General features: G+C 49.5%; 64 protein-coding genes (2 of these 64 only partly in view). 25 read left to right on the forward strand and 39 right to left on the reverse strand.

Going from position 1 to position 57072, the window contains the following annotated elements:
• The 4 genes in view from N7U64_RS04420 to N7U64_RS04435 are tightly spaced (at most 54 nt apart) and all read left to right on the forward strand, a layout consistent with a single transcriptional unit that may run on beyond the window.
• Positions 1-174: the final stretch of a GntR family transcriptional regulator gene (locus N7U64_RS04420; protein WP_318928655.1), read on the forward strand. The gene continues 537 nt to the left of window position 1, outside the view; only the last 174 of its 711 coding nucleotides appear in the window; its start codon lies beyond the left edge, outside the window; its stop codon occupies positions 172-174.
• A gap of 13 nt (positions 175-187) precedes the next feature.
• The gene (locus tag N7U64_RS04425) at positions 188-634 is read left to right on the forward strand and encodes a hypothetical protein (protein WP_214854797.1); all 447 of its coding nucleotides are present in this window, start codon (positions 188-190) and stop codon (positions 632-634) included.
• A 33-nt stretch (positions 635-667) separates the two neighbouring features.
• Positions 668-988 (forward strand): YnfA family protein, encoded by a 321-nt coding sequence (locus N7U64_RS04430; protein ID WP_214854800.1) that lies wholly within the window; start codon positions 668-670, stop codon positions 986-988.
• A 54-nt stretch (positions 989-1042) separates the two neighbouring features.
• Positions 1043-1483 (forward strand): hypothetical protein, encoded by a 441-nt coding sequence (locus N7U64_RS04435; protein WP_318928656.1) that lies wholly within the window; start codon positions 1043-1045, stop codon positions 1481-1483.
• Between the two features lie 45 nt (positions 1484-1528).
• On the opposite strand, the gene N7U64_RS04440 is transcribed toward N7U64_RS04435, so the two are convergent.
• Positions 1529-1882, reverse strand: a complete 354-nt coding sequence (locus N7U64_RS04440; protein WP_318928657.1) for a hypothetical protein — start codon at positions 1880-1882, stop codon at positions 1529-1531.
• A 339-nt stretch (positions 1883-2221) separates the two neighbouring features.
• Here N7U64_RS04440 and N7U64_RS04445 point away from each other — a divergent pair, with 339 nt between their 5' ends.
• The gene (locus N7U64_RS04445; RefSeq protein ID WP_188004278.1) at positions 2222-3607 is read left to right on the forward strand and encodes an MFS transporter; all 1386 of its coding nucleotides are present in this window, start codon (positions 2222-2224) and stop codon (positions 3605-3607) included.
• A 48-nt stretch (positions 3608-3655) separates the two neighbouring features.
• Here the strand turns inward: N7U64_RS04445 and N7U64_RS04450 are convergent, their stop codons facing one another.
• The 4 genes from N7U64_RS04450 to N7U64_RS04465 form a co-directional block, all read right to left on the reverse strand.
• Complete coding sequence (locus N7U64_RS04450) at positions 3656-5101, reverse strand: 6-phospho-beta-glucosidase (RefSeq protein ID WP_318928658.1); 1446 nt, start codon at positions 5099-5101, stop codon at positions 3656-3658.
• Between the two features lie 24 nt (positions 5102-5125).
• The gene (locus tag N7U64_RS04455) at positions 5126-6955 is read right to left on the reverse strand and encodes a beta-glucoside-specific PTS transporter subunit IIABC (RefSeq protein ID WP_318928659.1); all 1830 of its coding nucleotides are present in this window, start codon (positions 6953-6955) and stop codon (positions 5126-5128) included.
• A 106-nt stretch (positions 6956-7061) separates the two neighbouring features.
• Positions 7062-7913, reverse strand: a complete 852-nt coding sequence (licT, locus tag N7U64_RS04460; protein ID WP_318928660.1) for a BglG family transcription antiterminator LicT — start codon at positions 7911-7913, stop codon at positions 7062-7064.
• Between the two features lie 260 nt (positions 7914-8173).
• Positions 8174-9478 carry a hemolysin family protein gene (locus tag N7U64_RS04465; protein WP_318928661.1) on the reverse strand — a complete coding sequence of 435 codons (1305 nt, stop codon included), beginning with the start codon at positions 9476-9478 and terminating at the stop codon, positions 8174-8176.
• A gap of 335 nt (positions 9479-9813) precedes the next feature.
• Here N7U64_RS04465 and N7U64_RS04470 point away from each other — a divergent pair, with 335 nt between their 5' ends.
• From N7U64_RS04470 to N7U64_RS04480, 3 genes are all read left to right on the forward strand, one after another.
• Positions 9814-10866, forward strand: coding sequence for a hypothetical protein (locus N7U64_RS04470; protein ID WP_318928662.1), 1053 nt, complete (start codon positions 9814-9816; stop codon positions 10864-10866).
• 105 nt (positions 10867-10971) lie between these two features.
• Positions 10972-11550, forward strand: a complete 579-nt coding sequence (locus N7U64_RS04475; RefSeq protein WP_012370324.1) for a TetR/AcrR family transcriptional regulator — start codon at positions 10972-10974, stop codon at positions 11548-11550.
• Between the two features lie 32 nt (positions 11551-11582).
• The gene (locus tag N7U64_RS04480; protein WP_318928663.1) at positions 11583-12767 is read left to right on the forward strand and encodes an MFS transporter; all 1185 of its coding nucleotides are present in this window, start codon (positions 11583-11585) and stop codon (positions 12765-12767) included.
• Between the two features lie 73 nt (positions 12768-12840).
• On the opposite strand, the gene N7U64_RS04485 is transcribed toward N7U64_RS04480, so the two are convergent.
• The 4 genes from N7U64_RS04485 to N7U64_RS04500 form a co-directional block, all read right to left on the reverse strand.
• Positions 12841-13446: an HAD-IA family hydrolase gene (locus tag N7U64_RS04485; protein ID WP_318928664.1), complete on the reverse strand. Its 606-nt coding sequence runs from the start codon at positions 13444-13446 to the stop codon at positions 12841-12843.
• The gene (locus tag N7U64_RS04490) at positions 13431-13943 is read right to left on the reverse strand and encodes an NUDIX hydrolase (protein ID WP_318928665.1); all 513 of its coding nucleotides are present in this window, start codon (positions 13941-13943) and stop codon (positions 13431-13433) included. Before N7U64_RS04490 ends, N7U64_RS04485 begins: the two co-directional genes overlap by 16 nt.
• Positions 13944-13975: 32 nt before the next feature.
• Positions 13976-15046, reverse strand: a complete 1071-nt coding sequence (locus N7U64_RS04495; RefSeq protein ID WP_318928808.1) for a flavin monoamine oxidase family protein — start codon at positions 15044-15046, stop codon at positions 13976-13978.
• Between the two features lie 114 nt (positions 15047-15160).
• Positions 15161-15337, reverse strand: a complete 177-nt coding sequence (locus N7U64_RS04500) for a hypothetical protein (protein ID WP_012370320.1) — start codon at positions 15335-15337, stop codon at positions 15161-15163.
• Positions 15338-15555: 218 nt separating this feature from the next.
• Between N7U64_RS04500 and N7U64_RS04505 the strand changes: the two genes are divergently transcribed.
• A complete protein-coding gene (locus tag N7U64_RS04505; protein ID WP_014970328.1) occupies positions 15556-15765 on the forward strand; it encodes a helix-turn-helix transcriptional regulator in 210 nt (69 codons plus the stop codon).
• Entirely contained in the window at positions 15762-16238 is a 477-nt protein-coding gene (locus N7U64_RS04510; protein WP_114595897.1) for a hypothetical protein, read from the forward strand. Before N7U64_RS04505 ends, N7U64_RS04510 begins: the two co-directional genes overlap by 4 nt.
• Before the next feature lie 4 nt (positions 16239-16242).
• Here N7U64_RS04510 and N7U64_RS04515 read toward each other — a convergent pair whose 3' ends face one another.
• From N7U64_RS04515 to N7U64_RS04565, 11 genes are all read right to left on the reverse strand, one after another.
• Complete coding sequence (locus N7U64_RS04515; RefSeq protein ID WP_318928666.1) at positions 16243-16662, reverse strand: GNAT family N-acetyltransferase; 420 nt, start codon at positions 16660-16662, stop codon at positions 16243-16245.
• Between the two features lie 90 nt (positions 16663-16752).
• Entirely contained in the window at positions 16753-17256 is a 504-nt protein-coding gene (locus N7U64_RS04520) for a YusW family protein (RefSeq protein ID WP_131504093.1), read from the reverse strand.
• 87 nt (positions 17257-17343) lie between these two features.
• Positions 17344-17763, reverse strand: a complete 420-nt coding sequence (locus N7U64_RS04525) for a universal stress protein (protein ID WP_318928667.1) — start codon at positions 17761-17763, stop codon at positions 17344-17346.
• A gap of 17 nt (positions 17764-17780) precedes the next feature.
• Entirely contained in the window at positions 17781-19244 is a 1464-nt protein-coding gene (locus N7U64_RS04530) for a SulP family inorganic anion transporter (protein WP_318928668.1), read from the reverse strand.
• Positions 19245-19442: 198 nt separating this feature from the next.
• Complete coding sequence (locus N7U64_RS04535; protein ID WP_318928669.1) at positions 19443-21104, reverse strand: FAD-dependent oxidoreductase; 1662 nt, start codon at positions 21102-21104, stop codon at positions 19443-19445.
• 16 nt (positions 21105-21120) lie between these two features.
• A complete protein-coding gene (locus N7U64_RS04540; protein ID WP_318928670.1) occupies positions 21121-22425 on the reverse strand; it encodes an arsenic transporter in 1305 nt (434 codons plus the stop codon).
• Between the two features lie 73 nt (positions 22426-22498).
• Positions 22499-22813, reverse strand: coding sequence for an ArsR/SmtB family transcription factor (locus N7U64_RS04545; protein ID WP_114595904.1), 315 nt, complete (start codon positions 22811-22813; stop codon positions 22499-22501).
• 85 nt (positions 22814-22898) lie between these two features.
• On the reverse strand, positions 22899-23183 hold the full coding sequence (locus N7U64_RS04550; protein WP_318928671.1) for a hypothetical protein: 285 nt from the start codon (positions 23181-23183) through the stop codon (positions 22899-22901).
• Between the two features lie 12 nt (positions 23184-23195).
• On the reverse strand, positions 23196-23390 hold the full coding sequence (locus N7U64_RS04555; protein ID WP_318928672.1) for a hypothetical protein: 195 nt from the start codon (positions 23388-23390) through the stop codon (positions 23196-23198).
• Between the two features lie 10 nt (positions 23391-23400).
• Positions 23401-23976: a GNAT family N-acetyltransferase gene (locus tag N7U64_RS04560; RefSeq protein WP_318928673.1), complete on the reverse strand. Its 576-nt coding sequence runs from the start codon at positions 23974-23976 to the stop codon at positions 23401-23403.
• A 645-nt stretch (positions 23977-24621) separates the two neighbouring features.
• Positions 24622-25617 (reverse strand): LysR family transcriptional regulator, encoded by a 996-nt coding sequence (locus N7U64_RS04565; RefSeq protein WP_318928674.1) that lies wholly within the window; start codon positions 25615-25617, stop codon positions 24622-24624.
• A gap of 20 nt (positions 25618-25637) precedes the next feature.
• On the opposite strand from N7U64_RS04565, the gene N7U64_RS04570 reads away from it, so the two are divergent.
• On the forward strand, positions 25638-26828 hold the full coding sequence (locus tag N7U64_RS04570; RefSeq protein ID WP_318928675.1) for an MFS transporter: 1191 nt from the start codon (positions 25638-25640) through the stop codon (positions 26826-26828).
• 89 nt (positions 26829-26917) lie between these two features.
• On the opposite strand, the gene N7U64_RS04575 is transcribed toward N7U64_RS04570, so the two are convergent.
• The gene (locus N7U64_RS04575; protein ID WP_318928676.1) at positions 26918-28624 is read right to left on the reverse strand and encodes a methyl-accepting chemotaxis protein; all 1707 of its coding nucleotides are present in this window, start codon (positions 28622-28624) and stop codon (positions 26918-26920) included.
• Between the two features lie 161 nt (positions 28625-28785).
• On the opposite strand from N7U64_RS04575, the gene N7U64_RS04580 reads away from it, so the two are divergent.
• Positions 28786-29838 carry a C45 family peptidase gene (locus N7U64_RS04580; protein ID WP_318928677.1) on the forward strand — a complete coding sequence of 351 codons (1053 nt, stop codon included), beginning with the start codon at positions 28786-28788 and terminating at the stop codon, positions 29836-29838.
• Between the two features lie 52 nt (positions 29839-29890).
• Here N7U64_RS04580 and N7U64_RS04585 read toward each other — a convergent pair whose 3' ends face one another.
• From N7U64_RS04585 to N7U64_RS04600, 4 genes are read right to left on the reverse strand one after another with little or no spacing between them, the layout of a single operon-like run.
• The gene (locus N7U64_RS04585; protein ID WP_318928678.1) at positions 29891-30364 is read right to left on the reverse strand and encodes a GNAT family N-acetyltransferase; all 474 of its coding nucleotides are present in this window, start codon (positions 30362-30364) and stop codon (positions 29891-29893) included.
• 18 nt (positions 30365-30382) lie between these two features.
• Positions 30383-30964, reverse strand: coding sequence for a GNAT family protein (locus tag N7U64_RS04590; RefSeq protein WP_318928679.1), 582 nt, complete (start codon positions 30962-30964; stop codon positions 30383-30385).
• Between the two features lie 50 nt (positions 30965-31014).
• Positions 31015-31767, reverse strand: a complete 753-nt coding sequence (locus tag N7U64_RS04595) for a VLRF1 family aeRF1-type release factor (protein WP_318928680.1) — start codon at positions 31765-31767, stop codon at positions 31015-31017.
• A 15-nt stretch (positions 31768-31782) separates the two neighbouring features.
• Positions 31783-32952, reverse strand: coding sequence for a hypothetical protein (locus tag N7U64_RS04600; RefSeq protein ID WP_318928681.1), 1170 nt, complete (start codon positions 32950-32952; stop codon positions 31783-31785).
• Between the two features lie 332 nt (positions 32953-33284).
• On the opposite strand from N7U64_RS04600, the gene N7U64_RS04605 reads away from it, so the two are divergent.
• Entirely contained in the window at positions 33285-34427 is a 1143-nt protein-coding gene (locus tag N7U64_RS04605; protein WP_318928682.1) for an AI-2E family transporter, read from the forward strand.
• Here the strand turns inward: N7U64_RS04605 and N7U64_RS04610 are convergent.
• Positions 34377-34943 (reverse strand): DedA family protein, encoded by a 567-nt coding sequence (locus N7U64_RS04610; protein WP_318928683.1) that lies wholly within the window; start codon positions 34941-34943, stop codon positions 34377-34379. The two genes, N7U64_RS04605 and N7U64_RS04610, sit on opposite strands and share 51 nt — an antisense overlap.
• A 53-nt stretch (positions 34944-34996) precedes the next feature.
• On the opposite strand from N7U64_RS04610, the gene cls reads away from it, so the two are divergent.
• The 3 genes from cls to N7U64_RS04625 all read left to right on the forward strand — a co-directional run bounded on the left by cls (position 34997) and on the right by N7U64_RS04625 (position 39004).
• Entirely contained in the window at positions 34997-36436 is a 1440-nt protein-coding gene (gene cls / locus N7U64_RS04615) for a cardiolipin synthase (protein ID WP_318928684.1), read from the forward strand.
• 339 nt (positions 36437-36775) lie between these two features.
• Positions 36776-37867 carry an IS200/IS605 family element RNA-guided endonuclease TnpB gene (gene tnpB, locus N7U64_RS04620; protein WP_318928685.1) on the forward strand — a complete coding sequence of 364 codons (1092 nt, stop codon included), beginning with the start codon at positions 36776-36778 and terminating at the stop codon, positions 37865-37867.
• 108 nt (positions 37868-37975) lie between these two features.
• On the forward strand, positions 37976-39004 hold the full coding sequence (locus N7U64_RS04625; protein WP_318928686.1) for a Fic family protein: 1029 nt from the start codon (positions 37976-37978) through the stop codon (positions 39002-39004).
• A 103-nt stretch (positions 39005-39107) separates the two neighbouring features.
• On the opposite strand, the gene N7U64_RS04630 is transcribed toward N7U64_RS04625, so the two are convergent.
• The 3 genes from N7U64_RS04630 to N7U64_RS04640 are packed head-to-tail and all read right to left on the reverse strand — an operon-like array spanning position 39108 to position 40831.
• Complete coding sequence (locus tag N7U64_RS04630) at positions 39108-39572, reverse strand: NUDIX domain-containing protein (protein ID WP_318928687.1); 465 nt, start codon at positions 39570-39572, stop codon at positions 39108-39110.
• Positions 39572-40153 carry a YdeI/OmpD-associated family protein gene (locus N7U64_RS04635; RefSeq protein WP_214854871.1) on the reverse strand — a complete coding sequence of 194 codons (582 nt, stop codon included), beginning with the start codon at positions 40151-40153 and terminating at the stop codon, positions 39572-39574. Before N7U64_RS04635 ends, N7U64_RS04630 begins: the two co-directional genes overlap by 1 nt.
• A gap of 15 nt (positions 40154-40168) precedes the next feature.
• Positions 40169-40831, reverse strand: a complete 663-nt coding sequence (locus N7U64_RS04640; protein ID WP_318928688.1) for a peptidase E — start codon at positions 40829-40831, stop codon at positions 40169-40171.
• Between the two features lie 276 nt (positions 40832-41107).
• On the opposite strand from N7U64_RS04640, the gene N7U64_RS04645 reads away from it, so the two are divergent.
• The 3 genes from N7U64_RS04645 to N7U64_RS04655 are packed head-to-tail and all read left to right on the forward strand — an operon-like array spanning position 41108 to position 43696.
• On the forward strand, positions 41108-42115 hold the full coding sequence (locus tag N7U64_RS04645; RefSeq protein ID WP_318928689.1) for an ROK family transcriptional regulator: 1008 nt from the start codon (positions 41108-41110) through the stop codon (positions 42113-42115).
• Positions 42112-43290, forward strand: a complete 1179-nt coding sequence (locus tag N7U64_RS04650) for an MFS transporter (protein WP_318928690.1) — start codon at positions 42112-42114, stop codon at positions 43288-43290. Before N7U64_RS04645 ends, N7U64_RS04650 begins: the two co-directional genes overlap by 4 nt.
• A gap of 25 nt (positions 43291-43315) precedes the next feature.
• Complete coding sequence (locus N7U64_RS04655; protein WP_318928691.1) at positions 43316-43696, forward strand: VOC family protein; 381 nt, start codon at positions 43316-43318, stop codon at positions 43694-43696.
• A 91-nt stretch (positions 43697-43787) separates the two neighbouring features.
• On the opposite strand, the gene N7U64_RS04660 is transcribed toward N7U64_RS04655, so the two are convergent.
• From N7U64_RS04660 to N7U64_RS04675, 4 genes are all read right to left on the reverse strand, one after another.
• The gene (locus N7U64_RS04660) at positions 43788-44729 is read right to left on the reverse strand and encodes a sensor domain-containing diguanylate cyclase (RefSeq protein WP_318928692.1); all 942 of its coding nucleotides are present in this window, start codon (positions 44727-44729) and stop codon (positions 43788-43790) included.
• Between the two features lie 186 nt (positions 44730-44915).
• Positions 44916-45896, reverse strand: a complete 981-nt coding sequence (locus tag N7U64_RS04665; RefSeq protein WP_318928693.1) for a FecCD family ABC transporter permease — start codon at positions 45894-45896, stop codon at positions 44916-44918.
• A complete protein-coding gene (locus tag N7U64_RS04670; protein WP_318928694.1) occupies positions 45897-46889 on the reverse strand; it encodes an iron ABC transporter permease in 993 nt (330 codons plus the stop codon).
• Between the two features lie 55 nt (positions 46890-46944).
• On the reverse strand, positions 46945-47874 hold the full coding sequence (locus N7U64_RS04675; RefSeq protein ID WP_214848718.1) for a helical backbone metal receptor: 930 nt from the start codon (positions 47872-47874) through the stop codon (positions 46945-46947).
• A 169-nt stretch (positions 47875-48043) separates the two neighbouring features.
• Here N7U64_RS04675 and N7U64_RS04680 point away from each other — a divergent pair, with 169 nt between their 5' ends.
• Positions 48044-48805: an arylamine N-acetyltransferase family protein gene (locus N7U64_RS04680; RefSeq protein ID WP_318928695.1), complete on the forward strand. Its 762-nt coding sequence runs from the start codon at positions 48044-48046 to the stop codon at positions 48803-48805.
• 52 nt (positions 48806-48857) lie between these two features.
• Here N7U64_RS04680 and N7U64_RS04685 read toward each other — a convergent pair whose 3' ends face one another.
• Positions 48858-49016 (reverse strand): hypothetical protein, encoded by a 159-nt coding sequence (locus tag N7U64_RS04685; protein WP_318928696.1) that lies wholly within the window; start codon positions 49014-49016, stop codon positions 48858-48860.
• On the opposite strand from N7U64_RS04685, the gene N7U64_RS04690 reads away from it, so the two are divergent.
• Positions 48958-49299: an 8-oxo-dGTP diphosphatase gene (locus tag N7U64_RS04690; protein WP_318928809.1), complete on the forward strand. Its 342-nt coding sequence runs from the start codon at positions 48958-48960 to the stop codon at positions 49297-49299. The two genes, N7U64_RS04685 and N7U64_RS04690, sit on opposite strands and share 59 nt — an antisense overlap.
• 64 nt (positions 49300-49363) lie before the next feature.
• Here the strand turns inward: N7U64_RS04690 and N7U64_RS04695 are convergent, their stop codons facing one another.
• The 3 genes from N7U64_RS04695 to N7U64_RS04705 are packed head-to-tail and all read right to left on the reverse strand — an operon-like array spanning position 49364 to position 51696.
• Positions 49364-50074 (reverse strand): DUF554 domain-containing protein, encoded by a 711-nt coding sequence (locus N7U64_RS04695; RefSeq protein WP_188004255.1) that lies wholly within the window; start codon positions 50072-50074, stop codon positions 49364-49366.
• A 51-nt stretch (positions 50075-50125) separates the two neighbouring features.
• Positions 50126-51043 (reverse strand): multidrug resistance efflux transporter family protein, encoded by a 918-nt coding sequence (locus tag N7U64_RS04700; RefSeq protein ID WP_318928697.1) that lies wholly within the window; start codon positions 51041-51043, stop codon positions 50126-50128.
• Positions 51028-51696 (reverse strand): GntR family transcriptional regulator, encoded by a 669-nt coding sequence (locus N7U64_RS04705; RefSeq protein ID WP_318928698.1) that lies wholly within the window; start codon positions 51694-51696, stop codon positions 51028-51030. Before N7U64_RS04705 ends, N7U64_RS04700 begins: the two co-directional genes overlap by 16 nt.
• A gap of 164 nt (positions 51697-51860) precedes the next feature.
• Between N7U64_RS04705 and N7U64_RS04710 the strand changes: the two genes are divergently transcribed.
• Together N7U64_RS04710 and N7U64_RS04715 are read left to right on the forward strand one after the other, a co-directional pair.
• Positions 51861-52046, forward strand: a complete 186-nt coding sequence (locus tag N7U64_RS04710) for a hypothetical protein (protein ID WP_214848705.1) — start codon at positions 51861-51863, stop codon at positions 52044-52046.
• Positions 52047-52089: 43 nt separating this feature from the next.
• The gene (locus tag N7U64_RS04715) at positions 52090-52332 is read left to right on the forward strand and encodes a hypothetical protein (RefSeq protein WP_214848704.1); all 243 of its coding nucleotides are present in this window, start codon (positions 52090-52092) and stop codon (positions 52330-52332) included.
• Between the two features lie 70 nt (positions 52333-52402).
• Here the strand turns inward: N7U64_RS04715 and N7U64_RS04720 are convergent, their stop codons facing one another.
• Positions 52403-53638: an MFS transporter gene (locus N7U64_RS04720; protein ID WP_318928699.1), complete on the reverse strand. Its 1236-nt coding sequence runs from the start codon at positions 53636-53638 to the stop codon at positions 52403-52405.
• A gap of 102 nt (positions 53639-53740) precedes the next feature.
• Here N7U64_RS04720 and N7U64_RS04725 point away from each other — a divergent pair, with 102 nt between their 5' ends.
• On the forward strand, positions 53741-55366 hold the full coding sequence (locus tag N7U64_RS04725; protein WP_318928700.1) for an ABC transporter substrate-binding protein: 1626 nt from the start codon (positions 53741-53743) through the stop codon (positions 55364-55366).
• Positions 55367-55544: 178 nt separating this feature from the next.
• Positions 55545-56699, forward strand: coding sequence for a globin domain-containing protein (locus N7U64_RS04730; RefSeq protein WP_318928701.1), 1155 nt, complete (start codon positions 55545-55547; stop codon positions 56697-56699).
• 300 nt (positions 56700-56999) lie between these two features.
• On the opposite strand, the gene N7U64_RS04735 is transcribed toward N7U64_RS04730, so the two are convergent.
• Positions 57000-57072, reverse strand: partial view of an MFS transporter gene (locus N7U64_RS04735; RefSeq protein ID WP_318928702.1) — the 3' end only. The gene runs 1127 nt beyond the window's last position; the window shows 73 of its 1200 coding nt (coding positions 1128-1200); the start codon falls outside the window, past its right edge; its stop codon occupies positions 57000-57002.

Consider the following 57072-nt stretch of genomic DNA (forward strand, 5'->3'; position numbering starts at 1 on the left):
GGCAAGTTACCGGATGCGATTGCCAAACACTTGAAGCTGACAGCCGGTGATCCGGCGTTGACGGTCGAGACAATCTTCCACCTGACGAATGGCCGGCCGTTTGACTATTCCGTCATCACCTATCATTATGAGCACTCGCAATTCGTCGTTCAGGCGAACGGCTTGTATTTATGAGGGGGATGGTCGCATGAATGAAGAAATATTGTTTTTTTACGCACTTTTCGCAGGCGGAATCGTCTGTATAATCTTAAGTATCTTGTTATACTTCTGGCTCCGCGAGGATACCGGAATCGAATTTTCCACGTTCGGCCGACTCGTTTTCATGTGTTTAGTTGGTGTCGGACTCATCTGGTATACGGCTCCGAGTTTGAAGTACGTCGTTTATCATGACTATGCGACGACTAAAGGAGTCTGTACGGTGGAATACGATGATCAATCCAAACCGCGGACGATTGATCTTTATTACGATGAAACAGGAGACTATTTCAGTTTCTTGGATCGGGCAGACCTCGGCGCATACGGACCGGACGTCCCGTATACCTGTCACGTGACAACGACAAAAGATCATGAATTTGAGATTTCTTATCGGATTTATGATGTCAAGACGAACAAGTTATTGTATTCGTCTGAATAACTGATACGTTTAAAAAGGAGTACTGTTTAGTTTATGTCATTACTATTTTTTACACTGGCCGGACTTGCTGAAATCGGCGGTGGTTATTTAATTTGGCTGTGGTTGCGGGAGGGACGCCCTGCTTATTTCGGACTGCTCGGCGGTCTTTCGCTTGCATTGTACGGGGTCATCGCAACCTGGCAGACGTTCCCGACTTTCGGCCGGGTCTATGCCGCATATGGCGGAGTATTTATTGTCCTTTCGCTTCTTTGGAGTGCCGGCATCGATAAAAAAACACCCGATTTTTACGACTGGCTCGGCGGCGGGATTTGTTTGCTTGGTGTCGCTGTTATCTTATTTGGTCCGAGGAATTAATACTTACAGGAAATTCGGATTGACGAACTTGTTTCTTGAAAAGGATGTGTCCAGATGAATGCTGAAATCATCACTTATTTTTTCATTTTTTTATTGGGTATCGCGTTTGTCTTACCGGCCTGTTATATTCTTGTCCTTCATTTCGGCAATAGGCAGTATGCTTTCTTAAAGAAGCTCAAGTGGACGGGTGTTCTGTTTCTTGGATTGCTGTGTCTGTGGATGACAATGCCGAGCTTCACCGAGATGGTGTTTCGGGATTACCGTGTATTAGAAAGCGCCTGTGTTCTGGAACCGTCTGAATCAAAAGGAACATCGATCGATATCACGTTAACGGAAACCAACGACACGTTTTCTTTCCGTGACGCACCTGATCTTGAAGCTTACGACAAAAAGGTTCCGTATTATTGTCAGGTGACGACGACCCGGAATCAAGAATTCGGAATCGATTACCGGGTCTATGACAAAAACACGAAAAAGCTGCTTTATACGAATTGAACAGACAAAACAAGCGGAGTCCCTGTTCACAGGAACTCCGCTTATTTACTGTTCGATACCCGCTCGTTCAGCCGGTTCAAGAAACAGTTCATCATCAAATGTCGTCAGCTCAATCATCCGGCCGTCTTTTTCGTACCAGGCAGCCAGTCCTTCCCGGTCGATCCATTTCCAGCCGGCTTGCCGGATCCGCATTTCGTATAATACGCCTGGACCTTCTAATTCCGACACAAGATGCGTCTTGACTAATAAACCCTCCGGCTTTTCCTGAACCGTCCCCGTTCGTGGAATCGGAAAACCATTTACGTTTGACGTTTCAAACAGATAATACCAAGCCGTTCCGCTGATGATCACCACGGTTAATACACCTGCCAGGCACTTTCCCACGCGTCGCGTATTCATGTCATCCCGCCCTCTTCATTCATCTATGTATCCATTTGATTTTACCAATCATTTCCTTAACTTGACCTCCTGCTCAGGGCGGATTCTTAACGGACAAACAAAATGAAAACGAATAAGAAACGTGTCATTTTTGTGAAAAGATGTGAAAAGAAATGAAAAAAATTAATATTTTTTCATTTATCTTGACGACAAGACGTCTTCCTTACAGTCTCAACGGTTTGACAACTCCCGGCACAGAGCCGTTTTTAGTCATTTTCAAGTCGTCAAGCGGCTTAGCGACTTGACTTCATTTCCTACTATGTTACGATACGAACTTATTAAAGGGAGTGAACAGAACTTATGAAATTCAGAAAAGAAAAAGTCAATGTCGTCGACATGAAGCAAACCAAAAAAAGTGTCTACGCGACCGGAATTGGGAATGCGATGGAATGGTTCGATTTTGGTCTTTATTCCTATCTCGCAATCATCATCAGTCAAAACTTCTTTAGCGCTGTTGAAAATGATGAACTGAAGCTTGTCTTTACCTTTGCGACGTTTGCGATCGCTTTTTTAATGCGACCAATCGGCGGAATCGTTTTCGGACGAATCGGAGATCGCCTTGGACGAAAGGTTGTCCTGACGACAACAATCGTCATGATGGCAGCGTCCACCCTGCTCATCGGTTTGTTACCAACGTATGATCAAATTGGGATTTGGGCACCGATTCTACTGTTACTGGCTCGGATTCTACAAGGTTTCTCAACCGGCGGTGAATATGCCGGCGCGATGGTTTATATCGCGGAATCATCACCGGACAATAAACGAAGCGCCCTCGGAAGTGGTCTTGAAATCGGGACACTCGGTGGTTACATTTTAGCTTCGATTCTTGCGACTGTGCTGTTCGTCACGTTATCCGACGATCAAATGGCATCGTGGGGCTGGCGGATTCCGTTTATCTTAGGAGCACCGCTCGGACTGTTTGGTCTGTACTTGCGTCGCCACCTCGATGAATCACCAATTTTCGAAAATGAAATTAATGAAAATACGGAAGAACCGGCATCGTTCCGCGAAATTCTCCGGGACCACAAACGCGATATCATCGTTTGTTTCATCGCCGTTGCGTTCTTCAACATTACGAACTACATGTTACTGTCGTATATGCCGTCTTACCTGAATGAAGTCATGGGCATCTCAAGCTCAACGAGTACGATTTTGATTACCGGTGTCATGTTCATCATGATTCCGCTCGCGTACTTCTTCGGTAAACTCAGCGACAAAAAAGGGAATCGTAACATCGTCCTGTTTGCATTGGCCGGTCTGTCGATTCTGTCGATTCTCTCGTTCTACCTGATTGGTCTGAAGCCACTCTTGTTCGTCGGAATCGGAATCTTCATTCTTGGATTCTTCCTCGCCATCTTCGAGGGAACGATGCCAAGTCTGTTGCCGAGTATCTTTTATACAGACGTCCGTTACCGGACATTGTCTGTCACATTTAACGTTTCCGTCTCGATTTTCGGCGGAACGACACCACTTGTCTCGACATGGCTCGTCCATACGACACAAAATCCGCTCGCACCGGCGTATTACCTGACAGCCGTCAGCGTGATCGGCTTCATCACGTTCTTCTTCTTTTTCAAGAGCACATCGGGTAAAGCCTTAAAAGGTTCCCACCCGACCGTCTCGACGGAAAAAGAACTGCAAGCCGTTGCCAAAAAACCGGATGATGCTTTATGGTGGACTGAATAATCGATTAAAAAAAGACCGGTTTCGCTTCTGCGATGCCGGTCTTTTTGCTTATTTTGAAACGGACGTCTGCGTCAATGTTACACCGTTTGAGGCAATGACTTCCTTGTACCAGTAAAATGAATCTTTTCGTGACCGTGCCCGTGTTCCCGACCCGTCATCATGTTTGTCGACATAGATGAATCCGTACCGTTTGCTGTATTCCCCGGTCGACGCACTGACGAGGTCGATGCAGCCCCAGCTTGTATACCCCATCATCTCGACACCGTCCCCAATGGCTTCCATCATCGCTTTCAAGTGACCTTCGAGATACGCGATCCGGTACGAGTCATGAATCGCACCGTCCGCTTCGACTTTATCGTAGGCACCGAGTCCGTTTTCGACGATGAACAATGGAATCTGATACCGGTCATATAATTTATTTAAGATGATCCGTAACCCGTCCGGATCGATTTCCCAGCCCCAGTCGCTTGCTTTCAAGTACGGATTCTTGACGCCGCTCATGATGTTTCCGCCGGCATCGTTTCCGTCTTTCTCCGCTTTTTCCGTCCGCGACATGTAATAACTGAGCGAGAAGAAATCGACGGTGTAGTCACGCAACAATTCAAGATCGCCGTCTTCGACAACCAGTTCGATATTGTTTTCAGTGAAGAAACGGTCGGCAAACGCCGGATAGGTCCCGCGGACGTGAACATCCCCGCAGAAATAGTTCATCATCCGTTCTTCTTCCAGGGCGAACTGGACGTCGACCGGGTTTGAGCTGAACGGATAAACCGGAGCGGCAATCAGCATGCAGCCGATTTGCATCGTCGGATCAATTTCCCGGGCAGCTTTCGTCGCCAGACTGCTCGCGACGAACTGGTGATGCAGGCCTTGATAGGTCGACTGCAACATGTTTTCGTCTTCGCGGACCGCCATCCCGAGACTGAGCATCGGCATGAACTGGGCACCATTGATTTCGTTAAATGTCAGCCAGTATTTGACCTTTCCTTGATAACGCTCGAACAAGACCCGGCTGTAGCGTTCAAAGAACGTCACGAGCCGGCGGTCGCGCCAGCCGCCGTATTCTTTTGCCAAATGGAGCGGCAGTTCGTAATGCGAAATCGTGACGAGCGGCTCAATGCCGTGTTTCAGCAATTCATCAAAGACGTTGTCATAAAACTGCAGACCCGCTTCATTTGGTTCCGTTTCGTCCCCGTTCGGGAAGATCCGGCTCCAGGCGATCGACATCCGGTACGTTTTGAAGCCCATTTCGGCAAACAGGGCAATGTCTTCTTTATAGTGACTGTAAAAATCAATGCCGTCATGATTCGGATACGTATACTCTTCTTTTAACTCGAAATCGAACTGCGGATCATGGATGACCTGCATCCGGTGTTTTCCGCCCGGCATGACATCGGCAATCGACAATCCTTTCCCGCCCGTCGCGTTGGCCCCTTCGAGTTGATTGGCAGCCGTTGCGCCGCCCCATAGAAAATCGGATTTGATCTGTTTCATGAATAATTCCTCCTCTGATTGGTTTTAGACTAAAATGCGTAAGACATCGCGTGACGGTTCGACCGTTCCTTGATACGTCGGTAAGACGTCGAGATAACTCGCTGTATTCGTCACGATGATTGGTGTGATGACGTCATATCCGGCTTGTTTGATCTGCTCGATATCAAAGCGGATCAACGGATCACCGACACGGATGGATTGACCACTCTCGACGAACGACTCAAAGTGTTGACCGTTCAGCTGGACGGTGTCGAGACCGATGTGAACCAAAATTTCAACGCCGGTGTCTGACCGTAAACCGATCGCATGTTTCGATGGATACACCGTGACGACTTCCCCGTCAAATGGGGCATAGACGACACCTTCATCCGGAATGATCGCTAATCCTTTTCCCATTGCGCCGCTTGAGAAGACGGCATCATCGACTTGTTCAAGTGAAATGATTTCACCTTTGACCGGTGCGAGGACCGGTAAGCCGACCTGTTCGCTGATCGTCGGTATTTCTTGCGTCACCTGTTCGTTGTCGCGGGCAAAGAAGTATGTCAGTCCGAACGACACGAGTGTCGCGACAGCAAGACCAATCAGTGCACCCCAGAACGTCAAGTTGAGACCGTCCTGCGGAATCATGACCGGAATACCGAAAATCCCGAGTCCGCCCATCGCGTAGGAAGCTGTTCCGAGCCCGCCGACGACCAAACCGCCGGCTGCTCCACCGACAACACCGAAAATGAATGGTTTTTTCCGCGGCAACGTCAAACCGTACATTGCCGGTTCCGTGATGCCGAAGATGCCGGCAATCGTCGAAGATGTACCAAGTCCTTTGATTTTCGGATCTTTCGCCCGCATCGTGATGGCGAAGACGGCACCGACCTGACCAAATGTCGCCATCAGGACACCGACTGTAATCGTGTCAAAACCGTTGACGGCCAGGTTATTGATGATGATCGGGACCAGTCCCCAGTGGAGACCAAACATGACGAAGATTTGCCAAAAGGCTCCGATGAAGGCAATCGCGATGACCGGACTCAAGTTGTAGAGGAACGAGTAACCGGCTGCAAGCCCTTGGCTCGCGTATGTCGCAAGTGGTCCGATCGCAAGGAACGTTACCGGAACGACGATCATCAGGACGAGCATCGGTGTCGTAAAGTTTTTGACCGCTTCATGCGAGTGACGGTTAAAGAATTTTTCAAGTTTTGATGAGACGAGCGTCGCCAAGATAATCGGAATGACGGATGAAGCATAACTCATCAGAACGACCGGAATCGTCAGGAAGGTCAGACTCTCGCCGGAAGCTTGCAGGGCGACGATCGACGGATAGACGAGCGCGCCCCCGATAATCATCCCGATATACGGATTGCCGCCGAATTTTTTTGCTGCCGAATGTCCGAGGACGACCGGGAGGAAGTAAAACAGGGCGTCCGCCGTCGCGTTCAGGACGATGTACGTACCCATCGTCGGTGTCAATAAGCCAGTCGCAACAAGAATCGCGAGCAACCCTTTTAACAGTCCGCTTCCTGCCATCGGTCCGAGGATTGGTGTGAAGATACCGGCAATCGTATCGATGAAGCGGTTGAATAAACTGGTCTTTTCCGTTTCTTCCGACGTTTCCTGACCGATTCCATTCAGTTCGTTGTAAACATCGCCGACATGGTTGCCGATGACGACCTGGAACTGTCCGCCGCTCTTGACGACGGTAATGATACCGTCGACCTGTTTTAACGCTTCGGCATCCGCTTTTTGTTCATCCTTTAGTTTAAAACGTAACCGTGTCGCACAGTGAAAAACCGTCTTGACGTTGTCTTCGCCCCCGACCAATCGGACGATGTCTTGTGCAAGTGCTTGATATTTGCCCACCTGACTCACTCCATTCTTGATTTTTTGGAATAAAAAAACCTAAACGACGACAAGTGAAAAACACCTGTAATCCTTTAGGTTTGGCCCGTCGATGCGGTAACCATCCTTACGCACGATTCTGTTTCATGAGATTCTCGATATGAATCATCAAGTAAAGCCGCTCATCCTTTGAGACGGCATAGTCATACTTTCCGGTAATCAAACTGGCAATCTTTTCGACACATTCAAAAGCGAGCGGATAACGTGATTTGACCATTTCATACAATTCTTCGTCTCCCCCTGCCTTCAGCATCGATTTAGAGACAATCCGCTGGACAAAAAACTTGAGATGCGTTAAAAAACGGGCGTACGCGTGAGACTCTTCGTCCAGTTCGACCTGGAAATGATAGGTTATGATCGTCATGATGGCCTGCGTTGCCTTCGTCATTTCGGTGACGATATGCAAACTTTCACCTTTGACACCGGACATCGAGGCATTGACCAGATGCAACGCGATTGAGACCGCCTCCTCTTCGTCAAGATTGACGCCGTGCCGTTCATTGATCAGCCGGACCGCTTCTTTGCCGGCCGCAAACTCCGGACCATAAAACCGTTTGACTTCCCAGACGAGCGGATTCCGGATCATGATTCCATCTGCATATCGTGACAGTGCGTAGTGGATATGATCGGCCAATGTCACGTACACCGTATCATGCAGCGATTTATTGAGTCTGGCTTCGGCCATCTTGACGATTTCCTTGACCGTCTCGATTTCAGCCTGCGGCATCTCGTTCAAAAAATCGATGAATCGTTCCCGGCTCTCTTTACTCTCGAGCGTAAAGACTTTTTCGATCCGCGATTCATCAATCACATCGCCCATCCGTTTTTGAAATGCGATTCCCCGCCCCATGACCACATGTTCCTGTCCGTTCGATTCAATCGCCACGACATTGTTATTAAAGACTTTCACGATTTGCACGGAACCCCTCACCTCCACCCTTAGAGCATCGTATTGAAAAGAAAAAACCTAAATTCATATCCATCGCCGCAACACGCAACAGATATCAATTTAGGTTTTGCCTGCTTTCGCAGTAACAATCCTGATTGGTTTATTCTTTTCATTACTAGAATACGATGGAATGGATGCTGCGTCAATCCTTTTTATGAAGCGCTTTCAAAATATATTTTGAAACAGAAAAAACAAGCACTCCTTGAGACACAGAGCGCTTGCTTCAACTGTTAGGACAACTGTTTCAAGATCAGTTTCACTTGCTGGATTTGGTAGTTCTCGACGTGTAACAGTTCGAGATCGTACGCCTCTGTCTCATACCGTTCCCCGACCTGATAGTCCGTTCCTTTTGCCTGGATGAACCCGGCAATCGTATCGATTTCGTCCGCATCAGGAAACGTCAGGTTAAAGCGCTCAACTAAATCTGCGAGGAGAACTGTTCCCGACAGTTGGTATTCCGTCTTTGAAATCGTTTCGATATCAGCCTGTTCATCTTCATCAAACTCATCGCGGATCTCACCGACGATTTCTTCAAGCAAGTCCTCCATCGCAATCATCCCGGCAGTCCCGCCGTATTCGTCGATGACGAGCGCGATGTGGGAACGCGTCACCTTCATCTTCAGCAGCGTTTCCTGAAGCGGTGTGATTTCCGATACAGCGGGAATGTCTTTCAGATACTTTCGTAAATCCCGCTGTTGATCGTTTGCCTGATCCGTCAGGACTTCCTTGACGTTGACGTAGCCGATGATTTTGTCTTTATCGAAATCTTCAATGACCGGATAACGCGTGTACTGATTGTCGGTCATGACCTGCAGGACTTCCGTCCACGTCATGCTGAGCGAGAGCGTCGTCACGTTCATCCGCGGCACCATGATGTCTTTCGTCACCCGCTCATCAAACGCAAACACGTTTTGCATCAAGGCGAGTTCCGTCTGATTGATTTCACCGCTCTTAAAGCTTTGCGACATGATGATTTTCAACTCTTCTTCCGAGTGGGCTTGTTCGTGTCCTGCCGGCTGAACGCCGAACAGACGTAAGAAAATCCGGGCCGAACCGTTCATGACCCAGATGAACGGGTACATGATTTTACCGAACACATATAACGCCGGCGCAAGGAGTAATGTCATCCGTTCTGCATACTGGATCGCCAGTGTCTTTGGTGCGAGCTCTCCGATGACGACGTGCAGGAATGTGACCGAAACGAAAGCAATCGTGTACGACAGGATCGTCGACAGCGCCGCAGCGACACCAAATTCATCGAACACCGGTCCGAGCAACTTTTCGACGGTCGGTTTCCCGAGTGCTCCAAGACCGAGTGCCGTAATTGTGATTCCGAGCTGACAGGCGGACAGATAGTAGTCCAAATCACTGGCGACTTTTTTTGCCAGGACCGCGCCCTTATTTCCTTCCTGAATCATTTGATCAAGCCGCGACATCCGAACCTTGACGACCGCAAACTCCGAGCCGACGAAAAACGCCGTTAAGACAATCAACAATACAAGCAACGCCAAATTCAATACCAACAATATGTCCAATCCATTCCCCTGAGACAGGGGGTCACCTCCAGTAAAATAGTTTGAATCGTAAAATGATTCCTGCATTTAAACCGTACAGTAAAACGTTATGGTTATTATAGTATCGGATGACCTTCAAATTAGCAACTGTTTTGAATCGTCTTTTTTGCTGAATTATCAGAATAATCGGATTACAGTTTCTAAAAGGAGTACTTTTGATACTAGGTTTCTTTTGTCTGGATAGCGGCAATATAAGAGCTATGCACATCAACATCTCAAGTTAAAACAGTTTAAAACAAAGCTTCTTGAAGTTAAGTGATGTTCTAAAATCGTAAGTGGAGAGGTAGTGGATTTTTATGGAAAAAACAAGAAAAGGTTTCTCGTCGTACTTACGACCAGAAGCAGATGGTGCAGGTCGTAACATTTCCTGGAGTTCAATCATCGCAGGAGTCGTATCATTTTTCGCACTCTTAATTACATTCAGCTTAATCGGTTCTGCGATCGGCTTTGGCGTCACGGACGTCACATCCAACAATCCGTTTGACGGTGTCGGGATCGGCTTAGCCATTTGGGCGATCCTCTCACTTTTGATCTCATTGTTCGTCGCCGGCTTCGTTTCCGGTGTGACATCATCGCGTGCCGGACTCGTTCACGGGTTCCTGACATGGTCGACAAGTGTCATTCTCTTGTTCGCTTTGTTGACATTCACGACAATCAACACGTTCCAAACAGTCGGTTCTGTGCTTGGTACAGTCGGTGGTGCAGCAGGTCAAGGTGTCGGCGCCATCGCCAGCACAACATCAGATGCTGTCTCAAAAGGATTCAGCTCAGTGACGGATAATGTCTCAAACGTCGATACAAAAGAACTTGAAGGAAATGTCGATGAGATTCTGAAAGATACAGACATTCCGGAATTACAACCGAACTACTTGCAAGGGCAGCTCGATGCCGTCAAAGATGACGCAACAGCAGCCGGTAAAGACGTTTTAACAAAACCGGAAGACTTCGACAAAATCGTCAGCGATCTCGGTGACAAATTGACAGCACGTTCAGAAAAAATCCAAAAATCAGTCGATGAAGATAAAATCGCTGAAGCCGTTGCTCAAAACACAGACCTTTCACAAGCAGAGGCTGACAAAGCAACGAAAAATATCGTTGACGGTTTAAACCAGGCAACAAGCGAAACAAGCAAACAAATCGAAAACGCAAAACAAACACTTGATGAAACATCAGCTGATCTCAAGAAAACAGTTGAAGATGTTCGTGTTCAAACAGAACAAGCGACACAAACAGCATCTAAAGTTTCAATCTGGGGCTTCGTCGCTCTCATCTTAACGATGATCGTGACATCAATCGCCGGCATCACAGGTTCACGTGTTGCTTCACGCGGTCGTATCGCCAACAAATAATTAAATGTTTGCAGCCGAAGGTCCTAGCGACCTTCGGCTTTTTTGTTTGACAATCGTTTTAAATCTGTTAGGCTGTTAACTAACGACCGTTAGGAAGGTGACGAAATGAAAGCTTCATTATTATTACAAACGGCCCTGCGGCACTTTGCCCAGCATGGTTATGAAGGAGCGTCCTTACAGGAGATCGCGCAGGACGTCGGCATCAAGAAACCTTCGATTTACGCGCATTACCGCGGAAAAGATGATTTATTTTTGACGGCGATGCGTTACGCCCTCGACACTCAAAAAACGCATCTCGCCACGTACTTTATCTCGACCCGTCATCTGTCACTCGAGCAGAGTCTGAAAGGTTTTTTTGACTGGTTCCTCGAGGAAAGCACCCAAAATGATCAGCTGAAATTCATTTTACGGATTGCTTATTTTCCTCCCGTCAAACTCGAACGGGAAGTGACGGATTTGATTAATCCGTTTTTTGATACGATGCAACGCCATTTGACGCGTTTGTTACGGGAACGCAATCGGACGGAACAGATTTTATATTCGGATGATTATGCCAGTGCCGCCCTCGCTTATTTGACGGTGACGGAAGGGACGATGACCGAGTTCGTGTTCAATGGCGTCGCCGCGTATGAACGGCGTTTCACCGCCGTTTGGCCGATTTTTTGGCGGGGACTTGTCCGCTGATGATTTAAACTACAGAAACAGAGGAATTCACCATGCAAAACAACAAATTGATCTTAGGCACCCTGTTGCTTAACCTGTTTATCGCCTTTCTAGGGATTGGTCTTGTCATTCCCGTCACGCCGACCATCATGAACGAGCTGAACATTTCCGGTTCGACCGTCGGTTACATGGTCTCGGCATTCGCCTTTGCCCAGCTTGTATTATCTCCGCTCGCCGGCCGGGCCGTCGACAAGTACGGCCGCAAGCCGATGATCATCATCGGTCTGTTCATCTTCAGCATGTCGGAACTGCTGTTTGGTCTCGGTAAATCGGTCGAAGTCTTATTTGCGTCGCGGATTTTGGGCGGCGTCAGTGCCGCCTTCATCATGCCGGCCGTCACAGCGTTCATCGCGGATATTACGACAAACGAAACCCGTCCAAAAGCCCTCGGCTATATGTCGGCGGCGATTTCGACCGGTTTCATCATCGGACCGGGCATCGGCGGTTTCCTGGCCGACATCGGAACGCGGATGCCGTTTTTCTTTGCCGCCGCATTTGGACTCACGGCAATGATCTTGTCCGTCTTTACATTACGCGAACCGGAACGGCATTATGAACAGACAACGATTCCCCAGCAGAAGACCGGTTTCCGGAAAGTCTTTTCACCGCTCTACTTCATCGCTTTTATGGTGCTGCTGATTTCTTCTTTCGGACTCGCGTCGTTTGAGTCACTGTTTGCCCTGTTTGTCGACCGGAAGTTTGGCTTCACGGCAAAAGATATCGCGCTCGCGATTTCACTCGGGGCAATCGTCGGTGTCATCGTCCAGGTCGGCTTGTTTGAACGCCTGACGCGCTGGTTCGGTGAGATTCGTCTGATCCGCTACAGCCTGATCGGTTCGACATTGCTCGTCCTCGTCATGACCTATGTGACGAGTTACCTTGCGATTATTCTCGTGACGATGGTCGTCTTCGTCGGCTTTGACTTGATGCGCCCTGCCGTCACGACGTATCTGTCGAAGATTGCCGGAAACGAACAAGGTTTCGTCGGCGGAATGAACTCGATGTTTACGAGTATCGGAAATATTCTCGGACCAATCATCGGTGGGATCCTGTTTGACGTCGATCTCAACTATCCGTTTTATTTCGCGACCGTCATGCTTGCCATCGGCATCGCCCTGACGTTCGTCTGGCGGGAACAACAGCCGGCTGATCTGACGGCTGAAGAAAAAACATCATGACAAAAGGCCCGCACGTGTTACGTATTCTTAAAAGAATTCGTGTCCGTTCGGGCCTTTTTTTGATTTGTGATTATCAAAAAATCAATTTAGCCAAATCTTTCATATCGGATACAACATACGTTGCGACAGTTTGATCCGCCGGCATGTCCGCAACCAGGCAGGAGTCAATTCCAGCTTGATGTCCCGATAGTACGTCAAGTTCTCGGTCACCAATCATGATGGTTTCAGCTGGTTCCATCTGATAGTGTTTCATCAGATACTGAATTGCGGCCGGATCCGGCTTTCGGGCAAATCCCCGCTCCGCCGTCACTACATCCCGGAAGATCCCTGTCAATCCGTTCGCCTGTAACAGTTTAAACGTCGATGCTCCGCGATGCGTCAGGATGTAGTTATGTCCGTCGTGTTTTTGAATGGAGCGGCAAAGCTGCGGTATTTCTTTAAACGGTTGAGCCGCTTTAAGTTCTGTTTGTGCTTTTTGTTCTTTAAACCGTGAAATCGTCTCCGCATCAAGGCCATACTTTTCATAGGCCGTTTTCGCCGAGATTTTCATCGCTTCCAAAATCGACTCAATCGCAACATTCTGTCCCTGACTGCGTAACGTCTCCTGCAAGACATTAGCCATGACCGGATAGGTATCAAACAGCGTCCCGTCAAAATCCCAAATCACATGCCGGTACATGGAATCGCCTCCTGCCGGACAATCCAGTCCTGTACTCGGGTCAGTTTATCCGTTTCCGGATTTTTCAAATAGTCGAAGGCTTTTAAGACAAGCGGTGACGCGTTCGACGCTTCGACGTCTGTCCGGCTGACCCAGGACGAACCGGTCGAATCCTGCCCGTCAAATGTCTTTGGTACAGACCGTTCCCCAACTGCTTCTAACACGCGGAAAAATACGCCGATATGATGCAGATGCGACGCCCGGTGCCAGTCGGTCTGAAGGAAAAATTCAAACGTTCCAAGCAACTGTTTGGAACGGACCGTCAGCCCGGTTTCCTCTTGGAATTCACGGTCCAGCGCGTCCGGCAACGTCTCGAAATCTTCCAGACTCCCGCCCGGCAAATCGTACCGGTACGTGTACGGTCCGCCCTGCTTATGAATGACGAGCAATTTTCCTTCATTATAATAGATGCCGTATGTACCGAATGCCCGGTGAAACGTGGGTTCGTTTGTATTCATGATTCATTCTCCCTCATATACGTTGTTAACCACTACGTTGTTAACCACCGCTCGACCGATTGTAACGTCCCTTCTAAATGGCCGCCAAACGTCGGATCACTTTCCGTTCCAAGCAGCGTGACCTTGTTCTGCAATGCACTTTCCAGTCGAATCGGTCGGTAGACGGGAAAATCGATTAACGGTTCAGCATCTGCTTTCGCTGCCGTCTCCGGTTCATTTGCCCAATCCTGATACAAAACGGCAATCGGATGACCGGCTTCCTCTCCGAATAAACGGATCAACTGTTCGATGACCTGCCGCTTTACTGCTGTTTCTCCAAGCGTTGCACGCTCCGTTGCCTTCAGGCGGAAAAATCCGAATAGGGCTCCGGGGCCGGTCGGCGGTGACGCATCATGGATTTCCTGCAGCACACCGGACCAGCTGATGGCGAAACCGGATCGACCGCTTTGCCGCCAAAATGGGGTATCGTACACGGCGACCACCTTCGCTTGCCCGGCCATCCAGGTTGGTGTTGTCCTCAGTTGATCGTGCACGGATTCTGGTAAAGCGGGACGCCATTGGATCAGTCCGTTGAGTCGCGGCGGGAGTGTCACGATAACGTGATCAAACGTTTGCCGGATTCGGCTCCCACTCTGCTCCATCGTCAGTTCAACCTGATCCGTTGCCTCAATCGCCGTCACACGGTGCGCCAGTTGAATCGTTCCGGGATGCAGCCGTTCCGCCAGCGCCTCCGTCACGCTGTGCATTCCGTTTACCAGTCTGTGCGATAAAACCGTTTGACCGTCCGGTAACCGGTGTTGTTCGACTTGCCCCGGTGACCGTTCGAGCATCATCGTCCCTTCGATCGCCTGAACAAGGACCGGCAGTTGCAGACTCTCAATCAGCGTCGTCATCAAACGTTCTGTTTCCGGCCAATACCAGGTTGGTCCGAGATCAAACGCATAGGACTGATCTTTAAGCGTCACCGTTTTCGTCAGGACCCGGCCGCCGATCCGGTCACGTGCTTCAAAAATCGTGACCTCATCTCCCCTTTCCTGCAGACGCGAAGCGGTGTACAAGCCGGTCAGACCGGCACCGACGACAGCGATTCGTGGTATGTTGATCCCTTCTTTCCAGTGATTTCCTTCTCAGTGTACCGAAAAACAATTCGACCGCCTACTCTTTAACATAAGCAAACAAAAAAACAGAGCGTCATCCGACACTCTGTTCGTCGTTCCTTAGGATGATTGCATATGTTGCCAGTCGTCTTCATCAAAGATCGACTGGACCCATTCGGTGGAAACATATAATGATTTGGCGATGGCTTCGTCGGATTTCCCGAGTTTACGTAGCAAATGGACGATTCGAATCCTTCGCTCGAGTTCACGCTCGTCAGGTAACAATTCCGGCATCATGTCGGCGCCTCCTTTCTCTCTTTAAGCCAACCGTCATCGTTTTGTTTAAGTTACCCGTTTATCGGTTGAATATTCCGATAATTCAAGAGGTTCGATGATTTTTGATAAAGAGTCTCAAAAAAGTAACAGTCTGTTTTTTATTCAAATGTAAAAAGAACTTTACAAAATGTAAAACATACTTTACAATTTAAGTACTAACTAATGAAGGAGAAACTGTGATGAAGCTGACGAACCGGGTTAAATCGTTGCGGAGCAGCAACGGATGGACGCAGGAACAATTTGCTCAGATGATCGGTGTTACGCGTCAAACCATCATTTCGCTTGAAAAAGGCAGTTACACCCCATCTCTGTTGCTTGCGATGCAGATTGCACGGGTGTTCGAGCGTCCGGTCGAATCGATTTTCTACTTGGAGGAGGAATCGGAATGAAACGTGTCATCATTCAATCGTGTTTAAACATTTGTATGTATTTTCTGGCAGCTGTTTTCATTAGTTCTATTCACGATCAACTAAATGTTTTTCAAAATGATCCGGTCAAAGGAACCGGCTTCAATCTGACACTGGACCTTTCCATTATTCTTCCTGTCATACTGGTCGCAATTGGTCTTTCGGTCACCGGCTACTGGATGCGAACAGATAAGAAGAGTTCTTTTTCCAAGTGGTCGTCGTCGACTACAGAGTTTTCTGATCAAGATGAACGGGAAGAAGTGATCACAGGAAAGGCAACACGCGCCGCCTATGTGACTTTTTTAATTACTTTACCCGCTCTAATGATTTGCTTTTTATTTGATGTTCCGCTGATGTCGATTTTTCCAAACTTTTCATTTTACGCCATTGCGCTCGTCTTAACAGCAGGAACGCTTTCCTATATGGCGGCCTGGGTCTATCATTACCAACGCTAAACACTCATAAATGCTTTACGAAAAAGTACTGGGTCTGTCCTTCCGCCGGATGATCGGGCAGACGACCGTATTCCTCGAATCCGAGTTTTTCATAAAAGCCCGGTGCCTGAAAGCTGAACGTATCAAGCAAGATCTTACTGCATGATTTTTCTTCGGCAATTGATTCGATTTTTGCCATCAGCTGTTTTCCGGTACCGCCGATTCGGTTTTCCGGGTCGACCCATAAAAAGTGCACCTGCAGATGATTCCACACATAACTTGCCGTAACACCGCCGAGGAGTTGCTCGTCTTCATCCCATGCCAAAAAGCAATATGGTTCCGTTTCCATAAAGAGCGTTGCCGGAACGTGTTGTCGGTTATAAGCAATCAGTTGCTCCCGGATCCATTGCCCATCTTCCGTCGTACCGCTTGTAATTTCCATCATTCAAAACCCCCGATTGAAATATTTTACAATACGTTCTCATCATATCATGGAGAGAAAAGAAAAAGAGGCGCCGCTTGGCACCTCTTTTTTTTACTTCTTAAATTCTTTTTCTGTACCATCGGCAAACTCGATCTCGACTTCAAGACGGGTCGCGTCATTGATGCCAAAGACTTTCTCGACTTGAGCAATCGCGTCATCATTTGACGTATCGGCATCAAGGTTCAGTTCGTCGAGCTTGGCATCCAGCGTCTTCATCGCTTCATTGCCTTGCGCCTGCTCACCGTTCATCTTGTAATCGGCTTCCGTCCCGTCGTTATCACGGTCATAACTAATGTCGACGGCGTCCATCATGTCCGAAGTATCTGCCTCGACTGACAGACTGACGAATCCGTAATCTTTGTCGGCATTGTCCGTCACTGTATCCTGATCTTGTGTCCCTGACGTATCGTCGTTCATCGTGCTGTCATCCGTCATCGAATTATCATTTGTCGTTGTCGTTTCCTCGACTTTTTCCGTTTCCTGATTGTCCGAATTGCCGCATCCTGCGGCAAACAGGGCAAGACCAAGAACCGGTACCAAATATGTCTTCTTCATTAGAATGACCCCCTCTTTTTTTGACTATCCCCCGGGTCAAGACACATAAATCATTTTAATGTGCGATTTCAGAAAAAGATTCACTCGTCACTTCACAATCAAAACCGGACATTTGACGCGTTTGGCAATCTTATGACTGACACTACCGAGCATCATCTCCTGCAGACTGTTTAACCCCCGGCTGCCGATAATCGTTAAATCGACCTGCTTTTGATTGGCGTGATCCACAATTGTCGGACCCGGCTCACCGCGAAGAATCGTCACGTAATAGGAGACATCCGCTGCTTCGAGCTTTTCTTCGACCGGTGCCAGTCTTTTTCTGCGAGCCACTTCAAGCCCCGCCGTTCCTTCCGTATGCAGGACATCGTCTTTAATTTTTCCAAAATCGGCGACGAAAACGACTTCCACCTGACTGTCCGGACTGAGCTGGGCAATCTTAATTGCTTCTTCCGCCGCCCGGACGGAATGGTCCGAACCGTCGACGGCTAATAAGATATGTTGATACATAACCGTTCCCCCTTAACTCAATGTGTGGAAATTTTCGGGATCGGATCCTGATGAACCGCCAACCGATCAATCAGTTTCTTACTTTCCGGATTCAATCCGATCAGTTCGACTTTGTTTTGATTCGCCATCAAGCGGAGCATCACCTTGTCAATCGCTCCGACGGCCGAATCATCCCAAATTTGGGTGCTGCTGAAATCAATCCGGATTTGTTGGTTCGTCCCCTCATAATCAAACGAAGCGATGAAATGATCAACCGACGCGAAGAATAACGGACCTTTGACGGTATATACCGTTTTTCCGGACGTTATCTGTTGCTTGATCTTGATTTTCGAGACTTTGGCGACAAAGAACAGGGCACTTAACACGACACCTGCCATGACGCCGATTGACAGATCATGTGTGGCAACGACGATGCTGACTGTCGCGAGCATCACGAAGGCATCGGCTTTCGGAGCTTTACGGAGATACGTAAACGACGACCAGTCAAACGTGCCAATTGAGACCATGATCATGATTCCGACAAGAACCGGCATCGGAATTTGAACGACCCAGTTTCCGAGGACGATGATCAAAAACATCAGGAACAGCCCGGCGATAAGTGTCGACAGCCGCCCACGTCCTCCTGACTTGACGTTGATGACCGATTGACCGATCATCGCGCAACCCGCCATTCCGCCGAAGAAACCGGTGATGAAGTTCGCAATCCCCTGCCCGCGGGCTTCCTTGTTTTTTTCGCTTTCCGTGCCCGTCATATCGTCGACGATCGTCGCCGTCAGCAATGATTCCAGCAAACCGACAATCGCGAGTGCCAGTGAGTACGGGAAAATGATTTGAATCGTCTCGATGTTCAACGGGACGTCCGGTAAGAAAAACGACGGTAATGACCGTTGAATCGTTCCGAGATCACCGACCGTCCGTAAATCGACGTTTAAATAAATGGCGGCAATCGTCAGCACGATGATCGCGATCAGCGGTGCCGGAATCGTTTTAAGAAAACGCGGTAACAGATAGACAATTGTCAGCGTAATGGCGACGAAGACGTACGTCATCGTGGAAATCCCGATGAAATGCGGGACTTGGGCCATAAAAATCAGAATCGCCAGTGCATTGACGAACCCGATCATGACGGCACGCGGAATGAATTTCATGACCCGTGCAATCTTGAAGACCCCAAAGAGAATTTGAATGACTCCGGTTAAGATCGTTGCAGCAAGCAGATAATCGAGTCCGTGCTCCTTGACGAGCGGAACCATCAACAGGGCCATCGCACCGGTCGCTGCTGAAATCATCCCCGGCCGGCCACCAACAAAGGCAATGATGACAGCGATACAAAACGAAGCGTATAATCCGACCATCGGATCGACTCCGGCGATGATCGAAAAGGCAATCGCCTCCGGAATTAACGCCAGGGCGACGACGATGCCTGCCAACACATCACCTCTGATATTTGAGAACCACTGTTCTCGTAGACTCATTTTCATTTATTTCTTCCACCTTTCTGTTGAGAACTGTTTCTTTCTCAACATCCTGTCCTGTTTTGAATATCCACAGTCTAGCACCATTAGTTTCAAAAAGGAACACTTTTGGTCTGATTTATTTTGCAATAATCAACTTAACCGTATGAAAAAGGAGTTCATCCGAATCGATGAACTCCTTTTCGCGTATCTTATTTAGTTGCGTCAGTCCGCCAGACATTTCTTGCAGTGTTGGTAATTTTTGTTGCCGCCGGATAAGTTACAGACATCCGTAAACCCAAGGTTCTTGAGCACGTTTTGTGCCGCGTTTCCGGTCACACCTTTGTTGCAATACACAATCGTTGGTAGAGTTGGATCAAGTTCTTTCGCCCGTGTCCGCAGTTCACCGAGCGGGATGTGAATCGCCCCGTCCACACAACTTTTCTCAAACTGGGTTTTGGAGCGCGTATCGATGATTTGGAACGACTTGCCGCCCGTGACTTGTTCAATCAATTCATTTGGCGTCATCAAACGGGCCGTTTTTTTAATCGCATTGTCGAGGGCCATCCCGGTATAGAGGACCGGATCCTTGGTCGTCGCGAACGGCGGCGCATAAGCGAGATCAAGATGGAACAGATCTTCTGCTTTTGCCTTGAACGTAATCGTCGTCGCCAGGACATCAATCCGTTTATCGACCCCTTGCGGACCAACGATTTGTGCGCCGAGAACTCGTCCTGTTGCCCGATCGGCAATCGCCTTGATCGTCATTTCTTTCCCACCCATGTATTCTGGGCGATCCGGTTTGATGTTGTGAAGGACTTCGATGTCGTATCCGGCTTCCCGCGCTTCTTTTTCCGTCAAACCGGTCTGCGCGACCGTCAGATCAAACGCTTTGAAGATGCCAGTTCCAAGAATCCCTCGGTGTTCCGCTTCTTCCCCGGTGATGACCATCCCGGCAATCCGCCCCATCTTATTGGCGGTCGAGCCGAGCGGACGATAAATCGCTTCTCCGGTAATGACAGAGAAACTTTCCGCGACGTCGCCGACAGCATACACATCCGTCAGATTCGTCTGCATCTTCCGGTTGACGGCAATCGCACCCGTCTGACCCATCTCAACACCAATCTGTTGCGCGAGTTTGGTATTCGGTTTCACTCCGACCGACAGGATGACGAGATCTGTTGCAATCGACTTGCCGCTCTCGAGCGCCACTTCCGTTACACGCTCCGTCCCGTTGAATGCCGTCACCGATTCACCGAGCAACAATTCAACACCTTTGTCTTTTAAATGATCAGCAACCCGCTCCGCCATATCACGGTCAAGCGGCGGCATGACTTGCGGCAGACGTTCGACGAGCGTCACCTGAATTCCGCGGTATGTCAACTGCTCGGCCATCTCAAGACCGATGAAGCCGCCGCCGACAATCGTTGCCGTTTTTGGATCATGCTGTTCGATGTACGAGCGAATCGCATCAGCATTCCGGACATTACGAACCGTAAAGACGTTGTCATGGTCAACACCCGGTAAGGGCGGAATGATGCTTGACGCACCGGTCGCAAGGACCAGCGTATCGTACGTATCGATAAACTTGTCACCGGTCACGAGATTCACGATGGTCGCCGTTTTCCTTGCATGATCAATCGATTCGACTTCATGTCGGGTATGAATGTCGATGTTATAACGTTTTTTGAAGAATGCCGCATCGCGTGGTGTCAATTCGTCGATGTCGGCAATTTCACCGCCGACGAAGTATGGAATCCCGCAGCCGGAATAGGAGATATCCTGGTCGCGATCGTAGATTGTAATCTGTAAGTCTTCATTGTTCCGGCGCGCTTTTGCACCAACCGATGTCCCTGCCGCAACAGAGCCGATGATTAACAATTTCATCTGAAATTCCTCCTCGTTAATAAAGCAGTAAGCTGATATATAACCCAAGCAATGTAATCGCAAGCGTCGGAATCGTCAGGACTGCCCCGATTTTAAAGTATTGCCCCCAACCGATTTTGACACCTTTCGAACGTAAGACGTGCAACCAGAGTAAGGTCGCAAGACTGCCAATCGGGGTAATCTTCGGACCTAAATCGGATCCGATGACATTGGCATAAATCAAGGCCTCCCGAATCACACCTGTCGCCTGGCTATGTTCAATCGCCAAAGCATCAATCATCACGGTCGGCATATTGTTCATGACGGAGGATAATAACGCAGCGAGGAAGCCCATCCCGAACGTCGCGCCGGCAAGCGTCGTCGCAAACCCATCGATACCGAGTGCCAGTAATTTCGTCAGTCCGGCATTTTGCAGACCATAAACAACGATATACATCCCAAGTGAAAAGAAGACGATTGCCCACGGAGCACCGGCGATGACTTTTTTCGTCCGAATGTTCGGGGAGCGCCTTGCCATCAGTAAAAAGAACAAGGCGATGACACCGGCAACCAAACTGACCGGAATCCCGATCAAGTCACTCGTGAAGTAACCGATAACAAGCAGAACAAGCACGAGCCACGATAACTTGAACATCCGCTGATCCTTGATTGCCGTGCTCGGCGCGACGAGTTGCGTCACATCATAGGTCTTCGGAATACTTTTGCGGAAATACAAATACAACACAAGCAGACTGCCGATGACGGAAAAGACGTTGACGAACACCATCCGTGCAGCATACTCCGTAAAGCCGATGTCAAAGAAGTCGGCCGAGACGATATTGACGAGGTTTGAGACGACGAACGGCAGACTCGCCGTGTCGGCAATGAAGCCGGAAGCAAAGACATACGCCAAGACGACATAGTCCGGTAATTTTAAGTAGCGGACGATTGCGAGGACGATCGGCGTCAAAATCAACGCTGCACCGTCATTCGCAAACAAGGCCGCCACAATGGCACCAAGCAGTGTCAGATACACAAACAGTTTGACACCGCCGCCTTTTGCAATCCGTGCCATATGAAGCGCGGCCCATTCGAAGAAGCCGATTTCATCTAAAATCAATGAGATGATGATCAAGGCGATGAAGGTAAACGTCGCGTTCCAGATGATACCCCAGACCGTCGAGACATCATCCAGGTTCACAACGCCGGTCAGTAAGGCAATCAATGCCATCCCCATGGCGGAGTAGCCGATGCCGAGACCTTTTGGTTGTTTGATGATTAAGAATAACGTGATCAGAAAAATTCCGATCGCAAGTAGATGTGTGCCGGTCAATGCGTTCACTTCATTTCTCTGTTAATTTTTCTTTTTCTGTACATAACTAATCTGTTATGTTCGAAATCGCTTTATTTCTGATTTAACACGGTTTCCGTTGAACATCCGGTAAAGGAGTTGTCGTTAAGATGGTCAGCAGCAACGCATACCGGGGATGATCCGGATTGAGACGAAAATACGTCCACTGCCGTTCACGACGTTCCAAAATCAAATGCGCCTGCCGTAACAATTTCAAATGCCGGCTCACGGCCGGTTGTGAAATCGCAAACAGTTCAACAAAATCACAGACACAATGTTCCCGAACTGCCAAACGACGCAGGATTTCAAGACGTGTTCCGTCACTAAGCAATTTCAGGAACTGACTCATCTCATCGACCGGTGTCACGGTTAGAGTCATGGGAAGGCCTCCTTTTTTTAGAGTAAACAATAAGAAAATCGTCAGTCGACAGTTGCAGACGGACGATTTATATATAACCACTTTATTATATAACCTTTTTGTTATGCAATTCTTTTTTTGGCTGGCGTCGGACAAAACGCGGATACAGTTGATTGATTGTCAAAAAGTAGACAAAAAAGACGGTGAAGTAAAACTTGATGAATTTGTTCATTTCCGTTGTACTCAGCCAGATTGATTCATCGTACATCAACCGTCCCGATGCCGTGATGACGACGGGGTGCGTCGCAAGCGTCAGACCGATCAGGACGAATAAGCAAACACCAAGATCATTGAGCCAGACTCGGGTGCTGCCTTTGGGATTACGAAACATCCAATCCCTCCTTTATTTTGGAATCGTTTCAGCCAGTTCCAGTAAAATCCCCTCCGGTCTCCGGACATAACAAAGGCGGTATGTTTCTCCAAACTGTTCGAGTTGCGTTCCGGACGCCTCCCATTCACCTTTGACGACGAAACCCAGACTGACGAAAAAGCGTGTGACCTCTGCAAGATCCAAGACGTTGATGCTGACATGGTCCATCCGGTGATGTTCATATCTGATTTGCCTGTTTACGTTCTTGCCGGTTCACGTGATAGTCCGGCTTTAATAAGGAGAAGATCCGTCCGTCATGCGATGTTCCGCCTTGGAACAGATAGCCGCGTAACATCCCTTCTTCTTCAAAACCGATTCGCATCAACAGTTGGACCGATGCTTCATTTTCTACAAAGGTCACCGCCCCCATCCGGTACAGCTCAAGTATCTCAAATGCATATTCTAAAACAGCTTCAATCGCTTCTGTTGCATAACCGCGCCGCCAGTGCGCAGGATCAAGTTCAAAGCCGATTTCCGCCTTTTTACTGTACAGACTGAGATGATTCAGTCCGATGGTGCCGATGAACGTTCCGCTGTCACGGGTGACCATCCCCCAACGGATACCTTGCCGGCTGGCAAAGGTGTGTTTAAACGAACCGATGATGTTCAAGGCATCGGCTTGCTTCTGAAGCGGATTCATCCCGTAAAAGCGGGTGACGTCCTCGTTCGACAGGATGTGGAAGAGGGCCGGAGCGTGTTCGTCTGTGACTTCAATCAGTTGCAGCCGTGCAGTTTTTAGTATTGGAACAGACATAGGGAATTCCTCCAGTATTTAAATTTGTAAGCTATGTACTGATACTTAACTGTTTAACACTTGTATCCTAGTCATGCTTTAAGTGCTTGAATTCATATGCAGCATCCGGTTCGTTTTGAAAGACGGCCGTGATGACGTAAGGATTGATATGCTGGTATCCTTTTTTGGAAAGAGGACGGTCGAGATCGTCCCCTTTTCACCCGGAAATTCCTTCGCGAAACACGGTTTGACGGCTGCCGCGTTTTCCTGAATCTGCACTTTGATGTCTTCCTCATCCGGCTGATTCATTAAAAAAGCCGAACAACAGACACAACACGCCCGCCGCTGTAAACGCCACCGTGCGTTGTATTCCTGTTTTCCATACGCCGATTAATACAACTGGAATCACAATCAGACTAAAAACGACATACTTGATTCATTCCAAGGATTCCATCTCCTTTGTACAGGATTAGATGGTTGTATCCGTCTTTCCTGTATGGCACCGTCGTCAACGTGGATCCATGTTACGTTCCGCTTCTGTACTACTCTTTTGTTTATTACGGTTTCCCCCTCAAAATCCCTGCTTTTTCCATCAAAAAACAGGTGTCCGTTTTGGATACCTGTTTTGAAAGAATGGATGACTTTTTTGAAAGTATCAAAGCTCTATCATGTTTCCGGTTTGTTTGGACGAGAGAGCATGAGCGCTGTTTGAATAAAAGCATCCATCGCCTTTGAAGTATCTTTTTTGTTCCGCACGGCCAATTGGATATTACGAAATGTCTTCGGCGTGAGCTCACGCATAACAACCTGATCGGGTAACGTTCCGACGCTTTGTTTCGTCGTTATGGTCACCCCTAATCCTTCCTGAACCATACTGATTCCCGTCTCGAGCTGTTCCATTTCAAATCTGACTTTCGGAATCAGATCATGTTCTTCGAATAGACTGTAGATGTGCTTTTCGACACCATCCTTGCCCATCAAGATGGATTGCTCTTTTAAATCAAGAATACTGACAGTTTGTTGAACAGCCAATGGATGATTTTCCGGCAAAAGGACAATCAGTTGATCCACTGCAAGGGCAATCGTATCGAATTCTTGATCTGTCGAAGTGATGATCCCCACATCCACGCATTCTGTCCGTAGCCATTTTTTAATCTGATCGATTGTGCCTTCCCACAGCTTAATCTCCAGTCCCGGATACTGTTCCTCCATCGCCCGAATGATCTTAGGCAGAAACCGTGTATAAGCGGTCCGGTAGACACCTGCATGAACCGTTCCGATTTCTAATCCGCGTTCAGCTGCTACCAATTCATCTACCTTATGAAATTCACTCATGATTTTTCGAAGAATCACTAGGACCTGTTCGCCGACTTCCGTAAAAAACAATCCGTTCTTCTTATCTCTTTTAATCAGCTTGGTTCCTAGCTGCGCTTCAACCGAAGCGACAGTCCGACTGACCGCGGGTTGTGTCATGTGCACGTGTTCTCCTGCTTTGGTAAAGCTTCCTGTCTCGGCAATTTGGATGATGAGTTCGATTTGTGACCTGTTCATAACGTTTTTGATATGCCCCCTATGACGAATATGCATTTTATTAATAAGTATAGCTACTGTACTATGAGTGAGTATTTCAATCAAACACAGATTTGTAAATACAGAAGTCATAAACCGAGGTGTCGAGTATCATGTCAAACATATGGAAAATTTATTTATTAGCGGCAATCAGCTTTTTGAATGGCACATCTGAATATGTCATTGCCGGTATTTTAGATAAAATCGCGGATACGAGTCATATTTCCGTTTCTTCCGCCGGACAACTCATTACCGTCTTTTCGATCGCTTTCGGAGCAGGAACTCCTTTCCTGATCGCGATGACGGCACGATTGGAAAGAAAGAAACTGCTCGTCTATGCGTTGACGATCTTCTCTATCGTTAATGTGGGGATTGCCTTCTTATCAGGATACGATATGCTGATGGGCGCACGAATCCTTTCCGCCCTTTGCGCAGGAGTCATTCAAGTGACACTGTTGACACTTGCAGCCGTCTTGGCAGCCCCCGGAAAACAAGGGGGTGCGATTGCCACGGTCGTCATGGGGAATAGTACAGCTTTAGTCGCCGGCGTTCCGATCGGACGAGTCGTCGCCACCCATTACGAGTGGAATGCCATTTTCGTCGTTCTTGGTCTGATTGGATTACTGCTTACCGGATTGGCACTGGTCATGATTCCGAAAACCCAGGCTGAAGAACCGGTGCCGTTGCGTGAACAATTTAAATTTTTCATGCAACCGCGGATTTCTGCCTATCTGCTCATCACGTTCCTTTGGCTGGGTTCGTATTCCGTCGTATTCACCTATATCTCTCCGTATTTCTTGGATGTCTTTCAGATGAGTAACCAGGGAGTGACGACGGCTCTGTTTCTATTCGGAATCGCAAGTGCCATCGGTTCGAAATTAGGCGGATTCGGGACCGACAAGTGGGGATCGTTCCGTACGCTGGCTGGAAGCATGTTGCTTCATGCACTGGTCTTATTCCTGTTCCCGTTCATCGGACAATCGGCTTCCCTGTTCTACGTTTTACTTGTTTTTTGGGCACTGGCAGCCTGGTCTTCCGGAACACCGATTCAATTCCGGCTGATTACGCTTGCGCCTTCAGCAGCTAGTATTGTGTTAAGTCTGCATAGCGCGTTCGGACAAATCGGGATGGCAGCAGGTGCCGGAGTCGGCGGAATTGCTGTCAAAAACAGCTTGTTGCATTATTTGCCATGGATTGGTGCTTTTGCGCTCGCCGTTTCAGTCGTTGTCATTCTCGTCGACAACAAGCTGTCGAAGTCGGTAGAGACGCAGCAAACAGCAGAACCATTCTATGCAGAGAAGTGAGTTTGACTCTTCTTTTAAAAAAAAGCGGTCTGAATTCTGTCGAAAAGAATTCAGACCGTTTGTTTTTTAGTCAGATGAACAGATACGACTTAGACATGAAAACGACTTGATAATCGTTTCAAATCTTCCGCCATCGTCGCCAGTGATTGTGACGCTGACGAGATTTCCTGCATCGATGCCATCTGTTCTTCCGTCGAAGCTGAGATGTTTTCCGTTCCGGCGGCCGTACTTTCCGTCACGCCTTGAATTTCACGCATGACGGCTGCAATCTGTTCACTGCCGGCGGCCATTTCCTGCACGGCACCGGACACTTCCTCGACTTGTCCTGTCACGTCACTGATTGAACGTTCAATTGCCTGGAATGAGGCACTCGCTTCACCGGCAACCTGAATACCGTTCGTCATTTCCATCGTCACTTTTTCCATCGAAACGACGGACTGTTCCGTTTCCTGTTGAATGACTTGAATCAAACTCTCGATTTGTTTCGCGGCAAGTGCTGATTGTTCTGCGAGCGTCTTGACTTCGGCAGCGACGACAGCAAATCCGCGTCCCTGTTCACCGGCCCGGGCTGCTTCGATTGCCGCGTTCAGCGCGAGCAGGTTCGTCTGCGCCGCAATTCCCGTGATCGAATCGGTGATTTGTCCGATCTCCTGCGAGCGGTTTCCAAGTCCGACAATCACTTGACCGAGTTCCGTAAAGTCGGTGTTGATCCGTTCCATCTGTTGACCGAGCTGACGGACGACCTGACCGCCGTGCGTGACTTTGTCCATCGCGTCACCGGTCGCGTCCGTCATCTGTTGGGCATTTCCCGCGACCTGACTGACACCGGACGTTAAGTCCTGGACGGTCCGTGATGCACCGGATACCTGATTCAATTGCTGGCTGGCACCGCTCGCGATTTCTTCCATCGTCACGGCAACCATTTCCGTCGCTTTTGTCGTCGCTTCCGCATTCGTACTTAATTCGTCCGATGCTGTCGCAACGTGTTTCGACGTATCCGTCATCTCGATGATGACATGGTGGAGCTGTTCCGTCATTGTATTAAACGACGTCGTCAATTGACCGAGTTCATCTTTTGAGACGTAATCGCCACGAACGGTTAAATCGCCTTCACCCGACTGCTTCATCCATCCTTGGAGCGAGCGGATCGGCTGTGTAATCAGACGCGTAATGTAGAGCGCGAGTGTAGCAAATAACAGCAAGGCGAGCAGGAAAATCCCGAGCATGATATAAAACGCGGTTTGCTTTTCCTGCTGGTTCAACGCATTGATGTCTTTTGACTGTTTCGTCATCGACAGCATTAAACTTTTGGCCGTATTTGCGACTTCATCCCGTGTTTTCTCCAAACTCTCTGAATAGACGCGGTACCCTTCTTCTTTACTGTCTTGTGTGATCAAATCCTGAATCGTACTTAAACCGTTATCGTAAGCGAGGACACTGTCCTTCAAATTCTCGACTTGTTTTTCCGATTGTTTCGTCGGCACCGCGGTCCGCTCGAATTTGTTGAGGGAAGAACGGATTTGCGCTTGCCGTTGGTCGATTTGCGCACCCAGTTCTTCGATACGAGCCGGATCTTTCGTCAACATCATCTCAACGAGAAACGAATCAAGCGCCCGGGTATCAATCCGGATTTGTGCCACTTCCTGAACCGGAATCAAGTTTTCTTCGTACATCGCCTGCGAGGCATTCGACATCTGATTTAAAAAATAGAGTCCCGCACTGGCTAATAAAATCATTGCGACGATCGCTGTCGCAATCAACAGTTGAATCTTTTTCCGTACAGATAAATTTTTCATTATGTAGACCCCTCCCACCTGTTTATCGGTCAGTTCCACAAATGATTCAGTCTTTTCTCATTTTTCATATTCCGGATGTGTTGTACTAAGCCCTGGTTTACGACAGGTTGTGGCAGATTCGATATAATCAGAACCATACAGAAACCAAAGGAGTGAACGCTGTGCAGTCTGTCTCAAACGAAATTACGCAGTTCCGCGGCACGCACTATGAGTTCGGTCGCGAACAGGGCCGTTACGTCAAACGCAACGAACTGTTGCATAACCGTGAAGATAACTGGAAAATCCGGGTTCCCCGTTTTCAGGTCGATCCGGCCGAAACAAAAGAGATGTTTCTCCGCTACGCCCCGTATATCTGGGATGAGTTACTCGGCTTACAGGATGAGCTCGAATTATCGCTCGCCGATACGTTGCTTCATTTTGGCCATTACCGCGTCGAAGGACCGAGCAGCGGCTGTTCCATCATGACGGGCGATAACTTCCTCGTCCGTAATTATGATTATCATCCGATGACGTACGATGGACGGTTCTCCGTCTTTCAGCCGACAGATGGCGGCTCCGCCATCATCGGACCGGCGTCCCGCGTCACCGGACGAATGGACGGGATGAACGAACATGGTCTTGCGATGGGTTATAACTTCATCAACCGCCGTCGTCCGGGAGACGGCTTCGTCAGTTTCATGATCGGGCGGATCATCCTTGAGACATGTACCTCGGTCGAAGATGCGATTTCACTAGTCAAAGAGATGCCGCACCGGGGATCTTTCAGTTATGTCGTCCATGACCGGTCGAACCGGTCATTCGTCATCGAGGCGACAGCCCGCGACATCGAAGTCCGGGAGACGAATCTCTGTACGAATCATTTTGATCTGCTGCAACACGAAAACCGGTTCCACCTCGACGATTCGAAACGCCGGATGATGGAACTGAAGACGCACCAGCATTTGATTCAAGATGCGGAATCGGCATTCCGTCTGTTAAACGATTCCGATAAAGGGGTCTTCTCCGAGTTGTACAGTCACTGGGCAGGCACGATTCATACGTCAGCCTATTTCCCGACCGACATGAAAGTCTGGTTCGCTCTCGGCGGTGATCAAGAGCCGGTTACGTTTGATTTTAAAGATTGGCTGGCCGGAAACGATTTTATGTCAACGCACATCCATGGTGAACTCGAGACCGATATCCAGTTCGCAAACACCCTTCAAACGTGGCGCTGAAGACAACAAAACACCTCTGTGCATCGATTTTTCGGATGCACAGAGGTGTTTTTCAGTCGATTGTTTTGGTCATATGTAAGTCTGTCGTGACAAATCCGGTCGTTTCATAGAGATGAATCGCCCGCGTGTTATGCGCAAAGACATGCAATTTGATTTTTTTAATGTTCATCCGTCGGGCGACCTGCTCCAGTACTTCCATCGCTTGCCGTCCGTACCCTTTCCCTTGATGGCCTTCTTCGATTTTGAAATCAAAGATAAAGGCGGTTCGACCGTGCGTCGATTCACTTAATTGAAACCAAATCATACCGACCGGCGGCTGTTCGGGATCGTCAACGATCGAAAACAGATAATGCTGTTTCGTCTGGATACCGTCCGGTAATAATTGGCCGTACTCGGCGGCTGACCGGTCAAGCGCTTCCACCTCTGCCCATGTCCCGGCTTTGACTTTCTCCTCGGCATATTCTTTGATGGCTTCCGGTAAGTATGCAGCATAGGCTGCTTCTGTCATTTTCATGAATTGAACCATTCCGTGGCACCTCCTGCTTTAATTCATTTGCTGATTTTGTACGGATGATACGCACGTGTCGGACCAGTCTTTTGCGAGCATCGCATAAACGGCAATATCATGATACGCCCCGTACAAAAGCTCCGCGTCACGTAGAATCCCTTCTTGCTGAAAACCTAAACGCTCCGGTATCTTCCGGCTTCGTGTATTGCCGATCGCACATTCGATGACGACCCGGTTCAGTTGTAATGTCGTAAAACAATAGTCTGTGATAAATGCGACGACAGTCGTCATCAATCCTTTACCGCGTCCGTTCCCGGTCAAATAATACCCGATCGACGTTTGCCGTAACGTCTGATTGATTTCGTGTAAAGCGATCGTCCCGACGAGTTCGCCCTCAAAATAAATCCCGCAGGCAAAGCCGTTGCCGTTCGCATAGTCCGTCAACCAGGCCGGAATGATTTCGTTCCGGTAGATGTCGGGTCCGGTCGCTCCGTCGACCCAGCCGAGCCACTCCCGTAAATGATCACGATTGGCATCGACAAGCGCATAAAGCGCGTCAGCGTCCTGGCGTTCGATTAATTTCAAACTCAGTTGATCAGTGATGTGATGCATGAACATGTTCTTCCACTCCCTATGTACGTCTAAAGCTATACTTTAGACGTCGACGCTCAAAATACCTGCTTGAGAATCTGTTGTTGGCTCGATTGCGACAAATTTTTATGAATGACCTGTTTTGGTTTGGTCGTTAAGGCATGCTCAAGGAAGTTCGCTTGCGACCGTTCGCCGATGACGATGATCTGATCCCAATCCAGTGATCGGTTTAGTTTTTCGACCTCTCCCGACAACTCGCGGTAAAACCGTTCTGCCTGCTTTTCGACCCGATCGCGGAAATCATCCGTCTGATTGCTGCTTGAAGCGCCACTTCGTCCGCTTCGTCCCTGATAACGCCGCCACTGTCCGGTATCGAGATCCAGCTCGTAGTCATGCGTCGCCTCGACTTCTCCAAGTCGGACGTCGAGGACGGTCGCCGAATCGAGATGCGTCAGCACGATACCGGTTCGCGGGAATTGTTGGTCAAGGACTTCCAGTTGATTGAGATTCGGTTTGGTATAATAACTGATTTCATCGGTCACATCGAGTTGTAGGAAATAGACTTCCTGCAAGGAATCATCGCTTGAGACAAAAGCAACGATACTGCGCAGCAAACTCGTCCGCTGATTGTTAATCGCCTGCTCGAGTTTCGAAAAGACGGCTTCGACGGCTTGTTTATCTTCCTGTTCCGTCAAGAGACGTTTCTTCTCATTCCGCAGAATCGTCTCCCACTGGTTCCGTTTATCCGGAGCGGTACTGAGATACACCGACAACACGTGTGTCGAACCATCAAATCCTTTTAACCGTTTGATATCTTCTCCTAGACCCATCTGAATAACCTCCTGTTAGTAGATGAATGACGCTAAAATACCGGTGATGAAGACGGAGGTGATGGTAACCGTCGAGAAGCCGGCGACGACCATCTTCGGTAAAATTTCATCCTCAATGATCTGGACCTCATCTTCCGTCTCGCCGATATTTTTAGCCGCTTCCTGACTGAGAATCAATGTACCCGGAAAACCGTATAGTGACGTCAAACCGATTGCAATCGCCATCGGGTAAGAGTAACCGAGGAACTTCCCGGCAAGCATCGCAAACAACACGATCCCGAGCACGCCGAGAATGAAGGCGATCAACAATGGCACAAACAGTTCGACGAGGTCCGCAAATGAGGTCGTTGCGAGTGGTCCAAAGATGATCAGTAAAATCGCAAGCATCATCAGACCGTAGGCATCAATACCGTTCAAGACATTGGGTTTCAAGACGCCGGTCGCCCGTAAGGCAATCCCGAGTAACAAGGCAATGACGAACGTATTCAGCCACCCGTTCGTCAAACCGCTGAGGAACGACGAAACGATGACGACGACACCGACGACAAACAGCGTCCCGGCCGTCGTCTGGAACGGCTCCGGCAAAATCGTCTGTTTCTCGGATGTTTCGGCCGGGTCAAGAACTGCTTTCCGCGTGATACTGCCATCCCGGACCCCTTCCCGAATCCGCAATGCTTCTTTACGGAGGATGATCGATGTCAGCGGAAAACCGATCAAACCTTGCAGGGCCGCAATCAGGACCGGAAAAACGGCGACCGAGATCAAGCCGGCGTTCAGCGCCTGTTCCTGAACGATAATGACGGAAATCGTCCCGCCGCTGACGGCCGCGATGGCGCTGAGGACATAGTTCGTATCGAGGAACAGCCGACCGATCGTAAAGAGCAATACGCTGATGCCGATGACGGCCGAGACCCCGATCAGAAACGTTTTCCACTGCCGTTTAAATTCATCGAGGCTAATCAGCGTCCCGAGATGAACGATGATCATCCCGACGACGGTTTGTCCGAGCGGTAACAAGGCTGACGTCGGCAACAAGTCTTCCGGAAACAGATTAGTCTTGAATCCAATCAGAAAGATGATGGAGGCAACAAATAACGAAGATAATAAGGCCTTTGTTTTTTTCGAAACATAATCGCTGACCGTCCAGATGAGCATGATAATCGTAAAGGCAATGATGGGCTGCATACGTGTTCCTCCCTTTTAAACGACAGGTTGTAGGAGCATGAACATCGGTAATAGGACGAACAAGGTTATTAAGCTGACGATGAAGGAAAATATAATGGGGGAAAGTGACTACTGTCGTTGCGAAGAATCATGAGTTGACTGGAAATGACTGCGGAGATGACAGCGATGATGATACGAAAAATGGTTAGAGATTAGTCTATGATTACCCCTTTTTTTAAACCGATAACAAAAAACGGTGAAAAAATATGCATTTTACAGAATTTTCACACTATTTTTAAAGGTTTCAGGGAAAGAGTAGAGCATGCAGTTCATTCATGAGGGAGGAGATGACCTTGTCCAGATTAATTTCCAATCGTTCCTTTCGTATCGGTCTGTTCATCTTACTGGTTCTTGGCATCATTTATATGGCGCGGCAGGTCAACTTTCTTTTTTATCCGCTGTTTATTCTGTTTACGACGATCTTCACCCCGTTCATCATCGCCGGTATTTTATTTTACCTGTCCGTCGGAATCGTCGATTCACTGGAGCGTCGCCTGCGTTCCCGAAAACTGGCAATTTTCATCGTCCTGGTGCTGTTACTTGCGCTCGTCACCCTGTTCCTCTTGACGCTATTCCCGCTCATCACGAAACAGCTTTTCGCTTTCATCGGTGCCGTACCCGGTTTTGCCGAACGTCTCTATACCCAATCGTTATCCCTCTATGCGAAATATGGAACCTCCATCCCGACACTCGACAATCAATTGTCGTCTGTCGAGAACTCGATGAAAAGTGCGACCGCGCTTCTTGGAAACGTCTTTTCCTCGATTGCCGGTTCTGTAATTTGGCTGATTCAATTCATCGCTTCGACCGTCTTCACATTATTCATCGCCCTGTTTTTATACATTTTCATGCTGGTCGACGGGAAAAAACTACCGAATGCCTTGGTCCAGTTCATCCCGATCGGTTATCGCAAGGAAGCGCTGTTGATTTTAAAAGACATGAACGGAACGATTCGCTCGTATGTCCGGGCGCAATTGATTGTCTGTTCCTTCGTCGGGAGTCTCGCGACACTTGTCCTTTGGTGGCTCGATGTTCCGTACTTCTTACCGCTCGGTCTGTTCATCTTCGCGACGAACATCATTCCGTACCTCGGACCGTTTCTCGGTGCGGCACCGGCAGTCTTGATCGGCTTTTTGGACGAACCGATTAAAGGACTGTATGTCATCATCGGCATTACGATCGTCCAACAGCTCGACGCCAATGTCATCTCGCCGCTCGTCCAGGGAAAATCTTTAAAGGTGCACCCGATTACGATCACGGTCGTCTTGCTCGTCGCGGGTCAACTGGCAGGGATTCTCGGCATGTTGCTCGCCGTTCCCTTTTACGCCGTCGTAAAAGTGACGGTCCTCAACATCATCAAGTTGGCACAACTCCGGAAGACCGCGTTACGGGCGGACAAACCAGTTCCGGATCGTGTCCCGGAAAATCCAACCTAATACGCCCGTCAGAATCAGCAGACCGGGTAACAGGATGACACCGCCATGGGTCGCCCACCACGCCGAAAAGCGGTTTAACAGACCGTAGGCACCGAGACGATTGACGAGAATCGTCCACAGCAACGCATAAACGCCGGTTCCGACAAGCGTCACCAGCACATATGGCCGGTACGGATAGGCCAGCAGTCCGGACATATAGTGGATCGGACGCCGGACACCAGGCAGGAAAAACGACATCGCGATGGCGACCGTACCTTTTTCCTGCAGAATCGCTTCCGCTTTCGCCAGATGTTTATTGGTCAATAACTTTTGAAAGACAGGCAGTTCACGAAAAAAACGGGGAATCGCATAAAACAGATTAAAACAGATGAAGCAAGCCGACCAGACCAACAGAAAAATCACGGCAGGGTTTTGATTCTGCCGGAGCCAACTGCTGATTTGACGGATGACCAGCAGATCATCCGAAATCGGGATGAATAGGATACTCGAGATGAACCGGATCCATTCCGAAAACATGCTGTTCCCCTCCCGTCAAAGTCCTATTTTCTGAAAACGAGGTGTTCGTATTGATGGACTGTACCCTAATCCTGACGATTTTGCTCTATGTCGTGTTGATTGCCAACTTTGCAGCAGCAATCGCCATCCTGTTTTTTGAACGGCGTGATGTCAGCGCGACCTGGGCCTGGCTGATGATCCTCTTGTTCCTGCCGGTCATCGGCTTTTTGATTTACTTGTTGTTCGGCCGCTCCTTGAAACAGGATTCGTTTTATCATGTGCCGGAAGATCGCCGGTTGGCGCGCGAACAAGACCTTACCGAACAGGCAGCTGAAGCGATTTCCCCCAATACACCACTTTATCCGTACCGGAAGCTGATTCAGGCGAATCGTTCATCAGGTGCCCTGTTGACGGAGGCGACGGACGTCCGGACCCTGTTCGACGGTCATCAGAAATTCGATACGTTACTTGCTGACATTAAAAGCGCGCAAGTCGAAATCAACATCCAGTACTTCATCTTAAAACGTGATCCGCTCGGCGATCGTCTACTGAACGCTTTGTTCGAACAGGCAAAACGCGGCGTCAAAGTCCGGATTCTGTATGACGCCGTCGGCTCCTGGAAACTCAAAGCGAAGGATTTTGTATCGTTCAAACAAGATGGCGGCGAAGTCCGGTCGTTTTTCTCGTCGCCGCTCGGCATCTTCAATCTGCGGATCAACAACCGTAATCATCGGAAACTCTGTACGATTGACCGGCAAATCGGCTACATCGGCGGCTTTAACGTCGGATCGGAATACCTCGGAGAAGACGAACAGTTCGGCTACTGGCGGGATACCCATCTGCGGGTTCTTGGTCCGGTCGTCGAAGAACTCGAATTTCATTTCGAACAGGACTGGGACGCTGCGAGCAACGAGCGGACCGACTGGTCGACCGCACCGATTCCGCCGCATGCTGCAGCGACGGATCATGTACCGGTTCAAATCGTGACGTCCGGTCCGACATCCGAGACGGAGTATTTGAAAAATATGCTGATTCAGATGATTCATTCTGCCGAAAAATCGGTTTACATCCAGTCGCCCTACTTCATTCCGGATGCCAGTTTCATGGACGCCTGCCAGATTGCCCTGGCTTCCGGCGTTTCGCTCAAAATCATGATTCCGAACCAACCGGACCATCCCTTTGTCTACTGGGCGACCTATGCAGCGGTCGGCGAATTGATTCAACACGGGGCCGAAGTCTACACGTACGAAATCGGCTTCATGCATGCGAAGACGATTGTCGTCGACAGGAAAATCGCTTCGGTCGGGACGACGAATATCGATGCCCGGAGCTTCCGGCTGAACTTTGAAATGAATGCGATTTTGTACGATGCAGCGATTGCGGAAGAACTCGAGCTGCTCTTTTTGTCCGACGTTGCCGACAGTGCCTTGCTGACCCGGGAAAAATATGCTGCCCGTCCGCGGATGATTCGCTTTAAGGAAAGTATCTCGCGTCTGTTGTCACCGATTTTGTGACGTTACGAGTAGCTGCAATCGTTTAAATCATAAATTAACTCATTTTCAAGTAAACATACTCATTTTAATTTTTTTTGACTATGTTTAACTGTTTTAAATCCATATTAATTAGTTCATTTTTGAATAAACATACTCATTCCGCCCTAAAATGAGTATGTTTATTCTTTTTGAACATATTTAAATACGTTATACTTTAACTAAATTTAGCGAGAATTCTCCCACCTCTAAGCGTCTCAGGGCGAAGCCCAGCATAGGTGGGAGATGAATCGCCCTGTTTTTCAAGACTGAGATTGCTTGATAAAATCAGTGTAACGAATCAAAAGGAAAGGTGTGATTGTGTTGCTGAAGGCGTACAGGTTTCGACTCGATCCGACGAAACCCCAACAAGAATATTTCGTGAAGACGTTCGGTTGTGTCCGTTTCGTCTACAATAAGATGCTCGAAGAGCGGATTCGATTGTATGAAGACTCGAAACTGAACCCTAACGTGAAACAGAAGCTCCCGACACCAGCAAAGTATAAGCCCGAATTCCCTTTCCTCAAAGAAGTCGACAGCCTGTCTCTGTCGAACGCTCAGATGGACTTGAACAAAGCGTATGACAACTTTTTTCGAGATCCGTCTGTCGGGTTCCCGAAGTTCAAATCGAAGCACAACGCCCGTGCCTCTTACACAACCAATAATCTGAAGGGAAGCATCCGAATCGAAGATCGCAAGGTGAAGCTTCCTAAGATCGGTTTCGTGAAGTTGAAGCAACATCGTTCGTTCGAGGGTGTGATCAAATCCGCTACGGTCTCGATGACGAAGACCTCAAAATTCTTCATCTCCATTCTTGTCGATCAATCCGAAGAACCATGGGTTCCCGCTAAGAATAAAGTAGGAATTGACCTTGGTTTGGAACACTTCGCCATCATGACAAACGATGAGTGGACTTCTGAGAAAGTTGCCAATCCTCGTTTCCTTCGAAAGTCTGAAGAGAAGATCAAGAGGGCACAACGTGCCTTGTCCCGCAAAAAAAAGGGGAGTAAGAATCGAGACAAGGCGAGGATCATCCTCGCCAAGAAGCATGAGAAGATTGTACATCAACGTCAAGATTTTCTTCATAAGCTGTCGAAACGGATCGTTGACGATAACCAAGTCATCGTCGTCGAGACACTGAAGTCGAAGAACATGATGAAGAACCATACGATCGCCAAATCGATCGGAGACGTCAGTTGGTATGAGTTCGTCCGGCAGTTGGCCTATAAATGCACATTCTACGGACGAACACTGATCAAAGCGGACCAATGGTACGCCTCAACGCAAATCTGTTCTTCTTGTGGAACGAAAGGCGAGAAGAAGACGTTGGATGTGCGCGAGTGGACATGCACTTGCGGTGCGCATCATGATCGAGATATCAACGCAAGTATCAACTTGTTGCTGTTAGCAGACTGAAGCCCCTTCAGGGTGGGAACCACCCGATGAGCTTGGTCAATAACCGTAGCTCGTAAAAGTACGGTCTTCCCAAGAAGCGCCCACTTCAATTTGCGAAGCAAATAAGTGGTGAGTAGTTCACATACCATTGCACTACCGATGGAAACAGTCCGCTTAATCAGTCGGATTAATGAATATAAAGGGAAACAAGATTTATATAAACAACAAGTACCACAAATTCTTAACACACTACGTGATGTTGCCATCATCCAGTCGACAAAAGCATCGAACGCGATTGAAGGAATTTTCGTCACAGAAAGCCGCCTCCATACCATCATGTCGAAATCAGCCGATCCTGCCGACCGTTCAGAGGCGGAAATTGCCGGTTACCGAGATGTATTGAATTTGATTCATGCTTCAGCACGAGATATCCCAATCAATGCGAACGTCTTATTACAACTTCATAAGGAGCTTTATAAATTCGTTCCCGTCGAGGGTGGACGATGGAAGAATGTCGATAACGAAATCAGTGAATCCTTTCCTGACGGGACACGACAAACACGTTTTGTTCCGGTGCCGGCATTCGAGACTCCTGCCTCAGTCCAGGCATTATGCGATAGTTTGCGTGAGCGGCGACAACAGGAAGACGTTGATCCGCTCATCTTGACGAGTCTCTTCGTCCTCGATTTTTTGTCCATTCATCCATTCAATGATGGAAATGCTCGGATGTCACGCTTATTAACGCTTTTAATGCTTTATCAAGATGGCTTTGAGGTAGGACGGTACATTAGTCTGGAAAAGATCGTCGAGTCGCGTAAAGAAGATTATTATGAATCGCTTCGACTATCCTCTATCCACTGGCATCAGAATCAGCAAGATCCTTTCCCGTGGGTCAACTATCTGTTGAGCAAAATCCTTGCCGCGTATAAGGAACTCGAGGACCGGGTCGGACTGATTACGACCGGCAATCAAAATAAGGCGGGACGAATTCGCCAATTTGTCGAAAGCCGCATTACACCGTTCAATAAAGCAGATGTCCGAAACGCCTGTCCTGATGTTAGCGAGGCAACGATTAATCGAATTCTACGTGAACTTCGGGATGAAGGGCTTATCAAACCATCAGGACGTGGACGTGGAGCAAAATGGATCAAAAGATAACCTTGATCTTTCAACTCGTCCTAGGATTCTAAAAATGAAAAAGCATCGAGTACACGTGACAATTCCGAATACCTGATGCTTTTTATTTTTCTAGGTATTAGATTCAGAGGTGTTCATCCTTATACTTTAATCCTTCCCTGACCGCCCAGGCCTGATGGGCATGAAACAAATCGTCGACTTCGTGAAGGTCACGGGAGACCAGACAATGGTTTTCTTCAACCGGATCCTGGATCCGCTCGAGTAACGTCATCTCAAAAAAGAACGCGTCGTTGAGAATCGCTTTCCCGTCTGGTGTCAGCACGTACTGCTCGGCACGGCCGATTGGCGCATCGATTTGAATCGTAAACCCGGTCTCTTCGAGCAACTCCCTGAGAAGTGCTTGTTCCGCTGTTTCTCCTCGCTCGATTCCCCCACCCGGCAACAAAAGATTGTTCCATTTAGTCTCGACGGTTAAAAATGTCTGCTGTCGTTGATCGTATGCGATGCCATAGACACTTTGCTTATACTGGTAGTGTCGTCCCTTCAGTTTCACACCAAAAGTCGGTTTCTCCTGTTCAGAATCCATCATCAGTCATCTCCTTTATAGTCTCCCGTCAATTTCCCTCCGTCGTCATAGCGACCAAACAGTCGCCGTTGCGCCGTATAGTTCAAAAACTTGGTCAGACGTTTTTCATACTCCGCGCTGTCTCGCTTGCAGTCCTGGATATAACTGATCCTGACACGGATGTAGAGCTCCGGCAACGTCCGGAAAAATTGATAGGTGTCCGGATCTTTTTTCAGTTCCGTGATGATGATGTGATCAATTTCAAACGGTACTGTCAAGTCAGGTGTCACCTTTATCCCTTGTTCTCGCATCTTTCCGAGTGCCATCAGTCGACGAACCCGTTCTTTATTCAGTTCGGTCCAGTGACTGTTTGTCCGACGCGGTGTAAAGCGCTGAAGCAGACGGTCCCCGTCCTTCTTTTTAATCCCGTCAATCCAACCAAAACAAAGTGCTTCTTCGACGGTTTCGATATAATCCAACTGATATTTTTCTGCATCTTTTTTATCAAATACGAGCCAAACTTCGGTCTCTGTCAGATGATGGTTTTCCAGCCAACTCCGCCATTGCCCGATATGTTCGACGTACAATTGTGTCGTGATCTCCACTGGTCTCACCTCAGTTCAATTAAATCGTTTCCAATTCCCTTCCGAAATGACTTCGATGACCCCGTCAATGACCTGAATCGCCGTTTGATCATCAATCGCATAGGATGGTCCTGTGAGATCAGCCGCCCATTTGACGGCTTCGTCCAATGTATTTTCCGGTAACAGTTCGTGATCAAGGTGCGGGAAAATCGAAAATTCAACTAATCCAAGGGTTTCATCTGACGTTGTATGAGGTGCTGTCCACTCCACGAACGCATGACCAATCCTTGGTGTCAGCACCATACTGCCGGCACTCAATCCGACGTAGACTGCTTTTAGCGAAGGCAATCGGTCGGCAAGTCCCGACTTTTTCATCCAGTAGTTTAAAAATAAGGGATCACCGCCATTTACCAACAACACATCGGCCTGTTCGACAAGCGGCACCCAAAGTGATTCATCCAGACTGGGCAGTGCCGTCAATTCGAGAACACCCACCGACTGAAATCCTAATTCACACATCGGAGTGGAACCCGTTCCTGTGATGAACGAGTATGCGTGGTACGGTCCTTCTTTCATTCCGTAGACGGCTGTCGGAATGCAGAGGGCATGTGCTTCCTCAATCGGTTTTCCGAGTAAATCGACGAGCGCCCGACGTTGACTGTCATTTTGAATGCCGCCTGAAGTCAGCAATAATTTCATAAGAACCCTTCTTTCTGCTTAAAATATCGAACCAAGCTGTGATTTTGTATATTTCTCCATTTTCAAAAGATTTCCCTGCCGATCATCCAGCCCCTTTCAGCCGTGCGGGTCATGTGTGCAAGAACTTTGGCAGCCGTTACCTACATCATGCTCCTCTTGATTCGCGTACGACAAACAACTTAAGTTTTTAAAAGCATTTGCTTTTTAAACCTCTGCTTGCTACACTCAATCCGAGCACTTATTAAAATATTTTAAGAAGTAAACAGGAGGTGCCTCATGGCCGGTATGAACACGGACTTATTAACCCAGTTGCGGCAAGCCCTCTTATTCGAACGGCTTCAGACGATTCCGGAACTGAGCCGGACGCTCTCGACGAGTTTCCCGACAGTCAAAAAACATTTGGATATTCTAATCCAGAACGGTGAGGTCGCCGAAGAGGATTCGGATGTATCGAGCGGCGGACGTCCGGCTAAACGCTATCGGTCCCGGGCCGATCACACTCACGGATTGGCGCTGTATCTCGAACTCGATGCCATCGGTTACCGGATCTTCGACGCTGTCGGTACATTGCTGACGAACGGAACGGAAGCCGTTCCCCGCAAGCACCCGCACGTTCCGGCTCTCGTCCGCCTGATTCACCGGTTGCTTGCGCAAGATCCACGCATCACTTTTTTAAGTGTCGGGGTGGCGGCGTCGGTCGAAAACGGGCAAGTCTTTTTCGCACCGGATTATCCGTCTTTGCAACAGGTCGATCTGAAACAGACGCTTGAATCCGAGTTCCACTTGCCGGTCGTCATCGAAAATGACATGAATGCCGCCGTCGTCGGCTTTCACGAAGCCTATCAGCAGCGGCAACAATCGTTGATTTATTTGTACTTAGGAAAAAACGGACCCGGTTCCGGGATTTTAATCAACGGACAACTCGTCCGCGGCAGCAGCCACTTTGCCGGTGAAATTTCCCTTGTCCCGCAGTATGACAAGGCGACGTTCGGAGAACGGATCGCCGAACGAAGTGATGTCTTGAACGCGGACACGATTGATGCGATCAGCCGGTTGACGACGACGTTCGCCGCGACGCTCAATCCGCATCTGTTGATTTTTAACAGCGCGGAAGTGACGGCGTCAGATTTGGAACAAATCCGGACGACAACAGCCCGCTATATCCCGGAAACCCATATTCCCCGGCTCGTCCGGAGTAACTGGGAAACCGATTATCTTAACGGCTTGACACGTCTCGGATTACAACTTCAGACAGAACAACCAATAAAGGGGACATCAACATGAGTGGAGTCTGGTTACTCAGCATCATCTATCTTGCCTTCATCAGTTTAGGATTACCGGATTCGTTACTCGGCGTCGCCTGGCCCGTCATGCGGACAGAGTTCGGGGCGAATCTCGAAGTCGCCGGCTGGCTGTTCATGACGATTGCCGGCGGAACGATCATCTCGAGTCTGTTCAGCGGCAAAATTCTCAACCGGTTCGAAACGAGTCATATCACCGCCTTTTGTGCTGCAGTCACGGCTGGCAGCCTGCTCGGATTTTATTTTGCCCCTTCGTTGCTCTGGCTGTTCCTGCTCGCGATTCCGCTCGGTCTCGGTGCCGGCGTCGTCGACGCGGCACTCAATCATTTTGTCGCGACCCGTTACAAAGCACACCATATGAACTGGCTTCACTGCTTTTGGGGCGTCGGCGCTACGGCCGGACCGTTGATTATGGCAGCGATGATGAGCGAATCGGGCGACTGGCGGAACGGCTATTTGACCGTCGCTCTGGTCCAGTTCGGTCTTGCCTTGCTGCTCGTCTTAAGCGTTCCGCTTTGGAAACAGGCACCGGTCGCAATTGCAGCACCGCCTGAAGAACTGTCCTTACACGGAACACCGGCGAAGCGTTTGACCGGTCTCTCGTTCGCGCTCGCCTCGTTTGTCCTCTATTGCGGTGCTGAAGCACTGATCGGTTTATGGGGCAGCAGTTATCTCGTCCAGGTCAAATCTTTTTCCATCGAAACAGCGGCCACCTGGATTTCCGTCTATTACGGCAGCATCACCGTCGGCCGATTTTTGAGCGGTTTCTTATCGCTCCGGATGACGAACCGCCAGTTGATCCGGGCGGGACAGGGAACGGCATTGCTCGGCAGTCTGCTGTTCTTCCTGCCGCTCGACGGCTTGATGCTGACCGGATTCATTCTAATTGGACTCGGACTCGCGCCGATCTATCCGGCCATGTTACATGAGACGCCGGTCCGGTTCGGCCAGGACGCGGCGAAACGGCTGATGGGGGTTCAAATGGCCTTCGCCTACAGTGGCAGTACGTTCCTGCCGCCATTGTTCGGTGTTCTCGCCTCGTTCCTGACGTTACAGCTCTTCCCGGTGACAGGTTTCCTGATGATTTTATTCCTGTTGCTCTGTTCCGAACGGCTGAACCGTGTCCTTGCGAAACGGGCATTATCCCGCGCTTCCTAAATCACTGAAAAAGGAGTCTTCTCTCATGAAAATTGAACATATCGCCATCTGGGTCAAGGATCTTGAACAAATGAGAACTTTTTACGAAATGTATTTCGAGGCTCAAGCCAATACGTTGTACCATAATCCGGTCAAAGGATTTTCGTCGTATTTCCTGCACTTTAAATCAGGGGCCCGGCTCGAATTGATGCACCGGACGGATATCGATCACGATGCGCCGCGCGACCGGTTCGGTTACGCGCACATTGCCTTTTCGCTCGGCAGCCGGTTCGCTGTCGATCAACTGACGGCACGGCTCGAGCGGGACGGCTATTCCCGGCTCGACGGGCCACGTCTGACAGGCGACGGTTACTACGAAAGCGTCTTTCTTGATCCCGAAGGACTGACGATTGAATTGACCGTCTGACACTAATTCAAAAACACCATGCTGTTTCGTACGCTTCCGGTCAAGGAGACGTCGAACTTCATGGTGTTTTCTTTTGCATGTGTCCGGACAATCATTCTGTAAACAGTTTGTACCTGTTTTTCCCCGATGATTTTGCTTCGTATAACGCGATATCCGCTTGGCGGAGCAGCGTTTTCAGACTGATGTCAGCGTCTTTGTAGGCGACGATTCCGATGCTGGTCGACAGTTCATATGTGTCCCACGTACTCAACCGGACAAGAATTTCATCTGCTTGATCGATCAATGCTTGCTGAGAATCAAAGTGCGTAAACCGAATGACAAATTCGTCTCCGCCCAAGCGGACCGCATATGCTTCTTTTTGTCCCGCAATCAGTGACTTCAACCGCCTTGCGACCTCCTGCAGAACAGCGTCCCCGGCATCGTGCCCGTACAGATCGTTGACATTTTTGAAGCCGTCCAAATCAAGGAAGAACAAAGCCCCTTCCGTCTGCGGATGTTGGTCGAATTGATGTGTCAAATACCGCCGATTGTACAGATCCGTCAACATGTCACGCCAGGCAAACCGCTCGAGTTCCAGATAATACGAAAACAGGCGGACAATCCGTTGCAGTAACTCGATACTCTTGCTCTCGAACAAACTGACTTCATCATTGATGGCGCACAATGTACCGAACTTTTCTCCGTTCGCAAGCGAAATCGGAATCCCTAAATAGGACTGAACATTCGCCCCCTCCAATACTTCCCTCATGCCGTCGAGACTGCGGTCTTTTGTGACATCTTCGTATATAAGCGGTTGTTTCGTTTGAAAATCGATTCGTTGGCAGAGCGAGTAATTCAAATCAATGACCATTCCTTCTGTGACCGGCATCCGGGTCTGCTCTTCGGACAGTTTAATGATCAATTGCTCGGTCTCGTTGATGGCGGACAAATAAAACAGTTGTTCCGGCAGAATTTCTTTAGCCAGATTCAGTAAATCCTCTACTAAATCATCAAATTTCGTATACATCTTCAATTCTTCAAAGTGTATGTTCATTCAGCACCTCGACACGTCATAGTTTTTAAACACTTCGTCTGAGTTTTTTTATAGACAGCATCTGCTAATCTATTTCATTTTACCATATATCGGATATTGATTTACTGTTCAACTCAAAAAAACACCGCCTTGTCGCACAGTCTCTCAACAGAGAAACGGGTACAAGGCAGTGTGTTTTGGTCGCATTCACGCGCGGTTTTTCCGCAGCAGATACAAGAAGTACGGTACACCAATGATTGCTGTGATCAATCCGGCCGGAATTTCAAGCGGCGGATGAATCCCGCGCCCAATCGCATCGGCGACGACCAACAGTCCGCCGCCGACGAGGACGGCCATCGGAATCAACAGGTGGTGCCGGTGACCGATCAAACGTCGGGCCATATGCGGGGCAACGAGTCCAAGGAACCCGATTGATCCGACCATCGCGACGGCGACACCAGCGAGAACAACAGCAAGCGCGAGAAAGACATACCGGGTTCGTTTCATCCGTAACCCGAGACCGATCGCCGCGTCTTCACTGAGTGACAGAATATCGAGTTGCCGGTGTCCAGACCAGATGGCGAGTCCGAGAATCAGAAAGACCGGCGCCAGGACATACACTTCCGTCCAGCCTTTGCCGAACAGACTGCCGGCAAGCCAAACGAGTGAATCATTCGTCTGAAGCGGAAACTTGATCAACAGATATTCCGTTCCCGACGCACAAATCGCACTGACGGCGATGCCGAGCAAAGCAAACGAACTGTGTTGCAGCTTGCCGTGATCGGCAAGTAACATCAGGGCAATCATCACGAGTGCCGCTCCGCCCATCGCTGCAAGCGGCGTCAAAGCGAGCGGACCGTCCGGAAGTAACGCAATTGTCAAAACGGCAAACAAGGCCGCTCCGTTCGTCACGCCGATGACGTCCGGGGAGACGAGCGGATTCTGGATGATCGCTTGCAACAAAACACCAGATAGGGCAAAACAACCGCCGGCGAGTAACGCGAGAAATGTCCGCGGCAACCGGTAGTTCCAGACGATGAAGGCACTTCCATCTCCTTGCAGGGCTACGACGATTTCACCCGGTTTCAAGTAGACGGAACCGACGCCGAGCAACAGAAAACTGAGCACAGTGACAAGGAGCGACATGAGGACGAGACCAAGCCATGGTTGTTGACGGAGTCTGTTCATTTACGCCACCCCTTTCGTCTGACGTTTCGCTAAATACAAGAAGAACGGCGCCCCGAGTAATGCCGTCACGATCCCGACCGGTGATTCATAGGGATAAGCGATGAACCGGGCGAGGACATCGGCAGACGTCAGCAACAGTCCGCCGCATAACGCGGACACCGGCAGGACATACCGGTAATCCTCCCCGACCAGGCGCCGGACGATGTGCGGGACCATCAGACCGATGAAGCCGATGGCTCCGGCGACGGCAACCGTCACACCGGCCAGCAAGACAACAGCGACGGCTGCCAGCATCCGGATTCGGGTGATGTTTTGCCCCAGTCCGACGGCGACGTCCTGACCGAGTTGGAAAATGGCCAGCGATTTGGCCAGGCTGAAGGCTAAGATCAAGCCGATGATCGACCACGGCACAATCAACCGGACTTCAAGCCAGCCGCTGTCACTGATCGAACCGGATAACCAGTACAAGACATTCGTGATCCGGTCATTGAACAAAATCAACCCTTTCGTCAAAGACGTCAGCAACAAGTGGATCGCCATCCCGACGAGGGCCAGTTTCAGACTCGTCATACCGCGGACGGAAGCAAACGAAAAGACGAGCAACCCGCCGATCATTGCACCAAAGAAAGCGAAGTACACGAGATTGGCCGTCCCGAGCGCCGGGAACAGCAATAACGCGAGAACCACGAACAGCGAGGCTCCGGCGTTGACACCAAATACCTGCGGCGAGGCGAGCGGATTCCGGGTGACCGCCTGCATCAATGCTCCGGCGACGGCTAGGTTTGCCCCGAGTATCAGTCCCAGTACTAATCGTGGTAATCGAAGTGTCGTCAGGACCAATGTTTCTTTTGACAAATCACTGGATGACCATTCCCGGATGGCTTCGAGCGGCCGGATCGTCGTCACGCCGAGAAACAGACTGAGATAGGAGCTGAGTCCAATCAGCACAATAAGTAGAACGAGCAAACGGATCAATCGTGTTTTCCGAATCATCAACGGCTTCCCCTTTCATCAACAAAAGCCAGATTGCTCTGGCTCGTGTCGTCGTTTATGATTTTTTCGGATACAGCAGTTGAATCGCTTCGTCGACGATTTGTTCCGCTGCGTCCAGTCCGCGGTAACGGGTCCACAAGTCACGATTGACTTCGTAGACTTCACCTTTTTTCACAGCCGTGATTTGATTCCAGAGCGGATTCTTTTTCCACTCGTTGAGCAGTTTCGGGTCGGCTTCCGCCATGAAGATGACGTCCGGATCCCATTTGACAATCTGCTCCAGCGTAATCGTCACGGTTGGTTCTACTGTTTTCGTGATGGCATTATCGATGCCGAGTTTTTCAAGCAGTTCCCCGTCAAACGATGTCTCTCCGTGTGCCGTCAATGAATCGGACCGGAAGACACCGACCATGATTTTGCGTTGATCGTCCGGATCGACTTTTTGTTTGGCAACTGCGAGCCGCTTGTCATGCAGTTTCAGACGTTGCTCCATCTTATCGGTCTGTCCGACGGCTTCCGCGATGCTCTTGAACGATGCGATGTTTTCCTGATAGGTCGCGTTCCGGCTTTTTAAGATGATCGTCGGTGCGATTTGTTGCAGTTGTTTGTAAATGCCTTTATGCCGGTTGAAATCTCCGATGATCAAGTCCGGTTTCAGTGAACTGATGACTTCGAGATTCGGTTGCTGGCGTGTCCCGACTTCCGTAAAGGAAATCTTCTTACCGAGCAGCCCCGATACATCATCCTTGTTTTCCTGTGCGATGCCGACCGGTTCAATGCCCAGTTCGTCGAGGGCATCGACGAACGAGAACTCAAGAGCCACGATCCGTTTCGGATGGTCCGGTACGTTCGTTGTTCCTGCTTCATGCGTGACAGCGTGCGTCTTTTTCGTCGTCTCTTCTTTCGCTTGTCCGGCACATGCCGCAAGCATCAGACAACTCATTACAATAAGCGCTAATGCGCCGGTCATTCGTTTTCGTAACATGAGGAGCCTCCTTCTTCATCCGGAATGAGAATCATTCTTAATTAATCCTGTTTCAGCATAACAAAGTTCATCACGAAACAAAAGACCAAATCTTATTTTCAGATAACATGTATCCTGTCATGAACGGGAATATGCGATAATGGAATCATCGATTAAAGGAGGAATTGTCTTGTCTACATTTATTAAAGACGTAGCCGGCCGGATCCATTATCCGCTCGGTCATGCGTTAACGTTTGCCGATTTACCGGCGCTGCTTGAAGCCTTTGCCTATCACCTGCCGTTTGATAATGCAGTGGTTCTTAAAAAAGAGTCGGTTCCGTTTGACCAGAACCGACTACGACAGACCTTCATCGAACGTCAGGCGGGCGGTGTCTGTTATGATCTCAACCATTTGCTGTACGAAGTGTTACGAATCAAAGGGTTTGACGTTTCACTTCTCAAGGCGACCGTCTTCGATCAGGAAAATGACGTCTGGTCCGCGACCGGTCCGACCCACGTCGCCGTCCTGCTGTCGCACCAGGAGCAGACCTATCTCGTCGATACGGGATTCGGTGTCAATCTCGCCTTACGCCCAATTCCTCTGACCGGAGAAACAATCACATCACCGAGCGGCAACTACCGGATTGCCCCGAACGGCGCCGGTTATCAGCTGGAGATGTTACGGACCGGTCAGGATGACGAGTTTGTCATCGGGTACCATTTCTACACGCAACAGACGATCGAACCGGCTGCTCTATCCGACATGGAACAGATCATCCAGGAGCATCAGGCTTCCCCCTTCAACAAACGTAGTCTGCTCGCCATCCGTAAGGCCGATGGACACCGTATTCTGACACGACAGGCGTTGACGACCTGGACCGATGGCAAGAAAACGATTCAACCGGTCACATCCGACGACCAGTACGCGGCCTTTAAACACGACTTCTTTTAAGGAGATGAGGAGACTTGTATCGTTATATCCTCTGTTTGATTCGCAAGAACGATCAGTGGTTGCTGCTGAACCGGCAAAAACAACCGGCGATGGGGATGTAGAACGGGGTCGGCGGTAAAATCGAACCCGGCGAGTCCCCGGCAGAATCCGTCATCCGGGAAACGTTTGAAGAAACCGGTCTTACTCTGACCGCTGTCCAGTTTTCGGGCACGATTCTCCTGCAGGCGGACGAGACGGTCGGAATTTATTTGTTCCTTGCCGAACTGCCGCCGGATCAGTTCCTCGTGACACCGCTCGCGACCCGGGAAGGTATTCTCGACTGGAAACAGCTTGACTGGATTCTTCATCCGGACAATACCGGCGTCATCAGTAATCTGAAGGCTTACTTGCCGCACGTCTTGAAACAGACGACACCACAGCTCCATACGTTGCACTATGACGGGCACCGGCTGCTTGAGCACCATATTTCTGAACTGGAACAAATCATCCACTAAAAAAAGACATCCGTTTGTTTGCTGCTGACCGAAATCAACAGTGCAAACGCATGTCTTTTAAGTTTCAGTTAAAACCAAGCAGTTCCAAACCGGTCACGATCAATCCGACCATTACGATTCCGGGTAACAAGTTCGCGACCCGGATTTTGGTGATGCCGGCTAGATTCAAGCCGATTGCTAAAATCATCACACCGCCGGTCGCCGTCATCTCAACGATGAACTGCTGGAGGATGGCGTCCGGAACAAATTGCGTAATCGCCACTGCGCTGAGAGCAATTGCCCCTTGATAAACGAGGACCGGAATCGCCGAAAAGATGACGCCGATCCCGAGAGTCGAGCTGAGGACAAGTGCCGTGAAGCCGTCAATCAGTCCTTTTGTATAGAGGACGTCATGGTCCTGACGTAAACCGCCGTCAAGCGCCCCGAGTACGCCCATTGCTCCGATGACGAAAATCAACGTGGCTGTGACGAAACCTTCTGCGATATTCGATGGATGACCCCGTCCGATTTTTAGTTCAAGCCATTCGCCGACTCGGTTCAGCTTTTCATCAATTCGTAACCATTCACCGATTGCCCCACCTAAGACGAGACTGCCGATGACGATCAGGAAGTTCTCACTCTTCAGCCCCATCTGAACACCAAGCACGACGACAGCGAGTCCGATTGCCTGGACAACTGTTTCCTTCGTCCGTTCGGGAATTTTATGAAACAGCAGACCGAGTAATGTACCGATGACGATTAATCCTGTATTGACAAGCGTGCCGGTTAAGACCATCCTGTATCCTCTTCTCTAAGTAATCATATTTACATGTGGTATTTGAAATAATTATATATCCGGTACTTCTTTTGACTGAGCCTGCTTTAAACTGTGGATCGTCATCCCAAGCATGACAAGCAACATCCCGGACAATGCGAGACCGGTCGGAAAGACGGCGTGTAAAAACAGCATCTCCCCGAGGACGGTGAACAGGATTTCAAACGACTGTGTCGCTTCGACGGCTGCGAGACGGACCGGTTCCGCACGGACGAGTGTCGTCGCATAAAAGAACAGTGATGTCGCGATGACGCCGGAGAACAAGGCGACCAGTCCCGACTGACCGACTTGTCCCGCGGACGGTAAGCCGACTTGCCTGTAGGCAATCGCGGATAACACGAGCCAAAACGGCAGACTGGCCACCGTCATTCCGAGAATCCGGTCAAAGACATCAAGTTCGTCCCCGTACCGTTCCATCATCTTCCGGTTGCCGAGCGGATACGCGATCGCGGCACAGATGACCGGAAGGACACCGAGCAGCAGCGCCGAAACAGATACCCCTTCCGCGACCGATAATTGCATCAGGCAGACACCAGCGACGATTAACAGCGAATAACGGAGCGACGCCCACGGAATCGTCTGTTTGAACAGCGGCGCGAGCAACGGTCCGGCAAGAATCGTCACCTGCCAGGTCCCTGCAATCAGCCAGCCCGGTGAATAGTCGGCGGCAAGACAAATCCCGCTGTAAAAAATCCCAAAGCCGATCGTCCCGTATGTCAGCCAAAAGTACGGTGCTTCCCGAAGTGCCGACCAGACACGACCGAGCCGGCGCCGGTAGGCGACAATCACGACGAGCAGCGGCAACATCAGATAAAACCGTAAGGCGGCGCTGTAGATCCAGTGTCCCCCGCTCCCTTGCATCGATTGATTCAGGATGAAGGTGACGGCAAAAAACATCGCCGCCAAAATCCCGCTTATGATGGGTCGCATGGCGTGTCCTCCTCTAAAGAAGCAATCAGATGGCGCCCGAGACCGTTCCAGTTGTGTTCCGTCGCACGGACAAGGTCTTCAATCCTGCCGTTTTGACAGGCTTCGATGATCGTTCGATGATCCGTGACCGAGTCATGCCCGTGACGGCTGAACTGGGCATACTCGAGCCGGCGGATCAGCGGTGTCAAGCGGTTTAACGTGTCCGCTAGTTGCCCGTTTTGACTCCGTTCGAGAAACAGCCCGTGGAAAGCGTCATCGAGTTGCAACGCTGACGCGGCGTCCCCGCGGTTGATTGCTTCCTGAAACATTTGATTGAGTTCGATTAAACGGGTGATATCCGCTTCCGATAAAGGAAACGCGAGACGTGCCGCGAGCGCATGCAGTGTCGCGACGATCGGAAACGTCTGTCTTGCCTGCGTCACGTCAAGCATCGTCACATTCGTCCGTGATCCCCGTTTCGCGACGACAAGTCCCTCCTCCTCCAGTTTTTTCAACGCTTCTCGAACCGGTGTCCGGCTGACGCCGAATGCTTCCGCTAGCTCCTGGTCGTTCAGTTTTTGACCCGGAGCAAGCGCTAAGGTGATGATTTGCTGTTGCATTCGTTGATACACTTCTTCACTTAAGGAAGTTCGTTGAATCGGTTGAGTTTTCATACAACTAATATATTACATATCAATTAAGAATGTACAGATTTTTCCTGTTGATGTGAGGAAAGATTGTTTGAAGTGCTGTTACAGGAATTAAACCACCTTGAAGTCATCGCTTATTTAATTTACAATTATTTGGTAGATCATCTTGATAAATGGAGGGTTACTCGATGTCCAGTCTCGGATTATTTCTAATCATTATCTTCTCAATCGCCATCTGGATGACCGTTTCCAAAGAAACCACAAAGGATTCTGAGGAAATCAGTCGTCCGAAAATGTTGACGTTGCTGACTGCAGGATCGATTTCGACCATCATCCTCGTCATGACACTCGTTCAGTCTCTCAACATCTTCTGACCTTTAAACAGTTGATCACGCTTTAAGAAACGGGGCATATCCTATGAATATGAAATCCTTTCTTGTCGGCTTCATCCTGATTTACCTGTTGCTCAGTCTTCCCGCCTTTTTCGGAATCGGGTATGTCATCGACTGGGTACCGGAAGCGACGCTCGGTCAGAAGTTTAACGGGTATGTCATGGAAGGACTGAAAAACCAGTTTCTGCTGAAAAGCTTATGTGCCGTGATTGCAAGTATCGTCCTGAGTCTTCTGCTGTCTAACCGTAAAGTAGGAACACGTATGTAATGCCACACGAAGACGTCCCGCTCTGTTTGAGCAGGACGCCTTTTGCTGTATTTCTTGAGTAGAATCGGGATTAAGAAGCCTGTTGTTTCTCGACGACTTTTTCTTTCCGGAACAATCCGAGGTAGACCAGTCCGAGTCCGAGACAGACAATCAGTCCGATGTAGACACTCATCATGAACGGTGCGAGCATCGCTCCGAGAATAATCGTCGAGCGTGACAACAGATCGGCACCGGCGTGCGACGTGCCGGCAAACGCCGAGTAGGCGCCGCGTTGGTCAGCCGGCATCATATTGGCTTTTTCCGCGTTCAGCGTCGGGGAATAAAGCAGCTCCCCGATTGTCGCGATGAAGATAAATGTCAAGAGCAGCGTCAGTGAATTGGTACTCGTTACGGTCGCGTAACCGATGATGTAGAGAACCAATCCGCCGACCAATGCCTGTTTATTCGTAAAGCGATTTGAGAACCGTTGAATGAAGAATGTCAGACAGACGACGAGAATCGTATTTTCAATGTTGATCAGACTGAGCATCCGGACGCCGTTAACGGTCAGGTCCCCGATTGTCACCGTGTCGAATTCGTCCGCCAAGCGGACGGCGACGTAACTGCTTATCGAAAATTCGGCGGCGAGAATACACATCGAACCGAAGACGACTTTGACGAACGGTCGGTCACGCCAGGCAATCTGATAACTTCGACCGAGATCTAAAAATACATTCCGGAGCGGTTGTTTCTGCCAGACGTGTTTCGATTCGTCGAGCAAAAAATGATAAGCGACCGGCAACAGCAACGACGTACACGTCAGAAGACTGAATAAGAAGAGCCGGTTGCTGACGTAAAGCCAGCCGCCGAGCGCCGTTCCGAGGGCAATCGACAGATTGATCAGCCAGTAGTCGATCGCATACACGGCGCGCCGGTTTTCCGGCGTCGTCGCATCGATGATGATTGCGCTCATCGCCGGCCGACCGATATTGCTTGTCACCGTGAAAATCGCATAGGCAATTGTGAACAGTAATATCTGATCGATGGCGAGACAAATCGTCATGACTAAAAACATTAATCCGGTCGCCGTCGTCGACAGGACGAGCAACCGTTTCCGCGGGAAGCGGTCGGCGAGGTAGCCGCCGATCAGACCAATCAGGAAACTGAGTATCACTGTCCCGATCAAAAAGATTCCGGCAAACACTTTATTGTAGGCTTGGACGAACAGCAATGCCATGAACGGCATGATGGCGAACGAAATCGTCCGGTTGATGAATGATGTAACCAGTCTGACTTTAATTGGTTGAGGCATTTCTTTCCATTCCATGTTGTCACCTTCCATTCTCTACCTGTATGATAAACAAGACAAGTACATAAAAAAATGGACATCGTCAGAAAAAGATGTCCCCTTTTAGAACGGAGGAATGAGATGGACGCGTATCTGTTCACGTTATGGAAAACCTGTCGCGAAGGTTCGTATTCGATTGCCGAACTGGCTGACACAATCCATTTAAGCCCCAAACAAACGAAGCGGTATTTGAACCGTTGGCAGGAAGACGGCTGGCTCGACTATACGAGCGGTCGGGGCCGCGGCCATTTGACACGGCTCGTCTGGCTCCGTCATGTCGAACGCGAATATGCGAAACAGATGCTCGAACGGATTGAACGGGAATCGGTCGACGCCGTGACGGAAGAACTGAGCTGGGACTGGTCGCCGGCACAAACGGGACGGTTCATGCGAAAGCTCGAGCAAAAGTTCGGCTATACGCAGGAGTCGTCCGATGCCCTGCTGATTCCCCGCCGACGTCCTTTTTTAACGACCGATCCGCTCGAAGCCGCTGACATTCACAGTGCCCACCTCGTCCAGAATGTCTTCAGCCGGTTGTTCGCGATTGATGCAGACGGCAAACTGCAAGGTGAACTGGCCCATCATTATGCCTGGAACGGTCCCGTCCTGTCGCTTTATTTACGAAAGGATGTCCGCTTCCATGACGGATCACTTCTGACGAGCAAGGATGTCACGAAAAGTCTCCGGAAACTGGTCGCTTATCCGGCGTATGCCCGGTCGTACCGGCATGTCGAGCACATTCAATCCAACGGACCGTACCAGGTCGATATCACGTTAGATCAGCGCCGCCATTCGTTGCTGCCGAAACTGGCGACCATCCATACGAGCATCAGCAAGGACGACGTCGGGACCGGACCGTTCCAGCTGACCCGAAATGACCCGAAAAAGACGATTTTGTCCGCTTTTCCGAACTATTACGGCATCCGTGCCCTGCTCGACCGGATTGAGTTCATTCAAATGCCGGACGCCTATGACCCCGTCTACCGGACATCCCGTTCAGACTCTGGTGAAACGGATACGATCGCGACTCAGTCCGGCTTTGGACTCGTCTTTTTGAATCCGCGTCCCGGTGGTCCGTTCGAGCGACCGGAAGCGCGGCACTATATTCACCGGTTGATTGCGGCGATCCGTCCGGCGATCCAGTCACTCAATGAGCGGGGTTTTCCGAACGACCGTGGGTTTCTGGAACAGTTCAGTTCCGTCCATCCGCTTCCGGAGGGTCCAACCGTTTTGTTTACGCAACCGCTCCGGATCAAACTGACCGACTTCACGGACAAGGTGACACGCTGGTTATGCGAGACACTCGACGCGCACGGAATCCCCTATGAGTTCGTACCGATCGGTTTTAAAACGAGCATCACCGATTTTCATTCCTTTGACACGATTGATCTCGCCGTTCACGCGGAAGTCTTTGAACGGAACTTACCGGTCGCCTTTCATCAGTTTTTAACGAATGATTTTTCCCCGCCGGCGAAGATGTTCCGGCAGATGCCAGAGATGAACAAATGGATTGACCGGTACGACGAGACGCCTTTTGAAGACTGGATGAGACTGCACCAGACGGTCGAACGATATTTGATCGACTCGTCTTACTTCATCCCGCTCTATGATGACACCCGGATCATCCCGTTTCCGATTGAATTACAAAATATCACGATTGATTCGTTCGGCTACTTCGATTTCTCAAAACTGTGGATTTCTTCTTAACCTCCGGTATTCTCCGGAGGTTTTTTGTCGGTTACTTGACGAAATGATGGCATACTTGTGACAAATATCACGTACTTTTTTAAATCTAGTATTTTATCTATTGCATTAAAACCAAATGTGACGGATACTGAAATCGAACCTGATCCGATCACCCATTATCCAAAAAGGAAGTGTACTTATGTTAACTCCATCTGCGATCACCATCATCAAATCAACCGTCCCGGTGCTTGCCGAACACGGCCACAGCATCACACGTGTCTTCTATCAGCGCCTATTTGAAAATCATCCGGAAATGAAACATATCTTTAATCAATCGAACCAAAAAAATGACCGTCAGTCGCAGGCGCTTGCGACAGCCGTCTACGCCGCCGCCGCTTACATCGATCAGCTTGAGACGTTGAAACCGACGTTACTGCCGGTCCTTCACAAACACCGCAGCCTGCAGATCAAACCGTACATGTACGACATCGTCGGAACGGAACTGATCGGTGCGATTCAAGACGTCCTCAAAGACGCAGCGACACCGGACATCATCGACGCCTGGACAGCCGGCTACGGGGAAATCGCCAAGCTGTTCATCTCGCTCGAAGCGGAACTGTATCAACAGGATGAACAGGCAACGGACTTTGAAGGGTATCAACCGTTCGTTATCGAAACGATGACGACTGAATCAAGCGACATCAAAGCGTTTACGTTACGTCCGGCAGACGGACGACCACTTGCTCCGTACCAAACCGGTCAATACGTCACAGTCCGCCTGCAGGCACCGGATGGCTTATGGCAAAATCGCCAATACAGTCTGACGACAGTCGCCAACGGCACATCGTACACGATCGGTGTCAAACAGGACGGGTCCGTCTCACGTCAGCTGCACGGTCTGTCCGTCGGTGAAAAGGTCCTGCTCAGTGCACCGGCCGGTTCGTTTACATTAACGGACGCTTCGACGCCATTTGTCGGTCTCGCCGGCGGAATCGGTTTGACTCCCCTTCTTGCGATGACCGAAGCTGCCCTGGCGGCTGGTCGTGAATCGACGTTATACGTCGCCGTCCAGGACGATCTCGACCGCCCGTTCGCTGAACAATTGGCCCGGTTTGAAGAACAGGGAGCAACGATCATCCGCTATGCGGAACGTAATGCATTGCCGGGTACAACACCGGGACGCTTGTCGGTGGCTGATGTCACGAACATTGACCGGGCGGCCGACACGTATGTCTGCGGACCGGAAGCGATGATTCAGTTCGTTCGCCGCTACTTTAGCGGTCAAGCGGACAAATTGCACTTTGAAGTGTTCGGACCAAGTCTGGCACTCGAAGCACCGACCGCCGTTTCTTAACGCCTCTCTTTTCTTGTCGACAAAAAAACGGACGAGACTGAACCCTTGAGAAAAGGGTAGTCTCGTCCGTTTTTTCATCATAACAATCGACTCTACGGTAATATGTACGTTGTTATTTTTCAAGCTCCGGTGTCATCCGTCGCCATAAGACATTCAACATGACCGTCATTCCACCGATCGGAATCAAAAACATCAACGCAAGCATCGCCATTCCATCCATCTTTTACATTCTCCTCTGTAAGCGTTTTTTTAAGTATAACGCCCCCCGTTTCTCCTGCCCTCCGCCTGAAGGCCGATTTGTCATCCGACCTCGTCCCGTCGCACTTCCGTCGCCGGTGATTTACGCTGAAGTCGTAGGATCAGCAGAATCAAC

The sequence above is a fragment of the Exiguobacterium sp. K1 genome (assembly GCF_033721435.1).
Lineage (GTDB): Bacteria > Bacillota > Bacilli > Exiguobacteriales > Exiguobacteriaceae > Exiguobacterium_A > Exiguobacterium_A artemiae.

Excerpts from the sequence above, each read along its gene's own strand:
- N7U64_RS04535 (WP_318928669.1), bottom strand. The coding sequence starts at position 21,104 with ATGAAATTGTTAATCATCGGCTCTGTTGCGGCAGGGACATCGGTTGGT.
- N7U64_RS04705 (WP_318928698.1), bottom strand. The coding sequence starts at position 51,696 with ATGAAAACTCAACCGATTCAACGAACTTCCTTAAGTGAAGAAGTGTAT.
- N7U64_RS04590 (WP_318928679.1), bottom strand. The coding sequence starts at position 30,964 with ATGTTCATGCATCACATCACTGATCAACTGAGTTTGAAATTAATCGAA.
- N7U64_RS04425 (WP_214854797.1), top strand. The coding sequence starts at position 188 with ATGAATGAAGAAATATTGTTTTTTTACGCACTTTTCGCAGGCGGAATC.
- N7U64_RS04665 (WP_318928693.1), bottom strand. The coding sequence starts at position 45,896 with ATGAACAGACTCCGTCAACAACCATGGCTTGGTCTCGTCCTCATGTCG.
- N7U64_RS04450 (WP_318928658.1), bottom strand. The coding sequence starts at position 5,101 with ATGAAACAGATCAAATCCGATTTTCTATGGGGCGGCGCAACGGCTGCC.
- N7U64_RS04600 (WP_318928681.1), bottom strand. The coding sequence starts at position 32,952 with ATGCAGCCCATCATTGCCTTTACGATTATCATGCTCATCTGGACGGTC.
- N7U64_RS04435 (WP_318928656.1), top strand. The coding sequence starts at position 1,043 with ATGAATGCTGAAATCATCACTTATTTTTTCATTTTTTTATTGGGTATC.
- N7U64_RS04470 (WP_318928662.1), top strand. The coding sequence starts at position 9,814 with ATGGAAAAAACAAGAAAAGGTTTCTCGTCGTACTTACGACCAGAAGCA.
- N7U64_RS04725 (WP_318928700.1), top strand. The coding sequence starts at position 53,741 with ATGGACGCGTATCTGTTCACGTTATGGAAAACCTGTCGCGAAGGTTCG.
- N7U64_RS04475 (WP_012370324.1), top strand. The coding sequence starts at position 10,972 with ATGAAAGCTTCATTATTATTACAAACGGCCCTGCGGCACTTTGCCCAG.
- N7U64_RS04550 (WP_318928671.1), bottom strand. The coding sequence starts at position 23,183 with ATGTTTCGTAATCCCAAAGGCAGCACCCGAGTCTGGCTCAATGATCTT.
- N7U64_RS04565 (WP_318928674.1), bottom strand. The coding sequence starts at position 25,617 with ATGACTTCTGTATTTACAAATCTGTGTTTGATTGAAATACTCACTCAT.
- N7U64_RS04730 (WP_318928701.1), top strand. The coding sequence starts at position 55,545 with ATGTTAACTCCATCTGCGATCACCATCATCAAATCAACCGTCCCGGTG.
- N7U64_RS04695 (WP_188004255.1), bottom strand. The coding sequence starts at position 50,074 with ATGGTCTTAACCGGCACGCTTGTCAATACAGGATTAATCGTCATCGGT.
- N7U64_RS04525 (WP_318928667.1), bottom strand. The coding sequence starts at position 17,763 with ATGTATCAACATATCTTATTAGCCGTCGACGGTTCGGACCATTCCGTC.
- N7U64_RS04645 (WP_318928689.1), top strand. The coding sequence starts at position 41,108 with ATGGCCGGTATGAACACGGACTTATTAACCCAGTTGCGGCAAGCCCTC.
- N7U64_RS04670 (WP_318928694.1), bottom strand. The coding sequence starts at position 46,889 with ATGATTCGGAAAACACGATTGATCCGTTTGCTCGTTCTACTTATTGTG.
- N7U64_RS04655 (WP_318928691.1), top strand. The coding sequence starts at position 43,316 with ATGAAAATTGAACATATCGCCATCTGGGTCAAGGATCTTGAACAAATG.
- N7U64_RS04530 (WP_318928668.1), bottom strand. The coding sequence starts at position 19,244 with ATGAAAATGAGTCTACGAGAACAGTGGTTCTCAAATATCAGAGGTGAT.
- N7U64_RS04595 (WP_318928680.1), bottom strand. The coding sequence starts at position 31,767 with ATGGGTCTAGGAGAAGATATCAAACGGTTAAAAGGATTTGATGGTTCG.
- N7U64_RS04560 (WP_318928673.1), bottom strand. The coding sequence starts at position 23,976 with ATGTCTGTTCCAATACTAAAAACTGCACGGCTGCAACTGATTGAAGTC.
- N7U64_RS04510 (WP_114595897.1), top strand. The coding sequence starts at position 15,762 with ATGAAACGTGTCATCATTCAATCGTGTTTAAACATTTGTATGTATTTT.
- N7U64_RS04440 (WP_318928657.1), bottom strand. The coding sequence starts at position 1,882 with ATGAATACGCGACGCGTGGGAAAGTGCCTGGCAGGTGTATTAACCGTG.
- N7U64_RS04640 (WP_318928688.1), bottom strand. The coding sequence starts at position 40,831 with ATGAAATTATTGCTGACTTCAGGCGGCATTCAAAATGACAGTCAACGT.
- N7U64_RS04520 (WP_131504093.1), bottom strand. The coding sequence starts at position 17,256 with ATGAAGAAGACATATTTGGTACCGGTTCTTGGTCTTGCCCTGTTTGCC.
- N7U64_RS04480 (WP_318928663.1), top strand. The coding sequence starts at position 11,583 with ATGCAAAACAACAAATTGATCTTAGGCACCCTGTTGCTTAACCTGTTT.
- N7U64_RS04585 (WP_318928678.1), bottom strand. The coding sequence starts at position 30,364 with ATGGTTCAATTCATGAAAATGACAGAAGCAGCCTATGCTGCATACTTA.
- N7U64_RS04710 (WP_214848705.1), top strand. The coding sequence starts at position 51,861 with ATGTCCAGTCTCGGATTATTTCTAATCATTATCTTCTCAATCGCCATC.
- N7U64_RS04570 (WP_318928675.1), top strand. The coding sequence starts at position 25,638 with ATGTCAAACATATGGAAAATTTATTTATTAGCGGCAATCAGCTTTTTG.
- N7U64_RS04545 (WP_114595904.1), bottom strand. The coding sequence starts at position 22,813 with ATGACTCTAACCGTGACACCGGTCGATGAGATGAGTCAGTTCCTGAAA.
- N7U64_RS04485 (WP_318928664.1), bottom strand. The coding sequence starts at position 13,446 with ATGTACCGGCATGTGATTTGGGATTTTGACGGGACGCTGTTTGATACC.
- N7U64_RS04700 (WP_318928697.1), bottom strand. The coding sequence starts at position 51,043 with ATGCGACCCATCATAAGCGGGATTTTGGCGGCGATGTTTTTTGCCGTC.
- N7U64_RS04500 (WP_012370320.1), bottom strand. The coding sequence starts at position 15,337 with ATGATGCCGGAATTGTTACCTGACGAGCGTGAACTCGAGCGAAGGATT.
- N7U64_RS04430 (WP_214854800.1), top strand. The coding sequence starts at position 668 with ATGTCATTACTATTTTTTACACTGGCCGGACTTGCTGAAATCGGCGGT.
- N7U64_RS04650 (WP_318928690.1), top strand. The coding sequence starts at position 42,112 with ATGAGTGGAGTCTGGTTACTCAGCATCATCTATCTTGCCTTCATCAGT.
- N7U64_RS04630 (WP_318928687.1), bottom strand. The coding sequence starts at position 39,572 with ATGATGGATTCTGAACAGGAGAAACCGACTTTTGGTGTGAAACTGAAG.
- N7U64_RS04575 (WP_318928676.1), bottom strand. The coding sequence starts at position 28,624 with ATGAAAAATTTATCTGTACGGAAAAAGATTCAACTGTTGATTGCGACA.
- N7U64_RS04675 (WP_214848718.1), bottom strand. The coding sequence starts at position 47,874 with ATGTTACGAAAACGAATGACCGGCGCATTAGCGCTTATTGTAATGAGT.
- N7U64_RS04505 (WP_014970328.1), top strand. The coding sequence starts at position 15,556 with ATGAAGCTGACGAACCGGGTTAAATCGTTGCGGAGCAGCAACGGATGG.
- N7U64_RS04720 (WP_318928699.1), bottom strand. The coding sequence starts at position 53,638 with ATGGAATGGAAAGAAATGCCTCAACCAATTAAAGTCAGACTGGTTACA.
- N7U64_RS04515 (WP_318928666.1), bottom strand. The coding sequence starts at position 16,662 with ATGATGGAAATTACAAGCGGTACGACGGAAGATGGGCAATGGATCCGG.
- N7U64_RS04610 (WP_318928683.1), bottom strand. The coding sequence starts at position 34,943 with ATGTTTTCGGAATGGATCCGGTTCATCTCGAGTATCCTATTCATCCCG.
- N7U64_RS04660 (WP_318928692.1), bottom strand. The coding sequence starts at position 44,729 with ATGAACATACACTTTGAAGAATTGAAGATGTATACGAAATTTGATGAT.
- N7U64_RS04445 (WP_188004278.1), top strand. The coding sequence starts at position 2,222 with ATGAAATTCAGAAAAGAAAAAGTCAATGTCGTCGACATGAAGCAAACC.
- N7U64_RS04715 (WP_214848704.1), top strand. The coding sequence starts at position 52,090 with ATGAATATGAAATCCTTTCTTGTCGGCTTCATCCTGATTTACCTGTTG.
- N7U64_RS04555 (WP_318928672.1), bottom strand. The coding sequence starts at position 23,390 with ATGGACCATGTCAGCATCAACGTCTTGGATCTTGCAGAGGTCACACGC.
- cls (WP_318928684.1), top strand. The coding sequence starts at position 34,997 with ATGGACTGTACCCTAATCCTGACGATTTTGCTCTATGTCGTGTTGATT.
- N7U64_RS04490 (WP_318928665.1), bottom strand. The coding sequence starts at position 13,943 with ATGAATACAAACGAACCCACGTTTCACCGGGCATTCGGTACATACGGC.